The sequence below is a fragment of the Psychrobacter sp. PSi21 genome (assembly GCF_054960615.1).
The window spans coordinates 1-57,671 of sequence record NZ_JBHNYR010000020.1; the positions used below are offsets into that span (position 1 = coordinate 1).

At 47.3% G+C, this 57,671-nt stretch carries 50 protein-coding genes (1 of these 50 running past the window's edge); 25 read left to right on the forward strand and 25 right to left on the reverse strand.

The window, feature by feature from the left end:
- The first annotated feature begins 27 nt into the window (after window positions 1-27).
- Window positions 28-555 (forward strand): cytochrome b, encoded by a 528-nt coding sequence (locus ACFI32_RS12510; RefSeq protein ID WP_462626931.1) that lies wholly within the window; start codon window positions 28-30, stop codon window positions 553-555.
- Window positions 556-664: 109 nt separating this feature from the next.
- Here ACFI32_RS12510 and minE read toward each other — a convergent pair whose 3' ends face one another.
- From minE to ACFI32_RS12535, 5 genes are all read right to left on the reverse strand, one after another.
- The gene (minE, locus tag ACFI32_RS12515) at window positions 665-955 is read right to left on the reverse strand and encodes a cell division topological specificity factor MinE (RefSeq protein WP_462626932.1); all 291 of its coding nucleotides are present in this window, start codon (window positions 953-955) and stop codon (window positions 665-667) included.
- Between the two features lie 2 nt (window positions 956-957).
- Window positions 958-1,770, reverse strand: a complete 813-nt coding sequence (minD, locus tag ACFI32_RS12520) for a septum site-determining protein MinD (RefSeq protein ID WP_462626933.1) — start codon at window positions 1,768-1,770, stop codon at window positions 958-960.
- 364 nt (window positions 1,771-2,134) lie between these two features.
- Window positions 2,135-2,947 (reverse strand): septum site-determining protein MinC, encoded by an 813-nt coding sequence (gene minC, locus ACFI32_RS12525; protein WP_462626934.1) that lies wholly within the window; start codon window positions 2,945-2,947, stop codon window positions 2,135-2,137.
- A 328-nt stretch (window positions 2,948-3,275) separates the two neighbouring features.
- Window positions 3,276-4,325, reverse strand: coding sequence for a hypothetical protein (locus ACFI32_RS12530; RefSeq protein ID WP_462626935.1), 1,050 nt, complete (start codon window positions 4,323-4,325; stop codon window positions 3,276-3,278).
- 139 nt (window positions 4,326-4,464) lie between these two features.
- A complete protein-coding gene (locus ACFI32_RS12535; RefSeq protein ID WP_462626936.1) occupies window positions 4,465-5,436 on the reverse strand; it encodes an acyltransferase in 972 nt (323 codons plus the stop codon).
- Between the two features lie 424 nt (window positions 5,437-5,860).
- On the opposite strand from ACFI32_RS12535, the gene ACFI32_RS12540 reads away from it, so the two are divergent.
- The 7 genes from ACFI32_RS12540 to ACFI32_RS12570 all read left to right on the forward strand — a co-directional run bounded on the left by ACFI32_RS12540 (window position 5,861) and on the right by ACFI32_RS12570 (window position 14,388).
- Window positions 5,861-6,517: an OmpA family protein gene (locus ACFI32_RS12540; protein ID WP_462626937.1), complete on the forward strand. Its 657-nt coding sequence runs from the start codon at window positions 5,861-5,863 to the stop codon at window positions 6,515-6,517.
- Between the two features lie 349 nt (window positions 6,518-6,866).
- Entirely contained in the window at window positions 6,867-8,324 is a 1,458-nt protein-coding gene (locus tag ACFI32_RS12545; RefSeq protein WP_462626938.1) for an imelysin family protein, read from the forward strand.
- A gap of 204 nt (window positions 8,325-8,528) precedes the next feature.
- On the forward strand, window positions 8,529-10,169 hold the full coding sequence (locus ACFI32_RS12550) for a di-heme oxidoreductase family protein (RefSeq protein WP_462626939.1): 1,641 nt from the start codon (window positions 8,529-8,531) through the stop codon (window positions 10,167-10,169).
- Between the two features lie 96 nt (window positions 10,170-10,265).
- Window positions 10,266-11,423, forward strand: a complete 1,158-nt coding sequence (locus tag ACFI32_RS12555; RefSeq protein ID WP_462626940.1) for an imelysin family protein — start codon at window positions 10,266-10,268, stop codon at window positions 11,421-11,423.
- 3 nt (window positions 11,424-11,426) lie between these two features.
- Entirely contained in the window at window positions 11,427-12,905 is a 1,479-nt protein-coding gene (locus ACFI32_RS12560; protein ID WP_462626941.1) for a DUF1513 domain-containing protein, read from the forward strand.
- 109 nt (window positions 12,906-13,014) lie between these two features.
- A complete protein-coding gene (locus tag ACFI32_RS12565; protein ID WP_462626942.1) occupies window positions 13,015-13,665 on the forward strand; it encodes a M48 family metallopeptidase in 651 nt (216 codons plus the stop codon).
- Window positions 13,666-13,770: 105 nt separating this feature from the next.
- A complete protein-coding gene (locus ACFI32_RS12570) occupies window positions 13,771-14,388 on the forward strand; it encodes a methyltransferase domain-containing protein (protein WP_462626943.1) in 618 nt (205 codons plus the stop codon).
- Here ACFI32_RS12570 and ACFI32_RS12575 read toward each other — a convergent pair.
- Both ACFI32_RS12575 and ACFI32_RS12580 read right to left on the reverse strand, forming a co-directional pair.
- Window positions 14,374-15,027 (reverse strand): HD domain-containing protein, encoded by a 654-nt coding sequence (locus ACFI32_RS12575; protein ID WP_462626944.1) that lies wholly within the window; start codon window positions 15,025-15,027, stop codon window positions 14,374-14,376. The genes ACFI32_RS12570 and ACFI32_RS12575 overlap by 15 nt on opposite strands.
- An 83-nt stretch (window positions 15,028-15,110) precedes the next feature.
- A complete protein-coding gene (locus ACFI32_RS12580) occupies window positions 15,111-16,022 on the reverse strand; it encodes a LysR substrate-binding domain-containing protein (RefSeq protein ID WP_462626945.1) in 912 nt (303 codons plus the stop codon).
- Window positions 16,023-16,389: 367 nt separating this feature from the next.
- On the opposite strand from ACFI32_RS12580, the gene ahpC reads away from it, so the two are divergent.
- Window positions 16,390-16,956, forward strand: a complete 567-nt coding sequence (ahpC, locus tag ACFI32_RS12585) for an alkyl hydroperoxide reductase subunit C (protein ID WP_462626946.1) — start codon at window positions 16,390-16,392, stop codon at window positions 16,954-16,956.
- A 200-nt stretch (window positions 16,957-17,156) separates the two neighbouring features.
- Here ahpC and ACFI32_RS12590 read toward each other — a convergent pair whose 3' ends face one another.
- Entirely contained in the window at window positions 17,157-17,405 is a 249-nt protein-coding gene (locus ACFI32_RS12590; protein WP_462626947.1) for a YdcH family protein, read from the reverse strand.
- A gap of 446 nt (window positions 17,406-17,851) precedes the next feature.
- Between ACFI32_RS12590 and ahpF the strand changes: the two genes are divergently transcribed.
- From ahpF to ACFI32_RS12605, 3 genes are all read left to right on the forward strand, one after another.
- A complete protein-coding gene (gene ahpF / locus ACFI32_RS12595; RefSeq protein WP_462626948.1) occupies window positions 17,852-19,429 on the forward strand; it encodes an alkyl hydroperoxide reductase subunit F in 1,578 nt (525 codons plus the stop codon).
- Between the two features lie 275 nt (window positions 19,430-19,704).
- Window positions 19,705-21,153 (forward strand): alanine/glycine:cation symporter family protein, encoded by a 1,449-nt coding sequence (locus ACFI32_RS12600; RefSeq protein WP_462626949.1) that lies wholly within the window; start codon window positions 19,705-19,707, stop codon window positions 21,151-21,153.
- Window positions 21,154-21,259: 106 nt separating this feature from the next.
- Window positions 21,260-23,341 carry an SIR2 family protein gene (locus ACFI32_RS12605; RefSeq protein ID WP_462626950.1) on the forward strand — a complete coding sequence of 694 codons (2,082 nt, stop codon included), beginning with the start codon at window positions 21,260-21,262 and terminating at the stop codon, window positions 23,339-23,341.
- 145 nt (window positions 23,342-23,486) lie between these two features.
- On the opposite strand, the gene ACFI32_RS12610 is transcribed toward ACFI32_RS12605, so the two are convergent.
- Window positions 23,487-24,236 (reverse strand): glutathione S-transferase, encoded by a 750-nt coding sequence (locus ACFI32_RS12610; protein ID WP_462626951.1) that lies wholly within the window; start codon window positions 24,234-24,236, stop codon window positions 23,487-23,489.
- A gap of 176 nt (window positions 24,237-24,412) precedes the next feature.
- On the opposite strand from ACFI32_RS12610, the gene ACFI32_RS12615 reads away from it, so the two are divergent.
- Window positions 24,413-25,291 carry a LysR family transcriptional regulator gene (locus tag ACFI32_RS12615; protein WP_462626952.1) on the forward strand — a complete coding sequence of 293 codons (879 nt, stop codon included), beginning with the start codon at window positions 24,413-24,415 and terminating at the stop codon, window positions 25,289-25,291.
- Between the two features lie 4 nt (window positions 25,292-25,295).
- On the opposite strand, the gene ACFI32_RS12620 is transcribed toward ACFI32_RS12615, so the two are convergent.
- The 4 genes from ACFI32_RS12620 to ACFI32_RS12635 form a co-directional block, all read right to left on the reverse strand.
- A complete protein-coding gene (locus ACFI32_RS12620; RefSeq protein ID WP_462626990.1) occupies window positions 25,296-25,862 on the reverse strand; it encodes an O-acetyl-ADP-ribose deacetylase in 567 nt (188 codons plus the stop codon).
- Window positions 25,863-26,113: 251 nt separating this feature from the next.
- Window positions 26,114-26,734 carry a signal peptidase II gene (lspA, locus tag ACFI32_RS12625; protein ID WP_462626953.1) on the reverse strand — a complete coding sequence of 207 codons (621 nt, stop codon included), beginning with the start codon at window positions 26,732-26,734 and terminating at the stop codon, window positions 26,114-26,116.
- Complete coding sequence (gene ileS, locus ACFI32_RS12630; RefSeq protein WP_462626954.1) at window positions 26,727-29,552, reverse strand: isoleucine--tRNA ligase; 2,826 nt, start codon at window positions 29,550-29,552, stop codon at window positions 26,727-26,729. The genes lspA and ileS overlap by 8 nt, the downstream gene beginning before the upstream one ends.
- A 378-nt stretch (window positions 29,553-29,930) precedes the next feature.
- A complete protein-coding gene (locus tag ACFI32_RS12635; protein WP_462626955.1) occupies window positions 29,931-30,647 on the reverse strand; it encodes a GntR family transcriptional regulator in 717 nt (238 codons plus the stop codon).
- 142 nt (window positions 30,648-30,789) lie between these two features.
- Between ACFI32_RS12635 and ACFI32_RS12640 the strand changes: the two genes are divergently transcribed.
- A complete protein-coding gene (locus ACFI32_RS12640; RefSeq protein WP_462626956.1) occupies window positions 30,790-31,488 on the forward strand; it encodes an aspartate/glutamate racemase family protein in 699 nt (232 codons plus the stop codon).
- Between the two features lie 39 nt (window positions 31,489-31,527).
- Window positions 31,528-32,877 carry an NCS1 family transporter gene (locus ACFI32_RS12645; protein ID WP_462626957.1) on the forward strand — a complete coding sequence of 450 codons (1,350 nt, stop codon included), beginning with the start codon at window positions 31,528-31,530 and terminating at the stop codon, window positions 32,875-32,877.
- Between the two features lie 159 nt (window positions 32,878-33,036).
- On the opposite strand, the gene ACFI32_RS12650 is transcribed toward ACFI32_RS12645, so the two are convergent.
- On the reverse strand, window positions 33,037-33,576 hold the full coding sequence (locus tag ACFI32_RS12650) for a protein disulfide oxidoreductase (protein ID WP_462626958.1): 540 nt from the start codon (window positions 33,574-33,576) through the stop codon (window positions 33,037-33,039).
- Window positions 33,577-33,697: 121 nt separating this feature from the next.
- The gene (locus tag ACFI32_RS12655) at window positions 33,698-35,335 is read right to left on the reverse strand and encodes a nitrilase-related carbon-nitrogen hydrolase (protein WP_462626959.1); all 1,638 of its coding nucleotides are present in this window, start codon (window positions 35,333-35,335) and stop codon (window positions 33,698-33,700) included.
- Between the two features lie 447 nt (window positions 35,336-35,782).
- Between ACFI32_RS12655 and ACFI32_RS12660 the strand changes: the two genes are divergently transcribed.
- Entirely contained in the window at window positions 35,783-36,412 is a 630-nt protein-coding gene (locus ACFI32_RS12660) for a BLUF domain-containing protein (protein ID WP_462626960.1), read from the forward strand.
- A gap of 102 nt (window positions 36,413-36,514) precedes the next feature.
- Here the strand turns inward: ACFI32_RS12660 and ACFI32_RS12665 are convergent, their stop codons facing one another.
- Complete coding sequence (locus ACFI32_RS12665) at window positions 36,515-37,945, reverse strand: FAD-binding oxidoreductase (RefSeq protein WP_462626961.1); 1,431 nt, start codon at window positions 37,943-37,945, stop codon at window positions 36,515-36,517.
- Window positions 37,946-38,433: 488 nt separating this feature from the next.
- Between ACFI32_RS12665 and serA the strand changes: the two genes are divergently transcribed.
- A complete protein-coding gene (serA, locus tag ACFI32_RS12670) occupies window positions 38,434-39,660 on the forward strand; it encodes a phosphoglycerate dehydrogenase (RefSeq protein ID WP_462626962.1) in 1,227 nt (408 codons plus the stop codon).
- Between the two features lie 112 nt (window positions 39,661-39,772).
- Here the strand turns inward: serA and trhO are convergent, their stop codons facing one another.
- Window positions 39,773-40,828: an oxygen-dependent tRNA uridine(34) hydroxylase TrhO gene (gene trhO, locus ACFI32_RS12675; protein ID WP_462626963.1), complete on the reverse strand. Its 1,056-nt coding sequence runs from the start codon at window positions 40,826-40,828 to the stop codon at window positions 39,773-39,775.
- A gap of 294 nt (window positions 40,829-41,122) precedes the next feature.
- Between trhO and ACFI32_RS12680 the strand changes: the two genes are divergently transcribed.
- From ACFI32_RS12680 to ACFI32_RS12690, 3 genes are all read left to right on the forward strand, one after another.
- The gene (locus ACFI32_RS12680) at window positions 41,123-41,926 is read left to right on the forward strand and encodes a hypothetical protein (RefSeq protein WP_462626964.1); all 804 of its coding nucleotides are present in this window, start codon (window positions 41,123-41,125) and stop codon (window positions 41,924-41,926) included.
- A gap of 93 nt (window positions 41,927-42,019) precedes the next feature.
- Window positions 42,020-42,811 (forward strand): hypothetical protein, encoded by a 792-nt coding sequence (locus ACFI32_RS12685; RefSeq protein ID WP_462626965.1) that lies wholly within the window; start codon window positions 42,020-42,022, stop codon window positions 42,809-42,811.
- A gap of 28 nt (window positions 42,812-42,839) precedes the next feature.
- Window positions 42,840-43,622, forward strand: coding sequence for a hypothetical protein (locus ACFI32_RS12690; RefSeq protein ID WP_462626966.1), 783 nt, complete (start codon window positions 42,840-42,842; stop codon window positions 43,620-43,622).
- Window positions 43,623-43,720: 98 nt separating this feature from the next.
- Here the strand turns inward: ACFI32_RS12690 and ACFI32_RS12695 are convergent, their stop codons facing one another.
- The 3 genes from ACFI32_RS12695 to metX all read right to left on the reverse strand — a co-directional run bounded on the left by ACFI32_RS12695 (window position 43,721) and on the right by metX (window position 46,637).
- Entirely contained in the window at window positions 43,721-44,302 is a 582-nt protein-coding gene (locus tag ACFI32_RS12695; protein WP_462626967.1) for a tetratricopeptide repeat protein, read from the reverse strand.
- A 431-nt stretch (window positions 44,303-44,733) separates the two neighbouring features.
- Window positions 44,734-45,348 (reverse strand): methionine biosynthesis protein MetW, encoded by a 615-nt coding sequence (metW, locus tag ACFI32_RS12700; protein WP_462626968.1) that lies wholly within the window; start codon window positions 45,346-45,348, stop codon window positions 44,734-44,736.
- Window positions 45,345-46,637 (reverse strand): homoserine O-acetyltransferase MetX, encoded by a 1,293-nt coding sequence (metX, locus tag ACFI32_RS12705; protein WP_462626991.1) that lies wholly within the window; start codon window positions 46,635-46,637, stop codon window positions 45,345-45,347. The genes metW and metX overlap by 4 nt, the downstream gene beginning before the upstream one ends.
- 386 nt (window positions 46,638-47,023) lie before the next feature.
- Between metX and hemH the strand changes: the two genes are divergently transcribed.
- The 3 genes from hemH to ACFI32_RS12720 all read left to right on the forward strand — a co-directional run bounded on the left by hemH (window position 47,024) and on the right by ACFI32_RS12720 (window position 49,939).
- Window positions 47,024-48,043, forward strand: coding sequence for a ferrochelatase (gene hemH, locus ACFI32_RS12710; RefSeq protein ID WP_462626969.1), 1,020 nt, complete (start codon window positions 47,024-47,026; stop codon window positions 48,041-48,043).
- 221 nt (window positions 48,044-48,264) lie between these two features.
- Window positions 48,265-49,098 carry a BPSS1780 family membrane protein gene (locus ACFI32_RS12715; RefSeq protein WP_462626970.1) on the forward strand — a complete coding sequence of 278 codons (834 nt, stop codon included), beginning with the start codon at window positions 48,265-48,267 and terminating at the stop codon, window positions 49,096-49,098.
- Window positions 49,099-49,126: 28 nt separating this feature from the next.
- Window positions 49,127-49,939: a BPSS1780 family membrane protein gene (locus ACFI32_RS12720; RefSeq protein ID WP_462626971.1), complete on the forward strand. Its 813-nt coding sequence runs from the start codon at window positions 49,127-49,129 to the stop codon at window positions 49,937-49,939.
- A gap of 123 nt (window positions 49,940-50,062) precedes the next feature.
- Here the strand turns inward: ACFI32_RS12720 and ACFI32_RS12725 are convergent, their stop codons facing one another.
- The 5 genes from ACFI32_RS12725 to ACFI32_RS12745 form a co-directional block, all read right to left on the reverse strand.
- Window positions 50,063-50,395, reverse strand: coding sequence for a hypothetical protein (locus tag ACFI32_RS12725; protein WP_462626972.1), 333 nt, complete (start codon window positions 50,393-50,395; stop codon window positions 50,063-50,065).
- Window positions 50,396-50,644: 249 nt separating this feature from the next.
- A complete protein-coding gene (locus ACFI32_RS12730) occupies window positions 50,645-51,433 on the reverse strand; it encodes an SDR family NAD(P)-dependent oxidoreductase (RefSeq protein ID WP_462626973.1) in 789 nt (262 codons plus the stop codon).
- Between the two features lie 164 nt (window positions 51,434-51,597).
- On the reverse strand, window positions 51,598-52,152 hold the full coding sequence (locus ACFI32_RS12735) for a hypothetical protein (RefSeq protein WP_462626974.1): 555 nt from the start codon (window positions 52,150-52,152) through the stop codon (window positions 51,598-51,600).
- A gap of 29 nt (window positions 52,153-52,181) precedes the next feature.
- Entirely contained in the window at window positions 52,182-55,142 is a 2,961-nt protein-coding gene (polA, locus tag ACFI32_RS12740; protein ID WP_462626975.1) for a DNA polymerase I, read from the reverse strand.
- A 335-nt stretch (window positions 55,143-55,477) separates the two neighbouring features.
- Window positions 55,478-55,891 (reverse strand): Ohr family peroxiredoxin, encoded by a 414-nt coding sequence (locus tag ACFI32_RS12745; RefSeq protein WP_462626976.1) that lies wholly within the window; start codon window positions 55,889-55,891, stop codon window positions 55,478-55,480.
- A gap of 431 nt (window positions 55,892-56,322) precedes the next feature.
- On the opposite strand from ACFI32_RS12745, the gene ACFI32_RS12750 reads away from it, so the two are divergent.
- Window positions 56,323-57,246 carry a hypothetical protein gene (locus ACFI32_RS12750; protein ID WP_462626977.1) on the forward strand — a complete coding sequence of 308 codons (924 nt, stop codon included), beginning with the start codon at window positions 56,323-56,325 and terminating at the stop codon, window positions 57,244-57,246.
- A 379-nt stretch (window positions 57,247-57,625) separates the two neighbouring features.
- Window positions 57,626-57,671, forward strand: partial view of a peptide chain release factor 3 gene (locus ACFI32_RS12755; protein WP_462626978.1) — the 5' end (the start) only. Its footprint extends 1,562 nt past the window's final position; 46 of the gene's 1,608 nt are visible here — the first part of the coding sequence; the start codon lies at window positions 57,626-57,628; its stop codon lies beyond the right edge, outside the window.

Consider the following 57,671-nt stretch of genomic DNA (forward strand, 5'->3'; position numbering starts at 1 on the left):
TATGAATAAAAAAAAGAGCCGTTCGTTATGAGTAGAATTGAAGCAAGCGTGCAAAAATGGCCCATCAGCAGCCGTATTTTTCACTGGATCAGTGCGGTGCTGTTATTAGTTACTTGGCTATTGATAGTGTTATACGATAATACGGACAACAGCAGTTTCATTGGTCTGCACAAAGCATTTGGTATCAGTTTGCTGTGTTGGATGGTTGCACGAATCATCAATCGTTTATTCACCAAAACGCCTCCTGCGCTTGCTATGCCCAAATGGCAAACGGCGCTGTCACATCTGACCCATTTTGCGCTTTATGCTATTTTACTCGCTATGCCATTAGCAGGACTGTTAATGTCAGTCTATGGCGGACGTCCAGTAGACATCTTTGGTATCTTCCAGATTCCAGTATTTGTTACCCCAGATCGTGGTTTGGCCCGTTTTTTTAACGACATGCACACCGATATCATTTGGCCGATGATTATTGTGTTTACATTGCTGCATATTGGTGCGGCGCTATATCATCAGTTCGTTAAAAAAGACAATTTGATTGCCCGTATGAAGTAAACCATCCACAATATACTACATAAAAAAGGCCCTAAGTACTCGACTTAGGGCCTTTTAATATTGTAATGGACTGCCGCGCTGCTATTAGATGTGGGTTACTTTTTTCTTCTTACTTCTTTTGATTTTCAGGCAAGCTGATGTTCATCTCGAGCACGTCTAGCGTGTCTTCATGGCGATGATTGATATTGACATCATCAATTTGTACGCCGTTAACGTACTTGTTGACCACTTCTAATATTTCACGCTTCATTTTTTCGATACGCTCAGAGGTCAGGCGGCTGTTTAGGCGGTTTTCGCTGGCGACGATAACCTTTAGGCGCTCAGTGGCCATGTTGGCGCTGCCTTTGTTTTGTTCTTCAGATCCGAACAAACTGCTCCAAAATCCTTTTTTCTTGCTCATTACTAACCCCCAAACCAGCGCTGTAAGAAACTCTTCTTCTTGACTTCAAGATGACGCAGTGGACGCTCTTCACCTAAAAAGCGTGCGACGATATCATCATAACATTGGCCAGCGACAGAGTCGGCATAGTGAATGACAGGCTCACCGTGGTTTGATGCTTCAAGTACTGAATGACTCTCAGGAATAACGCCCAATAACGGCACTTTGAGAATATCATTTGAGATGGTGTCAATATCCATCATCTCATTGGCAGCAGCGCGCTCCGCGTTGTAGCGGGTGATGATCAAATGCTCGCGTACGGAGCCTTGGTTTTCCTCTACTTTTTTGGTACGGCTTTGCAAGATACCGATGATGCGATCGGAGTCACGTACAGATGAAATCTCAGGATTGGTGACAATGATGGCTTCATCTGCATGATACATGGCCAGCTGCGCACCGCGTTCGATACCAGCAGGAGAGTCACAAATAATATAATCAAACTGTTTTGACAGCTCAGCCATAACATCCGCCACACCTTCGTCAGTCAACGCGTCTTTGTCACGGGTTTGGCTGGCAGGTAGGATGGATAAGTTTTCGAGCTGCTTGTCTTTGACCAGAGCTTGTGAGAGACGCGCATTACCACTGATGACATCGACAAAGTCATAAACAATGCGGTTTTCACAGCCCATAATCAAATCGAGGTTACGCAAACCAACGTCAAAATCGATCACAACTGTTTTGTAGCCGCGTAACGCCAAGCCAGCAGCAAAAGAGGCGCTGGTTGTGGTTTTGCCCACACCGCCTTTACCTGAAGTGATCACAACAATCTTTGCCACAATGGCGCACTCCTATGAATGAATGGGATGTCTAATAGATAATAATATATGGGTAAATCAGGATATGACATCAAGCTGCGCCACTGGGCGAATTAGAGCAGATACGTACAGCGGTTGCTTCCTTGCTGGTACGCCAAATGGTATAAAAGCCCGATATAAGAGTGTATTGCCAGCTCATACCATGCATATTATGCATGCATATCACAAGTGTTACCTGCGAACGTAAGCCTAGCATAAATAAACAAAAATTTATAGCAGCTGGATGGTAAACGGTACAAACTACCCAGAAAATGACCGCTTATCGGCTAAGCCAAGCGTGCGATGCGGTCATCATCTGGGTATTGAGTATTTGTCTAACTCGTAATTAGCTTTCATCGATGACTTTAAAGACCAAGCCTTCGCCTTCGACAAAGCGAACTTGCACAGCACGGTCGATGACCTCTTCTGGCAAATTGTCACGCAAGCAGTAAGTGCCTGCCACCGAGACTAAGGTTGGATTAAAGACTTGGCAGAAAATACGGGCATCTTTGTCGCCTGTTGCACCTGCGACCAAGCGCCCTTGAGCACGGCCATAAACGTGTAAGCTGTTGTCAGTGATGGCTTCAGCGCCGCTATTGACACTATTGGTCAAGATTAAATCACCGCCAACGTGATTGAGGCTTTGGCCTGAGCGTAACATCTGATCATAAATCAAGCTGGTGGTATGATCGGCGCTGACCAGTGCTTCAGTCGCGGCCTCCTGACTTTGGCTGGTATGGGCGCTGTCAGCATCACGTTGCGCTTGTGCGGCTGCCTGAATCTCGCTCTCTTGTACTGTTTCAGCGCTGGTGACAGGCTTTTTGCTGGGTAAAATACGCTCAATACGTTTGCCATCGGCAGGGAAGATGGCCAAGCGCTGCAGACGTGCCTGTGCCTCAAGGACGCCAGTAACCACGCCAATTGGCTGCAAGCCCCAAGACCACAGCAGCTCGATGAGCGCTGATAAATCTTGTTCAACCGCACTGTCTATCAAGACAGGAATATTGCTGGTACGGTTACTCAAGACTTGTGATAAATGGTCATCAATGGCTGTTAAGTCATCGGTATGCAGGTGCAGGCGTGAAAAAGTCAGCATCTTGCCAAAAAACCCGATAGCGGGCGTGTCTGCGGCTGAGTATTCTGTATCCGAAATCGTCATAGTGTCTGTCCTTAAAAGATACGGGTGGTGCTGCAAGCGGGGCGCATGGGGATGTCGTTATTATTATCATGCGGTTAATCGTGGTTAATCATAGTTCAGCGGTCGTCAGCGTACCAAGCAATCGGTCAAGCGCAAGTCATTGGTTAAATGTCAGTTTGCCGAGCCGATAATGTCAGTGACGACTGATAGCATCAAATAAGTAAAAGGTCATCTGGTTATCCAGCAGTGTACTAAGAGAGGCTAGGGTTTCACAAGCCCTAGCACGGATAAAGTGTTATAAAATCAAGGTTTGGAAATGATGGCTGCTTGGTATTTGATGACAGTATCACTAGAGGTTGAGCATGTCTTGGTGTTTCCACTGCTGCACTTTCACCTGCGCCTCAAGCTCAGAGAGACTCTCAGTGATAATGCTGGCAATCAATAGCTGCAAGGCATCGTTGTTGGTATCGACATTGGCTATACTGTGGGCAATGTTGACCAGTAACTCATCTAAGCGCTCAGGTTCTAGCAGACGCTGATTGAGTGCATGCACCACGTTTTCGCCAACATTGTGGCCAATTTGAAGCATCTGAGACTCAATTAAGCCGCCGGCAATCGGGATCATGCGGAGCAAGCGGCGCAGCTCAGGAGTATTGGTCAGCCCTTCTTGGATGGCGTTGCCTACCTCGTTGGCGATCAGGTCACCAGCTGGCGACGCACCGCTCAGCTCACGTAATCTGGGGGCAAGCTCTTGGCGCAGCATCGATAGTAGGGCGGATTCGATGTGCTTACGGTTGCGACCAATGGCGGAGTCGATGAGGGATTGGTGCGCTTTTTGGTCGGTCAGCTCTTTGCGATAATTGGCAATGGTGGTCAAAATCACCCGATCAGACAACTCTTCTAGCAGCAAATCAATATAAAACTTAATGCGATTGATCCACGCTTGCGGCAATACCTGATAGCCAAGCTGATACAGTCGTCGACCGATGACCACCGCACGAAACAATCTTAGCGCGCGCAGCTGTGGAAAACAGCCAAGAACCTCGTACCAATGGACAAAGGGGAAAAAGAACCAGCGATAATACACCCGCTCTTTGACCGAAATCGCCCAGCGCACGAGCAGCTCAGCGATCAAAAATAAGGTAAAAAACCCACCAGCGGTTCGCAGTGGCTCGTGAGCAATGGTTTGATACCAAATGAGGGCGTCACTGAGGGTTAACCACGTTGCCGCCTTGGTGCTAAAGGTGCTCATTAGTACCGCATCAATACTGATCAGCAGCAAATCAATACTAATGGCAATCAGCATGATGATATCGTAAGTCAGCTTGAGGCGACTGGGGGCAGGATGTTTTGGTTTTGTTGGTGGTGCGGTGGCAGCAGTAGAGACGGTCACAGGCATACCTTTATCGGATAGAAAATGTAAGCATTAGTATAAATGAAAAACCCACCGCTGCGACGATGGGTAAAGACAGAAGCAGATAAGGCCAGATAGGGTAAAGTGCAAAGATGACAAAAGGGCACTATCAAGGTTAGAGACATCAGCCCACAACAGTGCCATCAGCTACAGGCTGGGTTTCAAATTGCGCCAGCAGCTCGGTAATGCGTTGATCCTTGTGTTGCCATGCAGCATCAATCCAATCAAACAGCTGCGATTTGGTCGCCTCATCAGTTTCGTAACCACCATTTTTTACCGTATCAAATAGCGTATCTGACATCTCAATACGGCGTACTTCAACCCCCAAGCGTTTGATATTACCTTTCCACAAATCGCTATAAGCAGGTACGCCATCAGGATAGACAATGGTCATATCTAAAATGCCATCGATATCCTCGCCCAGTGTATTGATGGCTAGCGCCAAACCGCCTGCTCTGGGTTTGAGTAGGTTCGTGTAGGGTGACGCTTGGCGGTCGTGCTTGTCTTGTGTAAAGCGCGTACCCTCTAAGTAGTTGAGGAGCGCAAAGGGCTTGCCTTTGAGCAGCGAGCAGGCGCGTTTGGCCTCTTGAATATCTTGGCCTTTGAGTTCTGGATTTTTGGCAATAGCGGCTTTTGAATGGCGGCGCATCATTGGAAAGTCTAAAAAGTAAAACGTTTGACCCACCACAGGAATATAAATCAGCTCAAACTTGGTAAAAAAACGGGTTACTGGTAGCCGATCTTCACTGATGTACTGCATGATGCTGGTATCTACCCATGATTGATGATTGCTCATCAATAAGTATTTGCCGTTTGGGTCGACATCGTCAGGCAAGTCAATACGCCAGTCCTTATTGGGTAAAATGCGGTCGATCAAAGCGTTATTAACACCAATCCAATGATTGGTAATTTTAATCACAGCTTTATCCGCAATCTTAGCCCCTGTAAAGACTTTGGCTGTACCAGATACCCAGACAGGGATACCGCATATCAAGCTGTTGGCTGCGATGACGCCAGCTGAGGTTACTAGCGATACCGTCTGCGCCAGTTTTGGCGTGCGCTTATGAAATTTTTGAATGGTAGAAGCCAGTCGCATGTTAAATCCTTCTATCTACTGTCACGATATCGGTCAATGCTTATGTTTAGCCATAATATGCCACGATTATACGGCACCATATCGCATTAATGGTATCGATATTGTCCTAAGAGTTAGTCGCCGCTAAAGGAATGCTTAATGAGACGCCACACTGATTTTAGCAGAAATTCATCTCAGTGTACGAGTGTTAACGTGACTACTGATAATCCGCTGTCAAAAGATCAACAAATCGTGCAAAGCATCAGCGTATAGCATAGCTGCCCAGTGTGTTTGGGGGGTAAGGTATCCTGCACATCTCATACATAGATGTGACAAAATATTACACATAGATAGGTTGTGCTTGCCATAATAATTGCGAAGGTGAGCGACACCTAATTATTTAAAAAGCACAACAATTGACAATCTTATTTGAGAGGACAACATCATGCGCAATCAACTAATGATCGCAACTTTAGCATCTGGTATGGTACTGACAGGCTGTGCAACTGATCCAAACACTGGACAACAGCGTCTGAACAAAACTGCTATTGGTACGATTGCGGGTGCCTTGGGCGGTGCAACCATTTCTAAAGCGACTGGTGGCGACAATACAGGTCGTGATGCAGCGATTGGTGCAGCATTAGGCGCAGGTGTGGGTTACTACATGGAGCGTCAAGCCAAGCAGCTTGAGCAGCAAATGAGCGGCACAGGGGTCTCGGTTGAGCAAAACCCAGACACAGGTGATATCGATTTGGTTATGCCAGGCAACATCACTTTCGCATTTGATGATGCAACGCTAAGCTCTTCGTTTAAGCCAACACTGTCCAAATTGGCTTCAACCATGAACCAATATAACCAAACCACAGTGACCATTGCGGGCCATACCGACAGCCGCGGTGATGCCAATTACAACCAGCGCTTGTCGCGTGATCGCGCATACTCAGTAGCCAACTATTTAACGGCAAATGGTGTGGCATCGAACCGCATCAAGGTTGTTGCTTATGGTGAATCACGTCCAGTTGCCTCTAACGACACTGATTACGGCCGTCAGCAAAACCGCCGCGTTGAGTTGACCATCAACTCACCACAAAGCGTTAACTAATAGTCGCTACGAGATCTGGCATGTTGGCGTTTAACAACAGCCATAGACGACCGTATATTTATTATAAAAGGTCAGCACTGCGCTGGCCTTTTTTTGTGCTGTCTGATCCGTATTGGTGTCAGACAGTTGGTTAATATCTCAGTTCTATTACCCTTTCAAAATAGGGACATGGCCTAGTTTTCGGGTACTAAAACAGGTGCTTTGGCTGAAGCTCACCTGTATTATTATTAAATTATATTTGATAATAGTTATCAATAACATTATAATTCGCACAAGCAACATTGTTGCTACATTATTTATGATTGTTTTTTTATTTGATACTTTTTTCTGATGATTTTCAAGGACACGTATGAACACCACCACGAGCCGTAAGTTTTTACCCACCGCATTGGCTGCTGCCCTAGCAGGCATGCTATTGATGACGGGCTGTACCAAGCAGACGGACGATGACAGCACCGCCGCCAATACGCAAGAACCAGCGGCGCAAACACAAGCGGCAGCGGCGAATGAGGGTGAGAAATCTGCTACCGAGCAAGCCAGTATTGATCGGCTGCTGATCAGCTATGCCGATATGGCGCATGCCGCTTATAATGATTCGCTGGATACGGCCAAAGCGCTACAAACTGCGGTCAACACCTTTGTAGAGATGCCCACAGAAGCCAACCTTGAGGCGGCCAAAGCGGCCTATAAGACCGCGCGTCAGCCGTATTCGCAGACTGAGATTTTTCGCTTTGATGAAGGCTTTGTGAGTAAGAATGACCAGCGCGCCATCGGTAGCACAGATGGCTGGGAAGGTCAGGTCAATGCGTGGCCGCTTGATGAAGCACTGATTGATTACGTTGGCGACGATTATGCTGGTGAGTATAATAGCAAAGACAATATAATCAACAGCGACCGCATCACTGTTGGCAGCCTGAAAGAAGATACCAGCAGCATCACTCCTGATCTATTGGCTGAGTTAAATGAGATTGGCGGTAGTGAGGCCAATGTCACCACAGGTTATCATGCGATTGAGTTTTTGTTGTGGGGTCAGGATAATAATGGGGTAGGCGCAGGCGCAGGTGAGCGTCCAGCCAGCGATTATCAAACCTCAGACGGTGAGTGTACCAGTGGCACGACGACCAATGCAGATGCTCAGGTTTGTACGCGTCGCGGCGAGTATTTGCAAGCCGCTACTCAGCTCTTGGTCAATGATTTGACGGCGATGGAAGCGCAGTGGCGCGAAGGTAGCGACAACACCCTACGCAGTGATTTGATGGCGCGTAAAGATGACAACGCACTGCGCCAAATTATGTATCAAATGGGCAGTCTGGCGTTAGGTGAGCTGGCGTCTGAGCGTATGCAGGTCGCCTTTGTTACTGGTTCGACAGAAGATGAGCACGAGTGCTTTAGTGACTTGACCCACTTAAGCTATGCCAACAACGCCCGCGGCATCCAAAACGTCTTTAATGGCAGCTATGAGACAGTCGCGGGTGAGTCTGTTGGCGGCTATGGCATCAAGCAGTACCTGATCGATACCGATCATAAAGCCGCCGCTGACAAGTTGATTGCCGACTTTAACCAAGTCGAAGATGCGTTTAATACCATCGTTGCCAAAGGTGAAAAAGAAGGTATCAAAGTCGATCAAATGATCGCTACCGTTGGCCAAGCCAGCAAAGTGGATATCTCTGCTAAGGAGCAGAACCTGCGCCGAGGCTGGATTGAAAATGCCATCACCAGTTTACAGCAGTTGACCGCAGGTATTGAAAATGCTGCCAATGCAGTGGGTATTGATAACTTGGATGCGGATGCTGGTTCACAGTTTTAAGTGTCATTTGCGCCTCTGTATTTTTTGCTGATGAAAGCTGCCAAGTGACTGCTTGGCAATAACACGCTGTCAATAGATATTGGCATCGTGTTTTTTGCCTATTGCAGTGGCATAAACGTGCGGTATCTGACCGTGACTGACAGGATTAGATGAAGCAAAATTGCAGATGGGTGTGTTTGTTTTTGCTAAACTTGAGGGTTCTTTATGACCGTTTTTATCACCACCGTGACTACCAAAACGTCTGCTTTTTTGCCGCCTTATCGCTTAAAATCTGTTGTGCCATTGACACTGTTTGGGGCGCTTGCCCTTAGCGCGTGTCAACCTGTGGAAAGCGATAACCAACCATCGGTTGAGACGACTAAAGACTCTGAAACGACAGCCGCAGCGGCGCGCACGACAACCATCGAATCTCTAGCAGGGGTGCCGATGCAGCAACTGGTGACCTTTGATCCGCAAGAGATCAAGCAGGGCGGTGATACAGGTATCCGCATCAGTAGCAGTGAAAGCTATTCTAAGCCATCATCGAACTTGTCTGCTTCGCGTAAGGGACAGTTTTTTATTGGTAATGCGTTTTTTAAGCAGCCGTGGGTGGTTGCACCTGCCAGTACCGACAGCCGTGATGGTTTGGGCGCGATATTCAATGTCGCTGCCTGTCAGTCCTGTCATATTAAAGACGGGCGTGGTCATGCGCCAATGGATGCTGATGATGATGCGGACAGCTTGTTGATTCGTCTGTCAATGCCTGCGACTACAGCAGCACAGCGCCAACAGCTGCAAGACTCACTGATTGAAAAAGTTGCTCACCCGATGTATGGTGGTCAATTGCAAGATCGCGGCATTGAAGGCATCCCTGCCGAAGCACATATCGCCGTACAGTGGACAGATAAGGCCGTGACTTTTGCTGATGGGCACGTCGAGACGCTGCGTGAGCCAAGATTTCGTTTGACCAGTACTGGTTATGGACCGCTTGCTGATGAGATGATGTTGTCTCCGCGTACGGCGCTGCCCATGATTGGCTTAGGCCTGTTGGAACAAATTCCAGCAGCTGATATCAAGCGTCAAGCTGATAGTGACGATAGTAATGGCGATGGCATCCGTGGTAAGTTTAACTGGGTGATGGATCCACAAACGGGCGAAAAGGTGCTGGGCCGATTTGGCTGGAAAGCGGGACAAACCAGACTGATTACCCAAAATCAAAGTGCCTTTAACGAAGATATGGGACTGACCTCAAACATTCGTCCACATGAGTCTTGCATGCCCACGCAGACAGCGTGCCTGAATGCACCAACGGGCGCTGATGAGCAGGGTAATGGCAAGCCACCTGTGGAAGTCAGTGACGATGTTGCCAAGTTTGTAGAATTTTATACCCGTAATTTGGCCGTGCCCAATCGCCGCCACGCTGATGACACCCAAGTGCTGGCTGGTAAAAAGCGGTTTTATGACATGGGGTGTCAAAGCTGTCATACGCCGCGCTATCAGTTGCCCACAACAGACGACGATCATCTTGAGCAGCATGGGCAGGTGATTTATCCTTACACCGATTTGCTTCTCCATGATATGGGCGATGGCTTGGCCGATCGTACCGTTGCTGGCACGCTGCCACCAAAAGAGGCGCAAGTGGAGTTTTTGGCCAACTCGTATGAGTGGCGGACGCCTGCGCTTTGGGGCATTGGTCTTGCACAAACAGTTGACCCGCAAGCGACGTTTTTGCATGATGGCCGTGCGCGCAATTTGATGGAAGCGGTATTGTGGCATGGCGGTGAAGCCGAAGAGCAGCAGCAACGTGTGCTTAAGCTGGATGAACAAGGCCGCAGTGAGCTGAGCGCTTTTTTAGAGTCGCTTTAATAGATATGGATGATCGCTTTTGGCATCGCTACGCTAAAATAGTGTAACCCGCGGCGGTGCCCCTACTTATAATGACAGATAACCACCGAGACCCTTATGAAAAAAAATCACGCCTTGGTTATGGCGCTCTCTGCACTGAGTGCAGGCTTGCTGATCAGTTGCGTCAAGCCTGCTGAAGAGCCAACCACTACAGATGGCGATAGTCAAACCGTGGCACAAAACAGTGAGATGGCTACAGAGAGTGCCAGTGCTAGCGAGACAGCTAAGCCAAGCGCAACCATCACCCCTGTCGACATCAGCGCTGATGCAGAAGCGGCTTATCTGACGCACGTGACAGATGATCTGATCATACCTGCCTATGCTGATGCCGCCGCGCAAAGCAGTACGCTGCGTGATCTAGCAGAAAAGCATTGTCAAAAAGCACCAGTGACTGGTGATCAGCTACAAGCGCTCCGTGAGCAGTGGTTGGTACTGGCACAAGCATGGGCCAATGCAGAAATGATTCATTTTGGCCCAGCAACCGACAGTATGAGCAATTTGTTTATCAACTATTATCCCGATGAGCGCGGGTTAGTACATAGCGGCGTGGCAGACTTGATCGCCGCCAACCCTGAGCTGACTGCCGAGCAGTTGGCTAACGAGAGTGCGATTGTACAAGGTGTTCCTGGGTTAGAAGAAGCACTCTACGCCAATGACAGTTTGGATGCAGGGCAGTGTGCGTATGTTATCAGCGCCAGCGGCGCGCTACATACCCGCTTGCAAGCCATCACCGATAACTGGACAGACAATGCCACAACCTTATTGGCAATCGATGAAACGGCGGATAACGATCAAGGTCTCAACCAATGGCTGAACTCATTGCTGTCATTGGTAGAAACCATGAAATCGACGGCGATTGATCAGCCACTTGGCTTAACGGGTAATGCCAAAGGTCATGTGCCAGCCGCTACTGCAGGACAAAGTCGCGCTATTATTAATGCCAAATTGGCCGCGCTCAACACTGCGCTGACAGACCCCGTGTTGACCGCCATCTTAAATGGTAATAAAGACAGTGATATTGGCAACCGTTTATCAACCGCGCTTGCTGAGACCACCACCTTGCTGGCGCAAATGCCAGAGGACATTACCCGCGCTGACCAAGCCAAGCAGCAACAACTGTATGACCACCTTACCAGTATCACCCGCCTCATCAAACGCGAGCTGATCCCAGCGCTGGGCGTGCGTGTGGGCTTTAACAGTACCGATGGTGATTAGAGAATGCCGATACCCTCAGCACAGAGCCCAGATAATAGCGCTGACCCTGCGACCCATCATGAGACAGCCAAGCAAATGACGCTGACCGCACTGGGTACCGCTCTCTTGACCACAGGCTTGGTCGGCATGCATCACTGCTACCGCAAGCAGCGCCAGCCTAAGGCGCGGATCCAAGATTATGTGACAGGGTTGCAGGCACGTCTGCCTGCTATCAGACGCGCGCGCGTGCAGTATGCTGGCAAGCAAGCCATACAAGCATGGCGGCAGGCGTATCAAGAGGGGGTTGAGACGTCTGATGAGCGTGCAGAATTGCTGGCGACTCGGCACACCACCACCGTGCTGGCGCGTCCTGTATGCTGGGTGAGCGGCGTGGCACAAATGCCCCATGTCGTCATAGCTGATGATGATTCAACCGCAGGTGTATACCGCAGTGGCTATGGCGTGGTTGGCATTGATGCTGAGCATCAACTGGTATGGCAGACCACCATGCCTGAGCGCGTGCACGATATCGTGGTGCAGCCGATAGCCTTTTGTGGCAACCAAACTCAAATGTCCGGCTCTCAATCCTGTGATGTGGTGGTGATGGGTCGCCGCCCGAGCGAGGGCTTTTGGGTGCTTGATACGGCATCAGGGCAAGTCAAGTATGCCATCACCGCTGCAACGGATCGGCATTTTTATGGTCATGCCTGCTATAGCTTGGATGGCAAATGGCTGTATGTTACCGAAAACGATACGGTGAGCCTTGTCGGTAAAATTGGTATTTATGATGCCGTGCAAGGGTATCAAAAAATAGCTGAATTTGACTCACATGGTATTGGCCCGCATGAGCTGATCATGCATCCTGATGGACAAACTTTGATCGTTGCTAACGGCGGTATCAAAACAGAGCAGGCCTCACGTGAGGAGCTCAACCTCGATACCATGCGTCCTTCATTGGTATACTTGGATCGTCATGATGGTACTTTGTTGGAACAAGTCACCCCGCAGCACAATCAAATGAGCATCCGCCACCTTGCCATACATGATGATGGTAGAGTTATGATCGGTATTCAGTTTCAAGGAGAGCGGCATATTAATGTCCCCTTGGTATTGACCCACCAGCGCGGCGATGCTGAGTTTCATCCCTTACAGATGCCTAAAGGCGAATGGCAACGCTTTCATCAGTATATCGCCAGCGTGGCGGTAGACAGTCAAGCCAACTTGCTCTGTGTCACCACACCGATCGGCGGCTGTGCGGCGATATATGACTTAACCACTAATGGCTTTATTGATAGTGTGCGTCTGCCAGATTGTGCAGGGGCGGCGATATTGCGTACTGCAAAGGACAAATCCTCCGCCGCGCATTTTATGGTTAGTGACGGTCAGGGTAAGCTGACGGCGCTGTCAGTCAGTCGTAGCACGCCGCCGCGTATCCTCACCCACAGCCAGCCTCATCACCAACGTCACCGCATGTCATTTGATAACCACTTACAGGCATTGTAGCGTGTGGCCACTTCTGTATACGTTCATAAGCCGTCTGTAAACACCACAACAGGCAGTTTTTATGTGGTGGGCATTTTGCGAGCAAAGATAGGCATTCAGGAGGCAAGAGGTGAGTGAGTCTGTGGCTAAGCTTGAAGCGGCGCGCGCCCAGATGTTACAGGCGGGTATTCGGCTGACAATCCAAAAAAAATCGGTCAAAAACGTCAATTTTTGTCTCAAACCTTACCAGCTGCGGTGTTCTGTACCGCATAGGTTGTCCATGCGGCACGTTGCCGAGGCTATCAGCAAGCGCGTCACATGGGCGCTGGCGCATCATCCACAAGTACTGATGCAGCAGCGCCGCCAGCAGCATGTAGCTGAGCAGCCCATGACTTTATGGGGTGTGGCGCAGCCTCTTAATCTGAACACTGAGAACAAACTGGCTTATTACCGTGAGCAGCTGCAAGCGGTCATTCCAGAGCTGTTTGCTAAGTGGCAGCCGATCGTAGGAGCAGCGGCTAGTGAGGTGCGCATTAAAAAAATGCACACCCGCTGGGGCAGTTGCAACACGCGTGCGCGGCGAGTGTGGCTGTCTGTATATCTGCCTGCTTATCCGCTTGAATGCACCGAATATGTGATCGTCCATGAGCTGTGCCACTTGCATCATCCCAACCACAGCCCCGCCTTTTGGCAAACACTGGCACAGGCCATGCCAGAGTATCGGCGCTGGCATGATAGGCTGGCGAGCCTGCCGCCGCAGTCAAATGAGCAGTCAAATTAAAAGCCACTGCACAGACTACTAACCATCATACAACTGTTATGATGGTTGCGGTTATATCGACATATTAGAATGATAGGGTAGGATAAAAAACAGGGAGAACGATAGATGGACAATGTCAATCAAGCAGGATACTGGCAAGCGCGCTACGAGCAAGACAGCACAGGTTGGGATATGGGCGTCATTTCACCACCGCTCAAAGCCTATATTGACCAGCTGTCTGATACAGCGCGCACACAGGCGATATTGGTTGCAGGGGCAGGCAATGCGCATGAGGTCGCCTATTTGCATGAGCAGGGCTTTAGCAATGTCACCTTGCTGGACATTGCGCCTGCGCCCATTGAGGCATTTAGTGCGCGCTATCCCAGCTTTCCTGCTGAGCATTTATTATGCGCTGATTTTTTTACCTTATCGCCTACCGACCATCAGTTTGACTTGATCCTTGAGCAGACGTTTTTTTGTGCGATCAGCCCTGAGCGCCGTGATGACTATGTGCAGCAAATGGCAGCACTGCTAAAGCCGACTGGCACGCTGGTGGGTGTGCTGTTTGACAAAGACTTTGGCGATAGCTCACCGCCGTTTGGTGGCAGTATGGGTGAGTATCAGCAGCGTTTTGCGCCGTATTTTAATATAGACATCATGCAGCCTTGTCACAACTCGCACCCTGCGCGTTTGGGTAGTGAGCTGTTTATCAAGCTGACGCCAAAAGTATTACCTCGCGCTTGATGACAGCAGCGTTATTTCGCGCTCAATATTGACGCGCGCGCGAGACTCTAGGTCTTGATAGACGCTTGTGAGATAAAGGTTGGGTTTGGCAAGTAGCGTCTGTAATACATGGGTACGCCCAGCGCGGTAGTCAGATGTGGCCACATGAGCGTACTCGGTGCGCACAGCGTCAGCATAAGCGGTGTAAGCTTGCCAGTCCGCGCCCAAAATACTCAAGTCCATATCCAGCAAGTACGCGGCATCGGTGTCGCTAGGGTCAGTGGGCTCATGCGCCGCGGTCATCATAATCATGGCGTGGAGACGAGCGCACAGATCGGCGCTCAGCAAGTGTGCCAGCTGCTGAGCGGCATAATCTGCACTTCTTGCTTCATTGTCTGAGCGCCGCGGATCATAGATGATGTCATGATAGTAGATGGCTAAGGCGACCATATGCGGTGCAGCAAGTAAGTGCTCGATACGATCAAACTGAACCAGCAGTTGCGCAATATGACTGAGGTTGTGATAGGCGCGCTGCGGCTCGTGGTAATGCCTAACGATATCTTGCCACAGCGTATCAGCTTGCGGCGGCAGAATATCTGCCTGTAGCGCTGCCACATGCTGATAAAAGCGGCTGCTGGCATTGTCGGCTGTCATGTCCATCAATCACCTATCTGTTTTTAACGTCTTATTTTTTAACACGCTATTTTTTTAATAGCATCAGGTCATACCTGTATTTTAGCCTGTCATTCGTCTGCTTGGGCATCTAGGGTGAGTGCGGCTTTAAACACATCACCGAGCAAATTGACGTCATCGACACGCGCATAGTTCAGCCGTGTGACAAAAGCGATGCGTCGATGCGGGCCAGTCTCTGCCAGTGGCACGGCGACAGCGTTTTGATTTTGCAAATGCAATTGATTGAGCGCCATATCGGGCACCAACGTGGTACCCATGTTGGCAAGCGCCATTTGTATCAAGGTGTTCAGGCTGGCATCTGAAAAGCTGGATTTCATATCTGTACGGTCAAAATGACAGACTGACAGCGCTTGATCAGTCAAGCAGTGCCCTTCACCCAGTAACATCAGGTTGGCAGTGGCCAGCTCATCAGCATTGATGGTGTCCAGTGTGGCATGGACGTCATCTTGCGGGAACACCGCAAAAAAGTCCTCGGCCCAAAACTCAAACGTATGCAGACCATCTACTGCATAAGGCAGCGCAATAATCGCAGTGTCGATATGACCATAGCGCACTTGCTCCAGCAACCGCTCGGTTTGCTGCTCAATGATGGTCATGCGAAAATTGGGGTATTGCTGTTTAAGCGCGGGCAATACTTTGGGCAACAGATACGGCGCGATGGTCGGGATGATGCCGACAGTCATCGGATACGCCAGCGGCGTCTGATGGCTGTGCGCGCGCGTGGTCAAATCATTGATTTCAGAAAAAACGCGCTGCGCCCGTGTCAAGATATCTTGACCAATCGGGGTGATCAACACCTGCTTATTATTGCGCTCAAAAATCTGGGTATCCAGCTGCTTTTCCAGCTCAGCAATACCAAGACTTAGGGCAGATTGCGAGATGCTGCATTCTTCAGCCGCGCGTTTAAAATGGCGGTGCTTTGAGACCGCAAGAGCAAATTCAAGTTGGCGTAGGGTAATCATAAAAGTTCTCTTTTATTAAAATAATGGATCATGTCAACCGCGATACAAACGCTGCTCTGTGGTCGCCATATTGGTATGATTTTGCGGCGATAGGCCATCAAGGCGCGGGTTGTAGGCTACTCATCACTAATGAGCGCGTCATCCATATTATGGGGATTATTATTGTAAATCAGTCAGAAATAGTAGTTTAACAAGATTAATAAAACAAAACATCAGAATAAAAAGTTTTAACTGGATAAACCGTAGAATTCACGTATAGTTTGTTGGGTAAAGACGTTTGGGGCGCTGTATTGATGTCAACCATCAGAACAGTATAGCCAAGCGATAACCGAAACATTGACAACAAACCCAAAAAAAGGAGCCATTCATGGCCGCTATTATTAATCAAGAAATCCCAGAATTTTCAACTGAAGCTTTTGTAAATGGTGAGTTCAAAACCATCACGTCAGAAGACGTAAAAGGCAACTGGGCAATCTTTATGTTTTACCCACATGACTTCACGTTTGTATGCCCAACTGAACTTGAAGATATGGCCAACCATTACGAAGAGCTAAAAGGCCTAGGCGTAGAAGTATATGCGGTATCAACAGACACGCATTTTGTACACAAAGCATGGCATGATTCCTCAGAAGCCATTGGCAAAGTACAATACCCAATGCTAGGTGACGGTACTGGCAAAATCACGCGCGGCTTCAACATCATGATCGAAGAAGACAACGCAGCTCTACGCGGTACGTTCTTGGTTGATCCAGACGGCTTGATCAAAGTTGCCGAAATCCATGACCTAGGCATCGGCCGTAGCGCAAAAGACATGGTACGCAAAGTAAAAGCGGCTCAATATGTGCGTGAAAATGACGGTGAAGTGTGCCCAGCTGCTTGGGAACAAGGGTCAGCAACGCTAAAACCAAGCCTTGACTTGGTTGGTAAGATCTAAGCATCTGTCATGATTGTGACATGCTGATGTAACCTGACAAACATAGGTTGCACATGACCAATCTGATTGATCCGTATCATAAAAAGACCCCATCCAATGATTTTGGTGGGGTCTTTTTTTGTGCCGCCAAAGCCATCAAAGTTATCGTAAACAACCACTTTGATACATCAACGTGGCTGTGAGGCGGCGTAAAGGAGGTTTTAAGGATCCGCTTGAACTTTGTTTTTTTCGATGATTTGGTAAATCTCATCTTTTAGATGTAATTTTTGTCGCTTCATCTGCTCAATCTCTTCATCTCGGCTGCTGTGCTTAATGACGTCTTGTTCAAGACGATTGATTCTTTTATCTAGCTGGCCGTGCTCTTCAAAAATCTCTGCAAAATGCGCATCGGTCTGCTGTAGCTCTTTGATGATGTCGCGATTCTCAAGCCATGTGTCGGTCTTTATCATAAACCCATCCTTGTATGTGGCACCAACGGAGTTGCACCGCTTTGGCGCGCTTGGTATCGATTGCTGAGATACGGTTGTCGCATCTGACAGCTAAAAATGAGGTCACGTGGCAGCACTGCGATGTATGGCAGATCATCTGCTTTATTTGCGACCTATTCTCGATTGTAGCGAAATAACGGCAGCGATACCACGTCTATTATCGGCCTATTTATAACAGTAAATTTGAAATACAAAATATTTATCAATATTTGATTTATTTTATAAAACGTAGTGATTGAGTTTCTCTGCTTGCCCAAAACCAGCAAAGTCTTGATAATAGAGCCATTCAAGACCAGTGGCGTAATAGATATGCTGTATTAGCGATGATTTTGCACCGCCCAAGTCTGTCCCACATACAAACGGCAGCCGAGCTGACGTTACATATTACATAACAATGAGGAACAATCATGATAGACCAAAGTTTATTGGATGCCATCAAAAGCTATAGTGAAAAAATGACCCGCCCTGTGACTTTTGTGTTGGGCAGCGGCGAGCACAGCAAACGTGCTGAATTGGTCGATTTTTTGAGCAAAATTGCAGGTACCACTGACAAAATCAACTTTGATGACACCATACTTGATGACAGTTTGCCAAGCCCAATCAGCTTTAAAGTACAACGTCACCTTGATGACAACACGCAAGATACAGGCATTATCTTTAGCGGTATTCCTGGCGGACACGAGTTTACCTCGCTGATTTTGGCCATTTTACAGGCAGGCGGCCACACGCTAAAACTGGATGAGGGCATCCAAAACTTAGTGAAGCGTTTTAATAAGCCGCTACAGTTCCAAACGTATGTGTCGCTCTCTTGCCACAGCTGCCCTGATGTGGTGCAAGCGCTGAACCAGTTTGCGCTGCTAAACGACAATGTCAGCAATGAGATGATCGACGGTGGTTTGTTTCAAGAGCAAGTTGAAGCCAACAACATCCAAGGCGTGCCTGCGGTTTATCTAAACGGCAAGCCATTTGCCAATGGTAAAATCGATACCGCCAAATTGATCGAAAAGCTACAAGAGCAGTTCCCAGATTTGTTGGCAGAGATGGATGACAATGCGGAGCAACTAGAGCAGCAAGACGTGACCATCATCGGTGCAGGGCCTGCGGGCGTTGCCGCTGCTATCTATAGCGCCCGTAAAGGCCTCAAAGTGACCATGGTTGCTGATCGTATCGGTGGACAGGTCAAAGATACCCAAGATATCGAAAATCTAATCTCAGTGCCATTGACCACGGGTAGCCACTTGTCGGCTGACTTTGAGAAGCATCTAAATGAGTATGAGATCACGCTCAAAGAGCACGTCAGTGTAAAAGAAATCAGCGAAACCGAAGATGAAAACTATACGGTTCATCTCAACACGGGTGAGCAGTTTGCCAGCCGCAGCATCATCCTTGCCACAGGTGCCAAATGGCGTAAGCTGGGCGTGGCAGGTGAAGACGAAAACATCGGTAAAGGTGTGGCCTACTGCCCGCATTGCGATGGCCCTTTCTTTAAAGGTAAAGACGTGTCGGTCATCGGTGGTGGTAACTCAGGCATCGAAGCGGCGCTCGACTTGGCAGGTATCGTCAAACACGTGACCGTGTTTGAATTTGCTGACAGCTTAAAAGCCGATCAGGTATTGATTAACAAAGCGCGCGAAAAAGCCAATATTGACATCATCACCAGTGCGGCGACCCAAGAAATCGTCGCGACCAATGACAAAGTCAGTGCCATTGTTTATGAAGACCGCACGACTGGCGAGACCAAAACGCTTGACTTGGCAGCGGTGTTTGTACAAATTGGCTTGGTGCCCAATACCGAGTTTATCAAAGGCTTTGTTGATCTGAACCGTTTTGGCGAGATTGAGATTGATGAGCGTTGCCGCACCGACCGTAAAGGTATCTTTGCTTGCGGTGATGTGACCACTGTGCTCTTTAAGCAAATCAATATTGCGATGGGTGAGGGCAGTAAAGCGGCACTATCCGCCTTTGAATATTTGGTCATGCAGTAAGTCATTCAGCTTTAGGGACACGCCCTAGCATAAGAATAAAAAGAAGCCACCTCTATTGAGGTGGTTTTTTTTGCGCTTGTATCGCCATTTTTCTATAAAATAGCGCCTAAACTTCAAAAACCAGTCATTTATATGAGTGAACAAAGCAATTTTTCTCAAAAAATGTCATCATTTGCGTTATAAAGTTGTCAGCTGCGTTACAAATGCGTGTCTGAGATGCGATAATGCGCTCAACAAAACCTATCATAGCATCAGGTAATACAAGGAAAATAGGTATGGAATATATTGAAGCTTTTTTTGCCCTAGTCGGGGATCTCACGTGGGGCTGGGCACTCGTGCCTATGTTAATTATCTTTGGTTTGTTATTTACCATTGTGGGCAGGTTCGCCCAGTTTAGATATTTTAAACGTATGTTCCGTGTATTTAAAACGGATGAAGTAGGCGATGATGGCATCTCTGCGCGTCAGGCATTGCTCGTTTCTATTGGTGGACGTGTTGGTGGTGGTAATATTGCAGGTGTTGCCGTTGCGATCTCTTTAGGTGGCCCCGGTGCCGTTTTTTGGATGTGGGTCGTGGCTCTTATTGGGATGATGACCAGTATTGTTGAGTGTAGCTTGGCGCAGCTGTATAAGCGTAGAGATGATGATGGTAATTTTCGCGGTGGCCCTGCAAGCTATATCTTGCATGGTCTGGGTAAAGACTACCGCTGGCTTGCCGTCATCTATGCAGTCTCGCTACTACTGTCTTTTTCTATTGGCTTTATCGCGTTCCAAGGCAATACAGTGGCAGGGTCTGCGCTAGAGAGTTTCGGCATTGATCGCTGGATCACAGGTGCGGTGCTGGTCGTTGCAGGCGGGTTTATCGTCTTTGGCGGTATCCAGCGCATTGCAAAAGTTGCTGACGTTGTTATTCCTGTGATGGCGCTCATCTATATCAGTATGGCGCTGATTATTATTGTGCTTAATATTACCGAGCTGCCTGCACTTCTGGCCATGATTGTCAAAAACGCGTTTGGTATTGAATCTGTTGTCGGCGGTGGTATTGGTGTGGCGATTGAGCAAGGCATGAAGCGCGGTCTGTTCTCTAATGAAGCAGGCTTGGGGTCAGCACCTAACATTGCGGCGACGGCTTATGCCACGCATCCAGTCAGTCAAGGTATCTCACAGTCACTATCGGTGTTTATCGATACCATCGTTGTCTGTAGTGCCACTGCATTTATGATTTTGCTCAGCGGCGTTTATCAGCCAGGTGCTGAAGTCGATGGTATTGTACTGGCGCAGCAAGCGCTCACCAATCAGCTGGGCGACTGGTCACAGTATGTGCTGACCATCTCGCTATTGCTGTTTGCATTAAGCTCCATCATGTATAACTATTACATGGGCGAAAATGCAATCAACTTCTTGGTTAAAAAGAATACCAAAACGGCGACCTTTATATTACGTATTGTGGTGATTGCGATCTTATTCTTGGGCGCAGTAGCACCCACGGCAACCGCTGTATTCTTCTTCGCTGATCCACTGATGGGCTTGCTCGCACTAGCCAACTTATTGGCCTTGATCATGCTCTTCCCGCGTGCCAAGCGCCTACTTGATGACTTTGCAAGTCAGTTAAGATCAGGGGTTAAAGAGCCATTATTTGATGCACAAGAATATGAGAAATTAGATCTTGATTTGAGTGCATGGGGCAAAAAGGCAGTAAAAGAAGCGTTAGATCAAAAGCAGTAATATGCTTTATGTTTTATAAAACAAAAAACCACTTTAGCTGAGCTAAAGTGGTTTTTTTTGTTATGATAACCAGACAAAAATAAGGCTATATAAAGGTGCAATGATAATGGACAGTTCTGAACACTTATACACAGTAGAAGATTTAGCTGAGTTTATGAGAATCTCGAAAGATGATGAGAACCCGTTCATATTTATCACAGGGGCGGGATGTTCAGTAACGGCAGGCATTCCTTTAGCTAGAGAAATTGTGTTCGAGCTTAATGAGCAGTTTCCTTTGCAGTTAAAACCTTTATCTGATGAAGACCGTAAAGATTATGGCAAGTGTATGGCGCGTCTTGAAACATCGAAGCGACGCAGGTACCTACAGGATTACATCGGCAAGGCAAAAATTAATTGGGCACATATCGCTTTGGCTTGTTTGATAAAAGCAGGATATATTCGTCGTGTGTTGACGTTTAATTTTGATAATTTATTGGCACGCAGCTGCGGATCGCTGGGAGAATATCCGCCAATTTATGACTTTACTGCGGCTAATTTAAACCTGCATCGCTTGATTGATGATCCCGCTATTGTACATCTACATGGACAGGGGCATGGTTTTGTCCAATTAAATATAGATTCTGAGACAGAAGAACATGCAGCGCGTCTCAAAGAATTAGTTGGTCATACTTTGAGTGAGTCACCTACACTGTTTATTGGCTACAGCGGTAATAGCGACGCGTTTTTACCGCAAGTAGAAGCGCAATTTGATGATCAGCATCGTTTGTTCTGGGTTGATATGAATGAGGAAGTGCCAGAGCATTTACAGCAAAAGCTTTTAACATCGCGTTTAGCGCATTATATGAGCTGTAAAAATGGTGCAGATTTGTTTCTTATTGAGTTGGCGCAAGCATTAGATTGCTTTCCACCTACTATATTTGCTGATCCATATCAGCACTTACTATATGAGCTAGAAGAAGTAACAGATTATCCAGTGCTAAAAGGTGACTCTTTAGATGATACAAAGGAAAGTCAGTTAACTCAATCTGATAGCACCACTCAAGATATTTTGCTCGAAACCAAAAATAGGCTCAGAGAAGTGCAGCAGCAAGATAAAGAACGAGAACGCGATTTTTTACAGGAGTATTTGCAAGGTGACTATCAGAAAATAATCGGGGTGCTGGAGGAAGGAGATTTTTTAAGTCATGACGAATCTTTATGGCTTGCACGCTCTTACTTTAGCTTAGCAATACGAGAGTCTATAAAGCTAGAAGAAATCAGTATATACGACAGACTGATCGAAAGGTTTAAAAAGGATACTGATTTGGATATACAAGAGCTAGTGGTAAAAGCGCTAGTAAATAAGGGGGCTACATTTGGCAGGCTTGAGCAGTTTGAACGGACAATTGATGTTTGTAATGAACTGATTGCTAAGTTTGGTGAGAGTGAGGCACTCGCTTTGCAAGAGTCTGTGGCGAGAGCGCTGATGAATAAAGGTATTGTCTTAGGAAAGCTTGAGCAGTTTGGACGGGCAATTGACGTTTATGATGAATTGATTACTAAGTTTGGCGAGAGTGGAGCGCTTGTTTTGCAGGAGCTTGTGGCGAGAGCTCTGATAAATAAAGGTATCATTTTAGGAAGGCTTAATGAATCTGAAAAGGAAATTGGGGCTTATAATGAGTTGCTTGTTAAGTTTGGCGAGAGTGGAGCGCTTGTTTTGCAGGGGTGGGTAGCAAACGCGCTGATGAACAAAAGTGTCACTTTAGGCGAGCTTAATGAGCCTGAAAAGGAAGTTGAGGCTTATAATGAATTGATTACTAAGTTTGGCGACAGTGATGCGCTTGTTTTACAAGAGCAAGTAGCTAATGCATATAATGGACTGGGCTATTCAAAATTGTTGACGGCGAAAAAACACTGGCGAAACACAGATGTCGCACAAGACTATCTGAATAATGCTTCAAACGATTTTTCTAAAGCCTTGGAACAGTCTTCCAAAAATAACTATGCTATGATTTTAGGCAATATCGCTTACACCGAATTTTTACAAGGAAATAGTGTTGAATCTGAGAAGCATTTACGTGAAGCACTTCAACTAGGGCAGCAGCATTTATATAATGAAACGATAAAAGATATCGACAAATACCCTATAGGTCCTGATAATGATTTTAGAAGTTTATTGGATAGTATTTGGGATGAAGTCAGCGAATAGGCATATAGATCTTGCGAGCTATATTATAAAAATGCCCCTCCTATATTTGGAGGGGCGTTTCTGTTTTCAGGCTCCGCAAAGGTTGTTAGGTTAGGGAGATTCTAGTTATTTAACCAACACATGTGTCTCATAGACTTATAACTATCTATTGACCAGACAGTACGCCCACAAGTGACAAAATCTCACCCGCTTCATCCTCATCAATAATCCGCGTTTCTTGCAAAGCTGCTTGAATCCAAGCTTTAATATGCGGGTTATTCAGCATGGTCTGGCAGTACTGCTGTGTCAGTGGTTGCAAAGTGATATTAGACGCATCAGCATAGGTTTGCAATCGCAAAACTACTGGCGCAAAGAAAGCATCGGCTGCGGTAAATGCGCCAAACAGATAACTGTCTGCTGAGCGTTCTTTTAAGCAATCGGCAAAAATAGTTTCAATACGCACAATGTCAGCCAGACAAGCACTGCTCGGTTGTATTTTAGCCGTGGCTCTGATGTTCATCGGTATCTCATTACGTATACCTGATAATCCTGAATGCATCTCAGCGATGATGCTTTGGCAATAAGCGCTATTTATTTTATTTTGAGTGTCATGTTGGGCGCTGGTATCAGACTTACTGACGCCTGTCCAAATATTGATATCTGTAAAATACTCATTAATATGCATGGCAATGGCGAGCGTATCCCAAACGGTGACTTTTTCCGCGCCTTCACCATAAACAAGTACAGGGACTTTTCCTGTTGGTGAATGCGCCTCCAGTATGGGACGGGCTGAGGGATCAAACAGCGCTATCAGCTGCTCGTCAAAGTCAACATTAAATGCTTTTAAGAGCAGCCACGCTCGTAGCGACCAAGAAGAGTAGTTTTTATTACCGATGATAAGTAAAGGATGCGGCATCGTTGTGTCCTATAAGCGGTGGTGAGTGACGATTGAGTATGTCTTGAACACAAAAAATGCACCAGCGCAAAATTCTGATAGTACCTATAAGCGATTCGCAGAGCTTGTCTTATTTATTTAAAAAGACGGTATGCTATGCTTGATGACAGTAAGATATTTAGGCTTGAAGGTGACAAATGGATATAGAGGCATTGCGCTGTTTTATCGCCGTGGTAGAGACAGGGAGCTATACCCAAGCTGCGGAGCAAGTACATCGCAGCCAAAGTGCAGTCAGTCAAAAAATGCAAAAACTGGCTGAGCAGACCAATAAGACCCTATTTAGCAAATCGGGACGACTGCTTGAGTTGACAGAGGATGGCAAGTTTTTGCTTGGCTATGCGCGTCATATTATCAGCCTACATGATGACGCTTTACGGCAAATGTACGGTAGCAAACAGATCATTCGGCCTTTGCAATTGGGTTGTCCTGACGACTATGCCCAAGTGATTTTACCCAAAGTCATCGAATGTATCAGGGCGCGTGTCCCCAATTTACCGATACATATTCATTGTCATAATTCAATCCGTCTGCGGGAGCTACTAAGTGCTGGGGCTCTAGATGCTGCTATTGTGTCGCGCTCGTCAGCAAAGGAGGCAGGCTATTTTTTGCAGCAGGCTAAAGGGGTGTGGGCGTTTGATGGTGATATTGAGCGCCTAAGACAGCGCTATACAAAAAAAATGCGTGTCCCTTTGATACTGTTTGATGAAAGTTGCCATTTTCATCATTCCGCCATTCAGGGTTTAAGCCAGATTAATATAGCGAGCCAAGTGGTTTGTAGCGCCAATAGTGTCGGTGCGATCAGCAGTTTGGTGTTGGCAGGGCAAGGGGTAACAGTGGTGGCTCAATGCAGTTTGGGTCAGATGATACCGTTAACCAATACCAATAACCCACTGCCTTTTGTCTTGCCAAGCTTACCTGAAGTCATCATTGAGATGGTCATAACGGCAAACGCCCATCCAAATTTTGGACGGGCGCAATTGTCAGCCGTGTGTGAAGATTATACCTTCATACGATGATGGATCAGGCCAACGCCGCTAACACCTGCCGATATACCGCTGCATCTGCTGAGGAAAAGCAGCAAAATATCACTTCACGAAGCGGTAGTTTATCTGCTTGCTGACTGGCTGAGTCAAACTGCGCCATATAGTCTTGTACCGTCTTGATCGCTATCTTGGTGGCGTCATGTATTGGATATCCGTAAACGCCTGTACTGATGGAAGGAAAGGCGATACTAGCAAGACCTTGCTCAGTCGCTAATATCAAAGATTTTTGATAGCAACTGGCGAGCAGCGCTGCCTCACCTCGATTGCCACCATGCCAAATAGGGCCGACCGTATGAATCACGTACTGACAAGGCAGGTTAAATGCTGGGCTTATTTTGGCATCGCCAGTCTGGCAACCCTGTAGCGTGCGGCAATATGTCAGTAGCTCAGAGCCCGCCGCGCGATGAATTGCTCCGTCTACACCGCCGCCACCAAGCAAACTTGAATTGGCAGCATTGACAATCGCATCAACGTCTAGCGTGGTAAGGTCTGCTTCTATCACGGTGAGCGTCACAGTGTGCGCGTGACCTGCCTTATCGGTCATGGTTAGATGCTGTTGTGAGGCGGCGTTGAGTGATGTATCCGACATGGTGAGGGTCTCCTAACTGATGCTATTATTATCCGTTTGGTTGGTTATTTTATTATGGCTTTAAAAGAAATCGTTTGTGAATCCATGCTAAAACGATAGCAAAACGCGAGTTTTTTTAACTGCTAAATAGTGGGAACAAAAAAGGCGGGGACACTGATGCGTAACCCCGCCTTTATTATCAATACCAATGTATGCTGTGATGTGAATCAGCTGCCACGCTTTTTTTCCAAAAATAGCATGTCAATAACAATCAAAGCGACCCCAATCGTAATACCCATATCCGCGATATTAAAAATAGGATAATGCCATGCATCGGCATAGTGCACATGGATAAAATCAATCACATGACCATGTAGCAAGCGGTCAATCAAATTGCCCACCGCACCGCCGAGCATGAGTGCCAGACCAATTGATAATAGCTTGGCTTGACGCGGTACTTTGACCAGATAGATCAGTAAAAACAATGACATCGCCAGTGCAAGACCAGCAAAAAACCACTTCTGCCAGCCGCCCGCATCGGCTAAAAAGCTAAACGCCGCACCGTAATTGTACGCTAGCGTCCAGTTGAGAAAAGGCTCGATGACGGGCACAGGGTCGTGAAAGGTGAGCTTGGTTTCTGCCAGCCACTTGGTCCATTGGTCGATACCCAAGACAAGCAATGACAGCACATACCAGCCAAAGGCACGGCTGCCATTGGGAATCACCTTAGGGGTTTTATTCAGTCGCCCTTTTGGTGTCAGTGAGCTGCCCGTGGTGACGTGTGCAGGCGCACGAGTGTCTTGTGGTTCACTCGGCGCGTGCTCATTGGGGTTAGGCCCATTAGGCATAATGACGTACCTCACCTGAGCCGCTGACGTTGGTCACGCAGCGCGCACACAGCTCAGGATGGGTACTATCGACACCGATATCATCACGCACATGCCAGCAGCGAACACATTTGGTGCCAGCGGCGGCAGTGACACTGACTGCTAGGTCGTCAGCGTCTTCAGCATTGCGGTTGTTGATGATGTCCGCAGGCGCGTCAGCCAGTGGCAGCAGCGCGGCGTTACTGGTGATGAGTACAAAGCGCAGCTCGTCACCAAGTTTGGTAAGGCTGTCAAACATAGCGCCATCAGCATACAAGGTCACATCGGCAGACAAGTTGGCGTTGATCAGTTTTTGTTCGCGAGCGGTTTCGATATGCTTGTTGACCGTGTCTTTGGCGGCCATGATGCGCTGCCAGTCATCGCTATGGATGGCGCTTAGCTCAAACTCAGGAAAGTGATACCACGCTTGGGTAAACACATATTGGTCAGCGTCATCATCCAGACGGGTCAGCACTTCCCACGCTTCTTGCGCGGTAAATGACAAGATTGGCGTGATCCAGCGGATCAATGCTTGTGCGATATGATAAATCGCAGTCTGCGCGGATCGGCGCGGCTGGCCATCTTTTTGAGTGGTGTACTGACGGTCTTTGATGATGTCTAAGTAAAACCCGCCCAAATCTTGTGAGCAGAACGCGGTCACGTGCTGGGTGACTTGGTGGAAGTCCATCGCATCATAAGCGTCAACAATTTGTGCTTGGACGGTTTGTGCGCGCTCAATGATGAACTTGTCCAAACTGACCAGCTCATCCATTGGTACGCTATCAGTGGCAGGGTCAAAGTCATCGGTATTGGCCAGCAAAAAGCGCAAGGTGTTACGGATACGGCGATACATATCGATCGCACCTTTGAATACGGTCTTACCTGCGCTCATCTCATAGCGATAGTCGCTTGAGGCAATCCATAGACGCAGCATGTCCGCGCCTGTTTTGTTGATCTCGTCTTGCGGCGTGATGATGTTGCCAAGTGACTTACTCATCTTGCGACCGTTTTCATCGACCACAAAACCATGCGTCAATACCTGTTTAAACGGTGGACGACCATACATCGCTTCAGAGGTGAGTAATGACGTCTGGAACCAGCCGCGATGCTGATCTGAGCCTTCAAGGTACATATCAGCAGGGTTGGTCAGCTCATCGCGCTGCTCAAGAACGGCAAAATGCGTGGTGCCTGAATCAAACCACACGTCCAATGTATCTGTCGCTTTGTCATAATCAGCGGCTTCATCACCTAAGAAGTCTTCACAGCTGGCGTCAAACCATGCCTCTACGCCACCTTGAGCGATTTTTTGTGCTGCTGTTTCCATCAGCTCAAGCGTGTTGGGGTGCAGCTCGCCCGTTTCTTTGTGGGTAAAGAAAGTGATTGGCACGCCCCACGTACGCTGACGGCTGATACACCAGTCAGGGCGACCGTTCATCATCGATTCGATGCGGTTTTGACCCCATGCTGGCGTCCAGTTGACTTTTGGAATGTCGGCAAGGGCGCGCGCACGCAGGCCTTGGGCTTCCATACTGATAAACCACTGCGGCGTGGCACGGAAGATGATCGGTGATTTATGACGCCAGCAATGCGGGTAGCTGTGCTCAATTTTGGTATGGCTGATCAGATGGCCGTTATCCTTGAGCGCGGCGATGATTTTTGGATTGGCTTTATAGATGTGCTCGCCTGCAAAGATCGCTGCGCTATCAAGATATACGCCGCTGCCGCTGACTGGGTTTTCAACAGGTAAATCATATTTTAGACCGACAATATAATCGTCCAAACCGTGGCCGGGGGCGGTATGTACCAGACCAGTACCGCTATCGGTGGTCACGTGATCGCCCAAGATAAGCGGTACTTGACGGTCTGCAATCAATGGATGCTGGACATGTAAGCCTTCAAGCTCACGTCCTGATACGGTCGCAAGGATACCTTGGTTTTCAAGGCTGAGCGCGGTCATCGCTGCATCAACAAGATCGGTGGCCAGCAGCAAATTGCCCCTTGACGTTGCGACCACGCTATAGTCATGCTCAGGATGGACTGAGATGGCTTGGTTGGCAGGTAGCGTCCATGGGGTAGTGGTCCAGATAACCGCGGCGATGGTATCGTCGATGGCCGCCATGGCATCGAGCTTATCCGTACCGAGTACATCAAAGCTGACATAGATGGCATCTGAGACTTTGTCTTGGTACTCCACTTCGGCTTCAGCAAGGGCCGAGCCGCAATCCAAGCACCAGTTCACTGGTTTCATGCCGCGCGTTACGTGACCATTTTCATGGATTTTTGCCAAGGCGCGCACGATGTTGGCTTCTTGATGAAAGTTCATCGTCAGATAAGGGTTGTCCCAATCACCGAACACACCCAAGCGTTTGAAGTCGGCTTTTTGCAGCTCAATTTGCGTGCTCGCATATTCGCGGCACAGACCACGAAACTCAGTCGCTGAGACTTTTTGCCCGACTTTACCAACTTTGGCTTCGACCTTTTGCTCGATCGGTAGACCATGACAATCCCAGCCAGGGACGTACGGCGCATCAAAGCCCGCTAGGGTTTTTGACTTCACAATAATATCTTTGAGTACTTTATTGACCGCGTGACCCAAGTGAATCTGACCGTTAGCGTATGGAGGGCCATCGTGCAAAATATACTTAGGCGCGCCGTTACGGGCGCCTCTAATCTTGCCATAAACGTCATCCGCCTCCCAAGCAGCTAACCAATCTGGCTCGCGTTTGGCAAGGTTTGCACGCATCGCAAATGGCGTATCCGCAAGGTTAAGAGTGTCTTTATAGTCGATGGATTCGGTCATAGTCGTTGTCTTTATCTCTATTGATACAAGGGAAGGATGATAATAGGAATGCTATACGTTATAGGGCGAATTATGAATCAGTGAGACTGATTGGCAAATTCTAGGGCATTCATTATAGGACAAATAATGGACTAAAAATAGGGGACATGACACTTAGGTGTTCAAGACCGAGTGGTAACAGGTACGCACGTACTTATGAGGAGGTGCAATAGACTGGCGACTCGTCTTAATAAGCAGAGCAAGCAAGAAAAAGACCATTCAATCAATCGCATTTGTCATGACGTATCTGTTTTATTGCATGTTGACTATAGCAAATGGACACAATCCGTGTGGATGCATCTAGAGCACACTCAGATAAAAAGCGTGTGCCCTACAGGTTTAATTAGGCGTGATCAGTAGCTGCTCAGCTAACGTAGAAAAAGGCGGGGCTGAATACTCAAAGTCGAGACTGGCTTCAAGGTGATTCAAATGCTCATTCAGTAGAAAGATAAGACGGGCCTCATCTCGCGCTTCAATCGCTTGCACAATGCGCGAGTGGTCATCCCCAGCGCAGCTCGACAAGCCTACTTTGTTATATAAGCCAATAATCAAGGTTGTACGCAGTGTCAGTTCGTTTAAAAACCGCTCTAACACTTGATTGCCTGCAATCAGCGCAAGGTGCATATGAAATATGCGTGATAAACGTAGCTCTGCGGGTTTATTACCAGCGGCGCGCGCGTCAGCCTCAGCAGCGATAGTCGCGCGCATCTTGATAATGTCTTTGGTGCATACATTTTCAATCACACCATGAGCGATGGTGCGCTCAATCGTGCGCCGTGCCTCAAACACATCACAAGCTTCTTTGGGTGATGGGGTGGCAATACATGCTCCGCGATGGGGCTGAATGTCTACGACATGCATGGTGGCAAGTGTCGAGAGGGCGCGCCTTACATTGGCTCTATTGCAGTCAAACAAATCGCTGAGCATCTGTTCGCCCAGCTTGGTACCCGCGGGTATCCGCTGCTCTGAAACGGCTGCTGTAATTGAGTTCACGATGATTTGTTCGGGCAGAAGGTCAATGTTGCCGACTGGCTTTTGGGTTTTGAGTGTTTTCATGGCGGCAATTATAGAGGCCTATCTTAACCACCACAACAGCCATCACAACAAAAACTGAAAATTTATGGTTGTTTTGTTAACAATAATAGTTAACAATAATTTTTCTATCCATAAAAGTATGAATGACTAGCGGTGAGTGTATATGAAAATTTTAGTAATGAATCCAAACTCGACGACATCGATGACCGATAAGATCGTGGAGAGTGCGCGCAGCCGCGCCAGTGCGGGTACCCAGATCATTGGTGCTTCTGGAACCGATGCACCCGCCTCGATTCAAGGCCATCATGATGAAGCGTTATCAGTACCAGGTTTGATCAAGCGCTTACAACAAGCAGAAGCTGATGGCGTTGATGGGGTGGTCGTTGCTTGTTTTGATGATCCGGGCATTGGCGCTTGTCGTGAAGTATTTTCTGGACCTGTGCTGGGTATTTGTGAAGCGGCGGTCAAGGCTGCCAGTATGATTTCGACCTCGTTTAGCGTGGTGACCACCCTGCCGCGCTCTGTCGCGGTGATTGAGCACTTAATACATGGCTATGGCTTGTCGCATCGTTGTCGCCGCGTGCGCTCAGCAGCTATCCCCGTACTGGCGCTTGAAGAGCCAAATTCTGGCGCTCGTGAAAAAGTGCGCGACGAGATACTGCGCGCGGTACGTGAGGATAACTGTGAGGCGGTGGTGCTGGGCTGTGCGGGTATGGCAGATTTGACAGAGTGGCTGACGGAAGAGACTGGCGTGCCTGTGATTGATGGGGTGGTGGTTGCCACGCGTATGGTCGAGGCGTTGGTCGGCTGCGGTCTAAAAACCAGCAAAGTAGGGGCTTATGCCATGCCAGTAAGCGGTTAACCATCATTAACCAATAAATTTTTAAGGAAGGAGGACGTAATGGAAAGTACACAGGTTGCAGGAAAGGTAGGTGCGCTGGATCATAAGGCAGTAGGAGAAGAGAGCCTTGCACCGCAAACCACACGTATTATGGGGTCTTGGTCTTATTTATTTGCATGGCTGGGTGGCTGCGTATCCATCGGGACATTCACAGTAGGCTCAGGCTTGGTGGGCACGCTCAATCTGCTACAAGTGGTGCTGGCTATTACGATTGGCTGTACAGTCATCGGTGCAGCCCTGATGCTAAACGGTCGTGCAGGGCACAAATATGGCATTCCGTTTATGGTGCAGTGCCGCTCCTCCTTTGGCTTTTCAGGCAGCCGTATCCCAGCGCTCGTACGCTCTATCCCTGCTATTGTTTGGTTTGGTTTTCAGAGCTGGATTGGGGCAGGCGCGCTTAACTTGGTCTCTGATGCCTTGTTTGGCTACAGCAACCTTGTGGTATTTTTCATTGGTTTTCAGTTTTTACAAATCGGTTTGTCCGTCCTCGGCTTTCATGGCATTAAATGGCTGGAGAACATCGGCTCGGTGTTTATTATCGGCTCCTTGGCGTATATGTTCTTTAGCGTCATCAATAAGTATGGTGATGTCATCTCGACCAATCTTGTCAACGTTGAGGGCACGTGGGGTACGCCGTTTTGGGGTGCCACCATGCTGTTTTTGGGTGTTTATAGCACCATGATGCTCAACGTCTCTGACTATTCACGCGAGCTGAACAGAAACGTTGGGTTTGTTCGGCAAGTGGTCATTTATGCCAACTCAATTTTGCCCGCCACCTTATTTATGGGGTTGATTGGTCTGATGGTCACCAGTGCAACGGGTGAAGTCGATCCTATTAAAGTGTTCTCCAGTGCAGTTGATAACAAGCCCCTACTCGTCATCACCATGCTCTTTATCGCGTTTGCACAGGTCACTACCAATATCTTAAACAACGTGGTACCACCTGCGTATGCGTTGATGGATATCTTTCATATTAAGTTTAAAACCGCGGCGGTCATTGTGGGTCTGCTCGCGTTTGGTACCTTCCCATGGGAGCTGGTCAAGGACGAATCTGCGGCTGGGTTGAATCTATTTATCCAAACCTATTCGGCCTTTTTGGGTCCGTTGTTTGCCATTTTGGTCGTTGATTACTACATCATTCGTAAACAAACCCTCGATTTGGACAAGCTCTACGATGCCAATGGCCCTTACAAAGGGGTCAACATGGCGGCAATTATCGCCATGGTGATCGGTATCGTGGTGGCACTGATTTTTAATAGTGTGTCTTGGTATGCCAGTTTGATTCCGACAGGAGTGATCTATTGGATTTTGATGCTCAAGATGCCTGCCGCGCAGCGTTTTATGTCATAAAAGGCTAGCATGGTTTGCATACTTAAGATCAGAGCCTGTTTATCCATCAGATAGACAGGCTTTTATTGTTGACTGTATTTATATAGTAGAAAAAATGCTGTCTTACTTTCTATGACCACGACGATAGAAGCCACAAACCCTTTATATCAGTATGGTCGGTTAAAAAACCGATGATAACCAAAGTCGCAATTTTAATGACCAAAGAGGTTGTACCCCGACCAGCCCTTGTGTCATCTCCCCATCTTTTAATATCACATAAGAGGGCGTGACTGCTCCTTGCCAAGCCTGAAATATTTTGCCACTAGGGTCATTGATGGTGGTAAAACCAAACTTCTTGGCTTGCATATATTGCGCCAGTGTGGGGTCACCACCAGATTGTATGGCAATGCTGACCACAGAATAGTCGCCCGATGCGGCCAGTGTGTTGATGGTGGGCGAGGTGATGCTACAAATCCCGCACCAACTGCCCCAAAAGTACACCAGCACAGGTGCGTCCCGACTCATCAAAGCCAGATCGACACGCTGACCCTGATAGTCGGTCAGCTGTAGCTGAGGATGGGTTGGCATGACTGGTTGTCGCCACCAGTTGATCGCACTGTAAATACCCACAAACATCAACCCATAGATCAATACTGTTTTGATGACTGAGGGCAGTTTGTATCTTTGGCGGGTTTTGCTGGGGGCGTCATTTGTCGTCATGGCTAGGGCGGCTCGCTTGTCGTGATGAGGGTGAGAGAGACAGATAAAAAAACGGCGAGTGGATCGCCGTTTTTAATTAGTATCAATGACCAAGCTGGCGATATCACACGCCCTAGACTGTTTATGGCTTTTGCGCGCGGTTTTGTAGTGGGTCACCGATAAGCACGCTGCCTGAGTTTTCGCGGCGCTCGGACTCGCTTAATTTGCTGGCCGATACTTTGGATTTTTTCTTCCATTTTAGGCTGAACAAATCATCGCGGCGGTCGATGAGGTTATGCACTGAGCCTTCGTTACGCACGTGGGTGAGCTTGTCGAGGTTAACATCAGAGAAGAAAATCATCTCGGTATTGGCGGTGGTTTCGGCCATGATCGCATCGTGCGGGAATGCAAAGTCAGATGGCGAAAAGATCGACGACTGCGCATACTGAATATCAAGGCTCTCAACTTGCGGTAAGTTGCCCACTGAGCCACAAATCATCACATAGCATTCGTTTTCAATCGCGCGTGCTTGGGCGCAGAGGCGGACGCGCAAATAACCATTTTTGGTATCGGTCCAAAATGGCACAAACAGAATGTCCATGTCATCGAGCGCGAGCAGGCGAGCCAGTTCGGGGAACTCAACATCGTAACAGACCAAAATACCAATACGACCCGCGTCGGTGTCAAAGACCTGTACCTTGTCACCACCCTCAATCACCCATGCGCTACGCTCATGCGGGGTGATATGAATCTTGCGCTGCTCTTCGACCGTACCATCGCGGCGGCACAAAAAGCTGACATTGTATAAGGTGTCGTCTTCGTCCAATAGTGGCATGGAGCCTGTGATGACGTTAACGTTGTAGCTGACTGCCAAATGCGAGATTTCATTTTTAAACCACTCGGTGTAACCCGCCAAAAAGCGAATTGCTACGTTTTGGTCAGTGGACTCACACAAACCCATCAATGGCGCATTGAAAAACTCAGGCAGGCAGGCAAAGTCAGAATTATAATCGGCCATTACATCGACAAAAAACTCGACCTGTTGTAACAGCTCTTCTGGTGACTCAACCTCACGCATTTGCCACTGAATACCACCGATACGCACCTCAGACTTGCGTGTATTGGGTTTATAATCTTTGGGTTCGTAATAGATATTTGACCACTCAAGCAAGGTTGCAAAGCCTTTTGATTGAGCATCATCTGGCAGGTAGCCGGTCAAAATACGCTTGACGATAAAGCCATTTGACAGCTGAAATGAGAGCGCTGAGTCATGGATCTCGCGTGACTCAACCGCATCAATATATTCACCAGGTGATAGATCTTGGTGGTTGTAATAGTTGGGAATACGGCCACCTGCCAAAATGGCGCGAAAGTTGAGCTGGCGACACAGCTCTTTACGCGCATCATAAAGACGACGCCCTAAGCGATAACCGCGATAATCAGGGTCAATCAGTGCATCAAGACCGTAGATGGCGTCGCCCTCTGGATTGTCCTTGATGATCTCGCGTTGGCCGATCAAGTCATCATAAGTGTGCGGGTTTGAAAATTTGGCATAGTCCACTCGCATAGACAGCACGATGCCGATCAGCTTATCGTGGTCAAATAATGCAATTTGTCCTTCAGGAAAAGCATCAATCAAGGTGCTGATGGTGGTCTTTGACCATGAGCCGCCCAAATTGGCATAGACGCGATCCATCAGTGCTTTGAGCTGCGCGTAGTCTTTTTTCTTAATTTCGGCAATGGTTAAGTGAAAGTCTTCGTTTTTTTCTATTTTACTCATAAGGTTCCTACAACATAACTTAGAGGGTGGATGGCGTTAGGTATCACAAGCACCATGCAGCAAAACACAGACAATGAGCCACCAAAAATGAAAGCCTGCGCCTGCATTTTACGCTATATGCCATGGTAGAATATATTTTTATATAACAACCAGGCTATAATAACGGTTTTGACTGCTGGGTAAGTGTAGTGTACTGTTTTTGTTACACATTACTCATTAGCGCACTATGAACTGTCTGCTATTAAAGCATGTTTGATGATCAGATAAAGTGGCTTTTTATTACTAAACAGTGAGACAGTTCGCTAAAATCGGCTGTAGAGATCAAGGATGACAGCATACAAAACAATGATTAAAAATGTGCTATATTCGCTCGCTGAATGCCTACATTCATGATGCTTATATTTATTTACTGTGCTTGATAGCGCCGTTTTTTAGGACGACATCTTTATGCCTACACGCCAGATTAAAACCGCTGACGTTTTCGATAACGTGCCAGACGACGCTATCGTACAGTTGGTTTATGTCAGTAGCTTGAGCCTCAAAGGGCGCCTGAGCAAATCCATGTTTGACGAGATTGAAGCCCAAGCCACGCTCCATAACGAAAAAAATGGTATCACTGGGGTACTGTGTTATGGCAATGGTCAGTTTTTACAATGTATTGAGGGTGAAAAAACCAAGATTGCTGATCTACAAGTGCGTATCTTTAATGACAAGCGTCACAAAAACCTAGAAGTGCTACTGCTCAGAGAGATCAAACAGCCTCAATTTTTGGACTGGAGTATGCGTTTGTTGTTTTTAGAGCGCTGGATGTGGTCACCTGCTACCAAAAAACAGGCGGCGCGACTGTCAACGTTTTTACCTTTTAGCCCACACAGCTGGCGACCTGAGCGCACCGCACAGTTTTTGGAAGTCATTCAGTCTTTTGAAACCCCGCCGCATATGCGCGCCGCTGGTATTACTTACAACGCGCTTGGCAACATACTTCAGCATATTGCAGCCCCGCATCAAGCCTTTTTGGCGGTGCAGGGAGCGCTTACCTTGTTGGTTATTGTTGGCCTGATGCTGCTGTACGTGTGATCGTGGCTGGCAAATAAATAGGCCATAGGTAGGCGCGGTACAAACGAAAAACGCTAGGATGTTCCTAGCGTTTTTTGTATTCATAATGGCGGTTTGGATGGGTTATACATCAAAAATCTTGCCACGGTTCATGATATTGTTCGGATCAAAGACCTGCTTGACGGCTTTTAAGTATTCAATCTCAGTCTCACTGCGGCTGTAATGCAAGTAAGGCTTTTTGGTCATGCCCACGCCATGCTCCGCTGAGACAGAGCCGTCATATTTTTTGACGGTTTCAAACACATGCTTGTTGACCACTTGGCACTCTGCAAAGAAGTCATCTTTGCTCATGTTTTCAGGCTTCAAGATATTCAGATGCAAGTTGCCGTCACCAATATGACCGAACCAGCAGACTTCAAAGTCAGGGTAGTTGCTACTGACAATGTGGTCGATCTCATTGATAAAATCAGGCACGTGACTGATCAACACGGACACATCGTTTTTGTAAGGCGTAAATACCGAGATGGTCTCAGAAATATACTCGCGCAATTTCCACAGCTCCTCGGCCTGTCCCAAGCTTTGGCTCATCACGCCATCGACAATCCAGCCCTCTTCCATACAGCTTTCAAAGATGGCCATCGCTTTGTCCATGATGGGCTCGTATGGCGCTTCAAATTCAAGCAAGGTATAGAACTTGGTACGCGATTCAAACGGCTCTTGTACTTGTCCGTGTGCCATCAGCTTATCGATTGCCACACTGTCAAAAAACTCAAAAGCGGTCAGATCAATCTTGGCTTGAAAAGCTGAAAGCACGTTCATCACATCAGAAAATTCATCCATGCCCAGCACCATCACCGTCAGATCTTGTGGCTGACGTTCAAGCTTGATCTGTGCTTCGGTGACAAAACCAAGCGTCCCTTCAGCACCAATAAATAACTGGCGTAAGTCGTAACCCGTGGCATTTTTGATCATACCGCGGTTTAGCTTGATGATATCGCCTTTGCCAGTTACCACCGTCAGACCCATGATCCACTGACGGGTCATGCCATAACGAATCACTTTGATACCGCCTGCATTGGTGCCGATATTGCCACCAATTTGACTTGAGCCTGCTGAGGCAAAATCAACAGGGTAGTAGAGGTCTTTTGACTCAGCAAACTGCTGTAGCTGCTCGGTGACCACCCCTGCCTCTACCGTTACCAAGCGGTCGGCTGGATAAAACTCGCCAATACGATTCATCTTATCAAAGCTGACCACGATCTCACCATTGGCGGCGACGGCACCTGCGGATAAGCCCGTACGACCACCACTTGGAGTCAGCACCACTTCGTGCTGATTGGCCAACTTGACGATTGACTGCACCTGCTCGGTGGTTTTTGGAAAGGCAATCGCAGTCGGGTTCGGCGCAAAATGCTTGGTCCAATCTTTACCCCAGTAATCAAGGCTTTCGGCATCAGTCTTGATTTGATTGTCTTCAAACTGATGCTCAGTAGTCAGGGCGGTCAATAACTGTTGCACGGCTTCTGGAAGAGACGGCGTCTGGCTTGGTGTCATAATAAACTCTCAATAGGCAAGTTGGCGGTACTTGGCTTATATCATCATGATGAAAATATCAACAAAAAAAGGTAGCACAGTCGATAATACAATCGCTACGCCGAGCCATTGATAATACAGAGTATGTATCTGGGTATCAATACGCAGCGCGGCAAATCAGTGCGAATATAAGTCATGCGGCTATTCGCTATGGTTATTGCCATTGATACTTTTGTATGGCGTTATCAACCATAAATTGATAGCCGCTTTTGCACTGATTCTGTGACATTAGGGCGTGTTCCTGATTTAAACGTTGATTACTAAACGGGCTAAAAATGGCATAGTAAGGCTGCCGCCAGTGGCTCGCGTCAGCCTACCAATCATAAAAGGTTTTAAGGTTGATAATTAATAATTCGGTTTATTGGCTGACATCGTCGGTCAATTTTGTGTAAGATAACCGTACTGTTTTCACTTCATTCACCCTGACATTATTATAGGACAGGTTTCACATGGCGCTATCATTAGAAAAAGATAAAATTCGTTTTTTATTACTTGAAGGACTACATAGCAATGCCCTAAAAGTATTGGAAGGGGCAGGTTATCACAACATCGAAAACATCAGTCACGCATTGGACAAAGAAGAGCTGATCGAAAAGATCAAAGACGCGCATTTCATCGGTATTCGTTCGCGTACGCAACTGACGCGTGACGTGCTTGAGCATGCTAATAAGCTTATTGGTATTGGCTGCTTTTGTATTGGTACCAACCAAGTTGATCTTGATGCCGCCCGTGACTTAGGTATTCCTGTCTTTAACGCGCCATTCTCGAACACCCGTTCGGTGGCTGAGCTGGTATTGGCCGAAGCCATCATGCTGTACCGCGGCATTCCTGAAAAAAATGCCACTGTCCATCGCGGCGGCTGGGGCAAGTCTGCGACCAACTCGCATGAAGTGCGCGGCAAAACGATCGGTATCGTCGGGTACGGCTCTATCGGTTCGCAGTTGTCTGTGCTTGCAGAGAGCTTTGGTATGAAAGTCATCTATCATGATGTTGTGACCAAATTGCCACTGGGTAATGCGGTACAAGTCGGCAGTCTAGAAGAGCTACTATCTACCGCTGATATCGTGACCTTGCATGTGCCTGACGTGCCAAGCACGCGCTACATGATGAAGGCGGAGCAGTTTGCGCAAATGAAAGACGGCAGTTACTTTATCAATGCCGCTCGCGGTACGTGTGTTGAGATTGATGATTTGGCAGCAGTACTTGAGTCAGGCAAAGTGCTCGGCGCGGCGGTTGATGTGTTCCCCAAAGAGCCAAAATCAGCGGATGAAGAGTTTGAATCACCACTGCGTAAGTTTGATAACGTGATTTTGACCCCGCATATTGGGGGTTCAACCCAAGAAGCGCAGGCCAATATCGGTCTAGAAGTGGCAGAGAAGTTTGTCAAATATTCAGATCAGGGTGATACCGCCACGGCAGTGAACTTCCCAGAAGTTTCTATCCCGTTCAAAGAAAACTCACATCGTCTGTTACACATTCACAGAAACGTCCCAGGCGTCTTGTCACAGATCAACCGTCTGTTCGCTGAGGCCAACATCAATATTCTCGCGCAGAGCTTGATGACAGAAGGCGATGTCGGTTACTTGGTCATGGACGTGGATTACCACGATTCAGACGCTGCACTCGATCAGCTCAAAGATGTGGAAGAAACCATCCGTATCCGTATCTTGTTCTAATCAGCACAATCGTATTGGGCACGAAAAAAGAGAGACGATATCGTCTCTCTTTTTTTATGCGCTTGTTTAAGATAAACAGCAAAGTAGAGGTCAAAACATCACGCGTTTGACACTATGCTTTAGACTGTGACTGAGTGGCCTCTTCTGCAAGGCGGCGCGCCTCAATCTTCGCCGCTTTGCGCTTTTCGATCACATCGACCACCTCGCTGCCAATATGCGCTTCGCCGCGCTTTCTGGCCAGCTGCATTTGATGCTCACGCTCACGAAAACGGGCTTTTTGCTCATCAGTCGCCTTGTCGATGCAATGCGGGCATGATTCGCCCTGCACGTAGGCGGCGCTTTCTTGATCTTCTTTGGTGATGGGCATACGGCACGCATAGCACTGATCGTAGTCGCCTTTTTCAAGGTCATGATTGACTGACACGCGGTTATCAAAGACAAAACAATCGCCTTGCCACATGGACTCTTCAGCAGGTACTTCTTCTAGGTATTTTAAGATACCACCCTCTAAATGATACACCTCTTCAAAGCCTTGCTCACGCATATACGCGGTGGATTTTTCGCAGCGAATACCGCCTGTACAAAACATCGCCACTTTTTTATGTTTGCTTGGGTCAAGGGCCTTGGCCACGTATTCAGGAAACTCGCGGAAGGTCTCGGTCTCAGGATTGATGGCATTTTCAAACGTACCGATTTGTACTTCGTAATCGTTACGGGTATCAATCAATACCACCTCAGGGTCAGAGATCAGCGCGTTCCACTCTTGCGGCTTGACGTAGCGACCGACTGACTGTAGCGGGTCGATGCCCTCGACGCCCATGGTGACGATTTCTTTTTTTAGCTTTACCTTGGTGCGGTAAAACGGCTGGCTGTCGGTGTAGGACTCTTTAAAGACAAACTCGCCAATCGCCTCGATGCTGCGTAAGTGGTTCAGCACGTTATCGATACCATCACGTGTACCAGAAATCGTACCGTTGATGCCTTCATTGGCAATCAGTAACGTGCCTTTGACATCGTTATCCAGCATGGTATTTAAAATCGGTTCACGAAATTGCTCAAAATCGGCGAACGGCGTGAACTTATAGAGTGCGGCGACGACGATGTTGTTGATTTCGCTGTCATACTCGGTGGCGTGTTGCTGATTGCGTGTACGGTTGTCAGTGGTCATGCAAGTCTCCTGCTGGCTGAGTCGTAAACCCAGTGCAATAGTGATAAAAGGGTAGATAAAAAATAACATTAGCTCAATTGTGGAATTGGCCAATGCGCGCGTAGTGTAGCAAATTTTGGGTGGATTTTGAATGGCTTATAGATCAATTCAGATAAAAAGAGGGTCGGTGCATCGCGGATCGCATCCGACTAGTTTGCAGATATTACTAGGCTAGTTTTCATCAACTTTTGTATAATCAGGGTCTAAATGATATTTTCCAGACTGCTACTCCAGAGAAGTGATGATAAATAAAGCATGAATATCCCTATGCTAACCAAGAAACCCAATAAAATAGCAATGCTTACCTGTCCTCATACAGGTTGCCACACGTCTTTTTTAACGCCTTTCGCTGAAAAAGGCATCTTACTTTGTCCAGATTGTGAGCGCAGTCTTTTGGTGGATGCGCCGCTGGATATTGATGAAATCAATAGACGCAGTGCGGTTTATTATGCAAGCGGTAAAGCTTTACTTAAAGATTTTTGCTTTATTCTGTATGTCCCGCTGATAGCTATCTTCATGAGTGTGGTAGAGGGCGACCACCTATACCGTATCTGTTTATACCTGTTTTTATGTTACGTCGGCTATTTTGTGTTTAAGAAGTACAAAGCTTACCATCAAGAGGTAGGGGGGCATCTAAAGCCGAATAACATCAAACTCATAGCGGGTGTTGATAGCTTATCTGATATCTATCAATTTGTGGAGATAAAAACAGATTATGTAGACTATCAAGGCGTGCTGATACAGAGCCAATGCGATTTTCGCAATGTGACGCTACCTATACTATACGGCTGTCCTCACTGCACCTCACAAATGATAGTAAAATTGCCACAAATGATTAACTGGCAACGGAGTCTATATGAGAAATACAATATATCTCGACCTGAAGCGGTGCCAAGTTGTGAATATAGCCGAGATACAGACCGTTATATCTCTAGCGATAGCGTGCTGAGTCATATCTTTTTGTGTCTACATTGCCACACGCATTACAGTTGGATAAATCCAGAAACCAGAGAGCCGGTCAAAACGGCCAGAGGTGCGCCGCGCTTATATATCGTCTAGCTATAACATTCAAAATCAGACAATGGTCACCAAACATGCACTTTGATCCTTTATGGTCAAAACATTTATCATAGATAACACAGAAGAAGAGTGATGCCAAAAGACAAAAAAGATCCACGATCACGTTGTCCGCACAAAGATTGTGGCGCATATTTTTTAGAACCTATTATTGAAAAAGGCATCTTGTTTTGCCCGCACTGTGAGCGCAGTCTTTTGGTGGAGGCACCGCTACGTCTTGATGAGGTTAATAAACAAAGTGTAGACTCCCATAAAAAGCAAAAAAAATTAATCTACCAGTATTTAGTGGGGGCATTAGCATGGGTGGTTTCCGACATTGTAGTAAGAAAATATGTTAAGCCAGACGTATTAGTGAAAATGATGCCTGTAATCATCCTGTTTTTTACAGGATTTATGATATTTAAGCTATATAAATATTATCGTAATCGCTTGAGCTATCGTATAAAGCATAAAAAAATAGCTTTTATAGCAGGTGTTGATCGCTTAGCTGATATCCAAAAATTTACTGAGATAAAAAAAGACTATGTCGATAAAAAAGGCGTACTGGCTCAAGCCTATTGTTATCATAATGAAAAAGCTTTACCTGATTTGAAAAACTGTCCGTACTGCACATCGCAATTGGTTGTGAAGCTGACAGAAATAGCGGGCTGGAGAAAAGACTTGTATGCTAAATATGATATTGTGCGTCCTGCTATCATTCCTTATAGCGGATATTGCGTAGAAACGGACAGTTATGTAGACAATGATTATAAACTAGACAAGGTTTTTCTGTGTCTGCATTGCCACACGCATTACAGCTGGATAGATATTGAGACAGATACCTTGTTCAAAAGTGCAGAAGATGCGCCGCAGCTGCATAAAATATAACTATTAATAATAGCCTATAAGAACATCTATGCTAAAAAATAGTAAACACACACGACAATCACTTTGTCCTCACAAAGATTGCAGTGCGTATTTTTCGACGCCTGTTGTGGAAAGAGGCATATTATTTTGTCCGCACTGTCAGCGCAGTCTTTTGATGGAAGCACCGCTAGGTATAGAATTATTCAATAAAAACAATATCAATCTACATAAGAAACAAAAGTCACTAACATACATATGGGTTTCTATATTATTAGGATGTATCGTTGCTTTTCTACAAAAGCAATATGGCTGGAGAGATTTGCATGTATGGATATTCGCGGTAGGATTGGTTTTATCACCATATATAGCTTACTGTAATACTTTAAGCTATCGTCTAAAGCACAATAAAATAATCTTTAAAGCAGGAGTTGATACTAGATCTGATATTCAGAAATTTACTGAAATAGAGACAGACTATGTCGATAAAAAAGGTGTGTTAACTCAAGGTCGATATCCTATTGATCAGATGATCCCATCTGACTTAAATAGCTGTCCTCACTGCACTTCACAAATGATGGTAAAACTACCCGCAATGGTAGATTGGAAAAAAGATTTGTATGCCGAATATGATATTGCTCGCCCGAATGGGATACCAAACAGTGGCTACTGTGCAGCGATAGACCGTTATGTTTCCTCCGATCCGACATTATCGAAGGTTTTTTTATGCCTGCATTGCCATACGCATTATAGCTGGATAGATATTGAGACAGACACCTTATTCAAAAGTCTAGAAGGTATACCGCAGCTGCATAAGCTGGTTGCGCTACCATAAATATCTATGACCCTTATCTTTCATACAGACAATAAAAAGCCCAGTATTGAACTGGGATTTTTTTATTCAGCCGTCTGTAACAAGACGCGCTTACAGGCTTACTTACTCTGAAACCAACGATCGGCTTGGTTACGAGCACTGGCAATGTCTGAGCTTGATAAGTTTAAGGCCAACTGACCGATTTTACCACGCGCCTTAGTACGGACTTTTTCATCAAGCATGCCATCACGAGCAGCTAGGTCATACCATTTGTAAGCATCAACCAGATTTTTTTGTTTTTCATCGAGTAGGGCTAGGGTATAGCTGGCACGGTTATCACCACGCATGGCCGCTTTCTCTAGCCAAAGACGGGCTTGCTGTAAGTTGGGCTGGACGCCTTCACCGCGCAAATACATGATGGCAAGGTTTAACTGAGCTGGCGCCACGCCTTGCTCAGCAGCACGGGTATACCATTGAATGGCTTGCTGGGTGTTTTGCGCCACGCCTTGACCTTTCTGCAAGCGCTTGGCCAAATAAAACTGGGCATGATCGTTGCCTTGTGCTGCACGTGCTGACAGTTCACCAACTTCCATAATTTCATAACGTGAGGTGTCTAGTGGTACGTTTGCAGTCAGCTCAGCGTTTGCTAGACCAGCACAAGAAAATAATGCAGTAAACAATGCAGCTTTAAATAATGTCATAGCAGCTCCAGAATGAGGCAGTTAACGAGTCACGGTGACGCAATTGATATCAAAAAAGCGGTGACCTTGGCAGCAGAATCATCCTTAAATACACAATCGGCACATAGGTAACAGTGTTGAATCGGGGGTATCGTCGCAATATAAAAACAGGCGGTCATTATAAAGGATAAATGGCAAAAGAATGCTAAGAATATATTTTGCTATCGATACTATGAAAGTCAGCTTAACACTCAAACTTACGAAACTCAAATACTAATTACGTACTTTTACGTGAACATTGACAGAATAGTATGTAACAAAATCATACAGTTACCTTTCTATACATACAGATACACCGACAAAAGGTAAATAACAGACAAGTTTTGGGTAACTGCGCACCGTAGCGACGCAGTTAGATGTTGCAGGGGTGCGTATCGTGCCGATAGGAGGTACTAAGCCTGCCGTTTGGTAACGCGATAAATCGCCACATCAGCAAGCAAGTTTGGTGCTTGGCGAATCAGGGTACTCATCAGTGAGGAGTGCCCTTTGTCTGAGTCGCTGACAGCAAAGCGGTTGATGATTTCGATGTCATGATCGGCGCACAGTTGCTCAAAGTCTTTAAAGGTACACAGATGAATGTTTGGCGTGTTGTACCACTCGTATGGCAGCGCTTCTGAAACGGGCATTAAACCTTTGAGCCCCAGATGTAGGCGGTTTTGCCAATGGGCAAAGTTTGGAAAGGTAATGATGGCTTCACGTGCCACGCGCAGCATATCAAGCAGCAGCACATCGGGTGCTTTTACCGCCTGTAGGGCGCGCGCCATCACCACGGTATCAAAGCTGTTATCGGCAAAACGAACGAGGCCATCATTGAGATCTTGTTCGACGATAGACAAGCCATTACCAATGGCTTCGTTGATTTTGTCTTCATCAATCTCAAGACCATAGCCAGTAACGCCAAGTTTGGTTTGCAGGTGCGCGAGTAGCTCACCATTGCCGCAGCCTAGATCTAGGATGTGCGATTGCGGCGCGATCCAGCGCTCCGCCAATTGATGATCCATTCTCACAACTGCTCTCCTGTTAATGCTGTGTCCGTGTCGTTACGGGGCGTATGATGTGGCACGTGTGCGGTGTTGATAAAGGGCGCGTTTAAAAACCCTTGCACCGCGCCCATATAACGCGGAATATCAAACAAAAACGAATCATGACCATGCGGGGCATCGACATTGAGATAGCTGACGGGTTTTCCCGTGGCCATCAGTGCGTTGACGATCTCTTGCGAGCGCTGCGGGGCAAAGCGCCAGTCGGTAGTAAATGACACCACCAAAAACTGACACTGGGTATGGGCAAAGGCAGTCTTTAGATCGTTGGATTCATGATGTGCCACTGATGAGTCATCGCTACCTGTGGTCGGGCGTGCCGATGGCGCCGCGCTATAGTCGCGTGTTGGGTCAAAATAGTCTAAAGCTTTGGTCATTAGCAAATACGTATTGGCATCAAAATTTTCGCTAAAGCGTTCACCTTGATAACGTAGGTAGCTTTCGACCTGAAATTCGACATCATAGCCATACATAAACTTGCCAGACTTCAGATCACGGCCAAACTTGGCCTTCATTGCGTCATCAGTTAAGTAGGTGATGTGGCCTACCATACGCGCTAAGATCAACCCGCGGCGTGGATACGTACCGGCTTGTAGGTAGCGGCCTTCTTTAAACTCAGGATCAGACAAAATTGACTGGCGTGCCACTTCGTTAAAGGCGATGTTTTGTGCTGACAGTTTGGGTGTGCTGGCGATGACCACGCAGCGCTTGAGCCGCTCAGGGTAGTCAACCGACCATTGCAGCGCCTGCATGCCGCCCATCGAGCCACCAACGATGGCATGCCAAACGGTAATACCTAAGCGATCAGACAACATGGCTTGAGTTTTGACCCAGTCTTTAATGGTGACTAGCGGAAAATCAGGGCCGTAAACGGGCTGTACTGTCTCGCCTGCGTCATTAACATAGGGCTCAGCTTCTGGATTGATGGAGGTGGGGCCTGTCGAGCCAAAACAGCTGCCGATATTATTTAAACACACCACAAAAAATCGATTGGTATCGATGGCTTTGTTTGGGCCAATCATATTGTCCCACCAGCCTGATTTTTTGTCGTCATCGCCGTGATACCCTGCGGCATGGTGGTTGCCAGATAACGCATGGCAGATCAAAACGGCGTTTGACTTGTCTTCATTAAGAGCGCCGTATGTCTCAACCATTAAGTCAAAGGATGGCAGCGTACGCTGACATTCCAAGGTGAGCGGCTCGGCAAAATGAAACAATGTGGGGGTGACGATACCGACTGAGTTCGGCTCATGCAGCCGTGCATCAGTCAAGGATGGGTCAATGGCAGGATCAGGACGGGCGTTCAAAGCTACCTCACAAGACGACAGTCATCAATAAAATAAAAAAGCATGTGGGCACATGCCCTGTCGCGTCAATACGCGATGTTTGCCTATTGTATGGTGATGCGCTAGTGAGTACAACCGTCAGGCAGCGAGTTTGTGGTGATATAGGTGTCGATAAGCGGTAGTCTGTATTGCCTTGGCCGCCAGCTTACTGATGGAGCAGGAGTGTGATAAGGCAAACGCGGGCAGATAATTGGTATCAAATTGTATAAGCGCCATTTTTGCCCTGCGAGAGACGGTCATAAAATGCTAGACTAGCAACGGTTTTTATCTTCTCCTTTCTCATAAAATGTGCCGCTATGAAACCTGACTTGCCCCCTCGTATTGCTGTTTTGTTGATCAATCTTGGTACGCCTGACGAGCCAACCGCGCCTGCGGTACGGCGTTATTTGCGTCAGTTTTTGTCAGACCCAAGAGTTATTGAGATACCGCGATTTTTGTGGGCGATTATTCTTAATCTCTTTGTACTGCCCAGTCGTCCTAAGCGCGTCGCTGAAGCGTACGCCAGTATTTGGGATGGTGACTCACCCATTCGCAATATCTTAAACCGCCAAGTAGAGATGCTTACCCCGCGTCTGGCCGACAGCGCTGCGCCATTTCGCGTCTCTGTGCATGCGGCCATGAGCTATGGCAACCCAGGTATCCCTGACGTGATGGATCAACTGCGCAGCGAGGGCGTGGATCACTTTGTCATGCTGCCGCTATTTCCGCAGTATTCAGCCACCTCGACAGGCGCGGTGTATGATGCGATCAACAAGTGGGCACTCAAGCAGCGCAACTTGCCCAATATGACCGTGGTGAAAGATTACTTTGCCCATCCGCTATATATCGAGGCACTCGCCAACAGTATTCGTCGTTTCCAAGAGACACATGGCAAACCAGATAAGCTGATGTTTAGCTTTCATGGTATCCCGCAGCCTTATGCGGACAAAGGCGACCCATATCCCAAGCGCTGTAAATGTACCGCGGCGCAAGTGGCGCATGCGCTGGGTCTTGAAGCAGATGAGTGGATCATCAGCTTTCAATCCCGCTTTGGCAAACAAGAGTGGGTCAAGCCTTATACCGATGTGGTGTTAGAGGATTGGGGCAAGTCGGGCGTACGCTCGGTGCAGGTCGTCAGCCCTGCGTTTTCAGCGGACTGCTTAGAGACTTTAGAGGAGCTGGCGATTGAGAACCGTGACAACTTCTTAAATGCAGGTGGGCAAGAGTATCACTATATTCCAGCACTAAATGCGGACGACACGCATGTGGCGCTACTGGCCGCATTAACCGCGCCGCTGGTCAAGGGCTGGGCAGGCACGCTAGATGGCTGGGCATAGCTAAAAATGGCAGACAGATGACCCCTCAAAGCAATAAAAAAAGATCGAATGCATCATTCGGTCTTTTTTTATGCCTATCAATTAAGTAAAAAAAAGTTGGGATTATTTGTTAACTTATGTAAAAATAGCGGCAGAAATGAACATTCTCATCATAAACATGAGCAAAAGGCTCACTTTTTTTGATAGTCGTCTGACTTCTTACCCTATTTATAAGGCTTATCATGACCAGTCCAGAAAACCCCAACGCCTCTGTCTCACTGCATAAATCTACTGATGGCTTTGGGCAGTTGCCACCCGATCTACCGCCGCCAGTCGATCAATATGGCACCCCATTACCGCAGCTGTTAGCAGCGCCGCGTCGTTGTGATGCGGGTGCAGGTATGGCTTGGCTCACCAGTGCCTTTGCCATGTTTAAAGAGAACTTTTTGCTGTGGATTGGCATGAGTGTGGTGTTTTTCTTGTTCCTTGCTGTGCTTGGATCCATCCCCTTCATCGGTTTTATTTTTAGTCTCGCAAGCCCTATTTTGATTGCGGGTATGATGGCTGGCTGTGCGGCGCAAGCACGCGGTGATGAACTCAGATTTGATCACTTATTTTCAGCATTTAAGACTCACTTACAGCCGATGATTATGCTTTGTGTGCTGTATTTAATCGCGATTGTTATTGCGATGATTCCTATGATCATCATGATGGTCGTATGGTTCGGTAGTATGATGTCTGGCATAAGCGAGTCAAGTTTCCTTATGATGATGATTTTTTCTTTATTGAGCATGTTACTGTTTATACCTGTATTAATGTTGGTCTGGTTTGCCCCTACGCTTATCGTGTTACATGATGTCGAGCCTATCGACGCTATGAAAAAAAGCTTCAAAGGCTGTATGGCAAATTTATTGCCCATGTTTGTATATGGGCTGGTTGCTTTTTTCGCCATTATGCTATTGGTTTTGTTTACGCTAGGTATTGGTATGTTGGCGGCTTTTCCATTGTTGATGATCGTTTATTACACCAGCTACCGCGATGTGTGGACCGATCAGCCATTGTCTACAGATCATTAAGTATTTGAGCCATAAGTGAGTCATCGCAATGTCTGATACATCTACGGTGTCGTTAGATGAGTCTTCAACGCCACTGCCGCCGCCCGTATCCTGTCAAGACCCACAGTTATTATCTGAGCCGCGCCGCTGCGGCGCTACCGCTGGTGTAACTTGGATGCGTAAAGCCTTTGATATGTTTAAGCAAAATATCGGAGTATGGCTGGGTATGACATTTTCGATATTTGCCGTTCCGATCATACTGATGGCCACGCCAGTTATTAACCCATGCGCAATTTTTATGGTAACTTTGTTTATTGGCGGTTTTATACAAACGGCTGCCATACAGGAGCGCGGTGATCGTCTTAAGTTTGAATATTTGTTTTCGGCATTAAAAACGCACTTAGTCCCCTTACTGATACTGACGCTGCTCTACCTTGTTGGTATTATCGTGCTTTTTATATTTTCTGTTTTGGTTCTGCTTGCATTGTCTCTCAGTAACTTCTTAGAGATATGGTCAACGATAGACAACATGGGTGTGCAATCATCAGCTTCTTGGGTTGTAGTGTTATACATGCTGATTGCCTTACTACCAATGATTGCTTTATCCATGGCCTTTTGGTTTGCGCCAGCATTGATCGTTTTGCATGATGTGACACCACCAATAGCAATCAAAAAAAGCTTCCAAGCGTGTATGAGAAACTGGCTGCCGATACTGGTTTTTGTGATGATGGTTTGTCTTCTAGGGATTTTATTGATGATGTTTACCTTTGGTTCAGCGTCCATTGTTGCCATGCCCGTCATGCTGCTGATTTATTATACCAGTTACCGCGATGTGTGGACCGATCAGCCATTGTCGGTTTAATAATTGGTCTAATGACATATTGCTCTTGTAATCATCATGCTATAAAGACATCAAAAAGCCCGCACCATTTATGGCGCGGGCTTCTTTTTGTTTTTAAATGACATCGATTAATGAGGACTTGATTTACTCGTCATCATTGCTGTGCTCGGCAGCTTCTCTGTCAGCAATATCAACGATATCAGGATAGTCGCTGTCGTCCAAGTTATCGTCGACCAGCACTTCATCAACACGGGCTTCGTCAATGTTTTGGCGGTGCATGGGGGTTACGCCTTGGCTGCCATCGTCAGTAGTACCGACTTGGCTGTTGCTAAAACCAGCGCTGTTATCAATCACAGGATCATCGTCAATGGTGTGTAGCATGGGATTATCGAGGTCGACTTGCTGATTGTCTTCAGTGGCGTTGCTGCTATCGATACGATCCATATTTTCTGGGAGCGGTGTTTTTGAGTTGTCCATGCGGGCATCCTTTGTGATATTGAATATTATTGATTTTAATTGTTATGCTTGTGGTAAAGCCTACTTATGTAATAGCAATCAGTGTGCCTTGTCAGTGGCTTTGCTACCAGTAGCAAGGTGTCACAACATGTTCAAAAAATGTAAGGCGCCGAGTGGTATTAAACACGCGTTAGGCATAAAAAACGGCTGCCTTATCGTTGACAGGCAGCCATTGTGTATCGGATAACATGATCAGCGCACATCATATGGTTATTTGGCGCTCATTTGAATATTGAGCCAGCGTACCATGGGATCAGGCGTGACCTGCGCCAGTTTTTGTAAAACTTTGGCAGGCATGCCAATGGGATAGTGGGTGCAAGAAATCTTGCGGTTGGGGCGGCATGAAAGCTTACAAAGCGTTTTTGCCACATCATCGACGGTGAGATTGATGCCCAAACGCTCAATGCTGGTGACGCTCACGTCTTTGGTCATGTCAGACTTCACCCATAGCGGCATGACATCAATAACCTTGATGCCCAGTTTTTCGTACTCGACATTTAAGCCTTCGGTCAAGCCGCGTACAAAGAACTTACTGGCAGAATATGGTGCAATCTCAGACTGGCCGTAAATGGCTGAGGCTGAAGAGAGGTTGATGATTTTGCCATCTTTGGCATCGGCAAGATAAGGCGCAAGCTTATGACAACCGATCAGCACGCCTTTACAGTTGATATCAATCAGTGACAACTGCTTGCCCAAGTCGGTTGAGGGCAGGGTGCCAGTGACCAATACACCAGCGTTATTAATCAAGGTATCAATGCTGCCAAAATTATCAATCATCTGGGTGATGGCATCATCCCAAGCCTCAGGCTGGGTAACATCTAAATGACCTTGAATAACGCGGTTTTGCTTACGTGCTTTTGTAAAGGCGTTATCATTGATCGCGCGCTCAAGTCCGTCATTATCAATATCAAATAGGCCGACGCTGTGCCCTTTTGCGGCCAAGCGTTTGGCGGTTGCAAGGCCAATGCCACGGGAGGCACCAGTAATGAGTATGTTCATTGATTTTCCTTAAAAATTAAGACTTGTGGGTAAGAGGCTGACGCTAAGGAGGTGCCTGTCAACGGCGCCTAATTTTTCTCATGCATAGGTACGGTAGAACACACCTTATACGCCTTGGTTGTCAAGATATCAATACCAGTCAGCCTTCGTACTGTCAGTGGCTTTTATGTAGATGGGTCTGTATCTCTATCTTTCGTGCGCGCCAAGGTTTTGATGGTCATCATTTTTTGCTCAAGTGTGATCAGTCCTAAACGCCATAGATACACCAGCGCGATGGTATACACAATATCCTCGGACAGCTCCTCGATCATCACACCGGATGCCTCGGAAAACAGTATCGCATGCTCGCCGACATATTGCAGCGCTGCCAGTACAGCGACGATGACATAAAGTATCAGCGGCACGCGTTTAAGGATATAAACCCAATAAGGTCTGGACATCGCGAGCAAGACCAAAGCAATGCCGCCAAATATTGATAATATCATGTCCTCCCACCAGTCATAGCCCTGACCCAGCCATAAAAAATTGGCAGGGACGAGCAGATCAGGTAAGTAGTTAAGCTCTTTTCGCAGCACTAAAGTAAAGATAAAGCATGCGGCGATCCAAAAATAACGCCCTTGCTTGTAGCTGCTAATAACCACGTAGTGTATACATTTCAGCATACAGGCGAGCAATAAAGCTGCGCCTGCATGTTCAATAAAGCTGTTTTCAGTAATCATAACGCTAAGCGCCTTTCGAACCATATAAATTAATGCGCTTCATCCCAGTTGCTGCCTGTGTCGGTTTCGACCAGTAGCGGTACCGCAAAATCAACAGACCAGCCGCGCTCAGTAGCGGTGGTGCTCAGCACGTCTTGCATGGCCTCTTGAATCAGGGTACTTATGTCTTCCGCCTTGTCTTTATCGACTTCAAATACTAATTCATCATGGACTTGCAGCAGCATTTTGGCCTGCTCTTTTGGCAACACCTTATCCACCGCGATCATCGCCAGCTTGATGATGTCAGCTGCCGAACCTTGCAAGGGGGCATTGATGGCAGCGCGTTCAGCGGCCTGCTTGACCATACGGTTACTGCTATTGATGTCAGGGGTGTAGAGCTTGCGACCTAAGATGGTCTCGACATAGCCATTTTCATAGGCGCTGGCGCGGGTATTGATCATATAGGCTTTGACGCTGGGGTAACGGTTAAAATACATGTCAATGTACTCTTGCGCCTCGCTTCGGCTCATTTGTAGCTGCTTGGCAAGTCCAAAGGCGCTCATGCCATATAGCAGACCAAAGTTAATGGCTTTGGCATTACGGCGCTCGGTGGCACTGACATCGGTTACGTCTTTGCCCAATACTTCGGCAGCCGTGGCGGTGTGAATATCTAGCCCTTCGTTAAAGGCGCGTGTCAGGTTGTCATCGCCTGAAAAATGAGCCATCAAGCGCAGCTCAATTTGGGAGTAATCGGCGGCCAAGATCACGCGGCCTTCTGGCGCGATAAAGGCTTGGCGAATGAGGCGACCTGTGGCAGTACGGATGGGAATGTTTTGTAAATTGGGATCGGTCGAGGACAAGCGACCTGTACTGGTTAACGCTTGATGGTAGCTGGTATGTACCCGGTCGGTCTCGCTGTCTGCGACATTATCTAAGGCATCGGTATAGGTACTTTTAAGCTTAGACAACCCGCGATACTCTAAGGTAATATCGACCAAGGGGTGATCGATTTTTGATAATACAGCTTCGCCAGTCGAGTATTGACCAGACTTGGTTTTTTTACCACCAGCCACGCCAAGCTTGTCAAATAGCATCTCGCCGAGCTGCTTTGGCGAGCCTAAGTTAAATTCTTCGCCAGCCACTTCATAAGCGCGCTGCTCTAACGCGATGATCTCTTCATCAAAGCGTTTGGATAACTCATTTAAAAACGAGCGCTTGATTAAAATGCCTTCGGCTTCCATTTGACACAGTATCTCAGCGACGGGTATCTCAAGCTGATGTAGCAACTTGGCATTGTTGCTGTCGTTTGCCAACTCGTCACTAAACAAGTCAAACAGCTGATAAGTGATGTCCGCATCTTCGCAAGCATAATCGCTGGCAATGTCGATGGCCACTTGATCAAAGCTGACCTGCTTGGCGCCTTTGCCTGCCACATCTTCATAACTGATGGTTTGGGTGTGCAGGTAGTGGCGCGCCAAATCATCCATGCCGTGACGCGTGATGGCCGCGTTGATGACGTAGCTTGCCAGCATGGTGTCCATGGCCCAGTTGTTGCTGGCATCTACGCGGTCGCTGGCGGCGCGACTGATCAAATCGATGCCGTAATGACTGAGAATGTGTGTGTCATACTTTAGATGCTGACCGATTTTACCAATCTTGGGGTTTTCTAGGATTGGCTTTAGGCGGGCAAGCACAGTGTCACGATCCAGCTGTTTTGTGGTCAGCTCATCCTCTTCTAAAGCGTGAGCTAACGGAATGTAGTAAGCCTCATGCGCCTCTAGGGCAAAAGATAAACCAACGATGTCTGCTTTCCGCCAGTCGATGTTGGTGGTCTCGGTATCAAGGACAAAATGCGGCGCTTGCTCAAGGCGAGCAAGCAAGGTGTCAAAGGCTGGCATGTCCAAAATGGTGTGCCATGCTTTGTCGTGGTTTTTGCTGTTTTTGACATTGTCAATCTTGGTTGATTGCAATGACTTGGCAATTTGCGCTTGTGATTCGGTGGCTGCTTGGCTTGCTGCCACGCCTTGCGCATTGGCAGGGTGGTTGGGATGGTCGAGTGAGGCCAGCTCATTTTTAAACTCAAGCTCGGTATACAGTGCGCGCAGCTCGTCAATATGGGCGCATGGGTCGGTGTTGATTTGCAAATCGTTCCAGTCTTGACCGATGTCCAAGTCAGTAACGATGGTGGCCAGCTGCGCATTCATCGGAATATCCTCGGCATATTCTACCAAGTTTTTACCCGCGCGGCCTTTGATATCGGCGACGTTTTGCAAAATTGTGCCAATATCGTCATATTTATTGAGCAAATCTTTGGCGGTTTTTTTACCGATACCGGGCACCCCTTTGATGCCATCTGAGGAGTCGCCCATCAAGGTCAAATAGTCAATCATCTGATCGGGTTTGATGCCGAACTTTTCGACCACGGCATCACTGTCCGTGATTTTCCCCGTAAAGCTGTCTTCTAAAATCACGCAGTCGTTGACCAGCTGCGCCATGTCTTTGTCACCTGTGGAGATGACCACATGATGTCCTTCTGCTACTGCGCGCTGCGCCAGCGTACCAATGATGTCATCGGCTTCCGCGCCTTCAATACGCAGCAGCGGCAGCCCAAGCGCATGCACCAAACGATGGACAAACGCAATTTGCTGCGACAGCTCGACATCCATCGGCGGGCGACTGGCCTTATACTCGGTAGATAAATGATGGCGAAACGTTGGCGCACGGGTATCAAAGGCCACTGCCATATGGGTTGGGTGGTAACGGCGCATCAGCTTTAACAAGGCATTGAGCGTCCCGCGAATGGCGTTGGTATGCTGGCCTTGGGTGGTGATCATTTTGGGCAGCGCATGGTAGGTGCGAAACAGGTAATAAGAGCCATCGACCAAGATAAAGGGTGGCTTGGTCTTGTCCACATGCTCGGTATTCATGGTGGCGACGTTGGGCATGGTATCAAAGTTAGGCAACAACGCGGGGTCGAGGGCGCGGTGTGAATTGTGGCTATTCTCGGTCATAGAGGTCACTTATTGATGATAGATAATAAAAGCAGAAAAGGGCGGACAGGTAGTGCGGCGTCAGTCTATCGGCGCATGATAATGGCTACGTTAAAAACCAATCATGGTTGTTAGTCAGCACCACTGGCAAATCGTGTTATGGTTATCGGGATACATGGTGTGTTCATTATAGCGATAAACGTGGTCTTTTCCGAATCGGTAAACCTTGATAAGGACTGTAGGCACAAAATCGATGACGCCAACACAAAAAAAAGAACCCAGCAATGGCCAGATTCTTTTTTTCAGTGACGGCCTAAACCGTCAGTCTAAGCCATGAATGACTTATTGGGGCGGTGTTATTTGACCTCTGACGTCACTTCGACATCGATGTTGTTGCGTGTGGCTTTGGAATATGGGCAAACTTCATGCGCTTTTTCGACCAGCTTTTGGATTTCTTCAGCAGATAGATCAGTCTTTTCAGCGATGACGTGAATTTTTACGTCAAGTTTATAGTCATGACTGTCACCTTGGAGTAGGGCAACAGTGGTCTCAACGGTCGAAGCAAAGCTGGCGCTTTCCATTTTTTTAACCACGCCGAGCGCGCCATCAAAACAAGCACCATAACCCATAGCCAGTAGCTGTTCTGGGTTGTTGCCTTCTTGGTTGCCACCAGGTGGTACCATGTTGATGCTCAAGTCGCTATCGCTTAAGCTTGCGCTGCCTGCACGGCCGCCAGTGACAGTTGCTTGGGTTGAATATAATGTTTTCATAAAATGTCCTGTATTGTCTATTGTTATGTGTACTGTTGTTATGGATGGTGCTTATTTTCATCATGTACTTGGCACTGCCTAAGCGTGACATCATCGTAATGACTGTTTGTATGCACATTGGCTTATATTAATACTGGCACTGCCGTCAAAGCCCATCTAGCATAACAAATCTGACGCCGCGCTCTATATAGCCGTAGTAAACGAATGCTATCAATTTGTAAGTGCGCCTTACCAATTTTTATACATCCAGTGTGGTCGGCGAATAAAAATAGCGCCTATAACATTTATTCAAAACCATGACCCAGCCCAGCCCAGCAAGCACCGCCTGTCTATGTTAATGAGAACAAAAGTCATATATTCTAAAATTAAGTTTGGTGCTACGCTTAGCAAGCGTTGGTCACTATTATTGTCTATATATAGGATATCTTGTTATGAAACCTGCTCTGATTGCTCCTTTTGCTATGCCTTTAATGATTGGCGCGTTTGCCCTTGTACTGACAGGCTGTGAGGAGGATGACGGGGTATATGGTTATGGTGCCGACAACGACCGTCAAATCACGGTTACTCAATTTGACAGCAGTTATGATGCGCAAGCCAATGGCTTGGCCATCGCCCGTATTAACGATACCTACCGCACAGGGGAGCGCAAAATCACCATCCAAAATATCGTTAAAAACTATACCAATTACAACAATAATGGTTTGAATCGGATCGTGCTGGCAAACAACTTTGAGGGCACGCTGAGTAATGACGATATTAACGTCGATGGTCGCACGGTCACATCGCCCATCGAGGATAACAATAGCAGCGACGCACTCAATTATAAAGTCACTTATAAAACCTTAAATTTATCTGGTGTCGATGCCAGCAGCTATCGGCCTGCCACTCAGTCCAATCGCAGTGCGGGTATTCGTACGGCGTTAAACCAATATACAAATATTCCAAGCAATGTCTCCTTTCCCGCAGGGTCAGTGTGTTATATACCTGTGACGAGCAGTGAGCGTGAATTTTTGGCCTTTAACAACAAAGATGAGAGCATCAGTCAAACGCTAGAGGCGTGGATCAATGATTATGAGCGCCGCTTCACGGACAACCGCCCATCGACCACCACAGAATATAGCGTGGGCGTGAATAATCAATACGACGCGGCTACGGTCACGTTTTTTGCCACCAGCAGCGATCCGCTATACCGCTATAGCGGCGTGGATTATAAGGACAGGATTTATAATGCACAGCGCGTTGCTAGTGGCACCACCACACCGAATATGAACAGTACCAACGGTGTGGTTGACTGTACCTTGGTCAATGATGAGGCGGCCGATTTCTTGGAGGCGCAAATCAAGCGTTACTACTGATATAGTGGATTCTTTATAAAAAGATACAGCGAGAGTTAATGGTATTCTCGTAGCATCGAAAGACACAGTCACCGCAAGCAAGAAAAATCGCGTTAAATCGAGCGCATTTGTCATGATGCGTCTTTTTTATTGAGTATTGACGACTATAACAGCATCTCTTAAAACGCTAAAAAGCGATAAGGCCAATGGCTTTGTCGCTTTTTATCATTTTGTATGGGGCGCGTTTACACTGCAAAACGGTGCCAAAAGGCAGGCGGTTAGCATTGGCAAAAATAGCATCTTTGGTGCAAATCCGCTACAATACGGGCACCACAACCCTGCATACCAACTGATATATCCCACTTTTTTCTTTCTAAAAATTAACGATAAGCCATTGATTATGAGCGCAGAATCCAAAATTCAGCCAGCCAAACTTGCCAGTGAGG

Excerpts from the sequence above, each read along its gene's own strand:
- ACFI32_RS12640 (WP_462626956.1), top strand. The coding sequence starts at position 30,790 with ATGAAAATTTTAGTAATGAATCCAAACTCGACGACATCGATGACCGAT.
- ACFI32_RS12685 (WP_462626965.1), top strand. The coding sequence starts at position 42,020 with ATGCCAAAAGACAAAAAAGATCCACGATCACGTTGTCCGCACAAAGAT.
- ACFI32_RS12635 (WP_462626955.1), bottom strand. The coding sequence starts at position 30,647 with ATGAAAACACTCAAAACCCAAAAGCCAGTCGGCAACATTGACCTTCTG.
- ACFI32_RS12660 (WP_462626960.1), top strand. The coding sequence starts at position 35,783 with ATGCCTACACGCCAGATTAAAACCGCTGACGTTTTCGATAACGTGCCA.
- ACFI32_RS12695 (WP_462626967.1), bottom strand. The coding sequence starts at position 44,302 with ATGACATTATTTAAAGCTGCATTGTTTACTGCATTATTTTCTTGTGCT.
- ACFI32_RS12715 (WP_462626970.1), top strand. The coding sequence starts at position 48,265 with ATGACCAGTCCAGAAAACCCCAACGCCTCTGTCTCACTGCATAAATCT.
- ACFI32_RS12600 (WP_462626949.1), top strand. The coding sequence starts at position 19,705 with ATGGAATATATTGAAGCTTTTTTTGCCCTAGTCGGGGATCTCACGTGG.
- ACFI32_RS12545 (WP_462626938.1), top strand. The coding sequence starts at position 6,867 with ATGAACACCACCACGAGCCGTAAGTTTTTACCCACCGCATTGGCTGCT.
- ACFI32_RS12730 (WP_462626973.1), bottom strand. The coding sequence starts at position 51,433 with ATGAACATACTCATTACTGGTGCCTCCCGTGGCATTGGCCTTGCAACC.
- ileS (WP_462626954.1), bottom strand. The coding sequence starts at position 29,552 with ATGACCGAATCCATCGACTATAAAGACACTCTTAACCTTGCGGATACG.
- ACFI32_RS12580 (WP_462626945.1), bottom strand. The coding sequence starts at position 16,022 with ATGATTACCCTACGCCAACTTGAATTTGCTCTTGCGGTCTCAAAGCAC.
- lspA (WP_462626953.1), bottom strand. The coding sequence starts at position 26,734 with ATGCCTAATGGGCCTAACCCCAATGAGCACGCGCCGAGTGAACCACAA.
- ACFI32_RS12590 (WP_462626947.1), bottom strand. The coding sequence starts at position 17,405 with ATGATAAAGACCGACACATGGCTTGAGAATCGCGACATCATCAAAGAG.
- ACFI32_RS12690 (WP_462626966.1), top strand. The coding sequence starts at position 42,840 with ATGCTAAAAAATAGTAAACACACACGACAATCACTTTGTCCTCACAAA.
- ACFI32_RS12550 (WP_462626939.1), top strand. The coding sequence starts at position 8,529 with ATGACCGTTTTTATCACCACCGTGACTACCAAAACGTCTGCTTTTTTG.
- ACFI32_RS12560 (WP_462626941.1), top strand. The coding sequence starts at position 11,427 with ATGCCGATACCCTCAGCACAGAGCCCAGATAATAGCGCTGACCCTGCG.
- ACFI32_RS12535 (WP_462626936.1), bottom strand. The coding sequence starts at position 5,436 with ATGCGACTGGCTTCTACCATTCAAAAATTTCATAAGCGCACGCCAAAA.
- ACFI32_RS12605 (WP_462626950.1), top strand. The coding sequence starts at position 21,260 with ATGGACAGTTCTGAACACTTATACACAGTAGAAGATTTAGCTGAGTTT.
- ACFI32_RS12680 (WP_462626964.1), top strand. The coding sequence starts at position 41,123 with ATGAATATCCCTATGCTAACCAAGAAACCCAATAAAATAGCAATGCTT.
- ACFI32_RS12645 (WP_462626957.1), top strand. The coding sequence starts at position 31,528 with ATGGAAAGTACACAGGTTGCAGGAAAGGTAGGTGCGCTGGATCATAAG.
- ACFI32_RS12540 (WP_462626937.1), top strand. The coding sequence starts at position 5,861 with ATGCGCAATCAACTAATGATCGCAACTTTAGCATCTGGTATGGTACTG.
- ahpC (WP_462626946.1), top strand. The coding sequence starts at position 16,390 with ATGGCCGCTATTATTAATCAAGAAATCCCAGAATTTTCAACTGAAGCT.
- ACFI32_RS12610 (WP_462626951.1), bottom strand. The coding sequence starts at position 24,236 with ATGCCGCATCCTTTACTTATCATCGGTAATAAAAACTACTCTTCTTGG.
- ACFI32_RS12615 (WP_462626952.1), top strand. The coding sequence starts at position 24,413 with ATGGATATAGAGGCATTGCGCTGTTTTATCGCCGTGGTAGAGACAGGG.
- ACFI32_RS12575 (WP_462626944.1), bottom strand. The coding sequence starts at position 15,027 with ATGGACATGACAGCCGACAATGCCAGCAGCCGCTTTTATCAGCATGTG.
- ACFI32_RS12665 (WP_462626961.1), bottom strand. The coding sequence starts at position 37,945 with ATGACACCAAGCCAGACGCCGTCTCTTCCAGAAGCCGTGCAACAGTTA.
- ACFI32_RS12735 (WP_462626974.1), bottom strand. The coding sequence starts at position 52,152 with ATGATTACTGAAAACAGCTTTATTGAACATGCAGGCGCAGCTTTATTG.
- ACFI32_RS12620 (WP_462626990.1), bottom strand. The coding sequence starts at position 25,862 with ATGACCGATAAGGCAGGTCACGCGCACACTGTGACGCTCACCGTGATA.
- ACFI32_RS12745 (WP_462626976.1), bottom strand. The coding sequence starts at position 55,891 with ATGAAAACATTATATTCAACCCAAGCAACTGTCACTGGCGGCCGTGCA.
- ACFI32_RS12725 (WP_462626972.1), bottom strand. The coding sequence starts at position 50,395 with ATGGACAACTCAAAAACACCGCTCCCAGAAAATATGGATCGTATCGAT.
- ACFI32_RS12530 (WP_462626935.1), bottom strand. The coding sequence starts at position 4,325 with ATGCCTGTGACCGTCTCTACTGCTGCCACCGCACCACCAACAAAACCA.
- hemH (WP_462626969.1), top strand. The coding sequence starts at position 47,024 with ATGAAACCTGACTTGCCCCCTCGTATTGCTGTTTTGTTGATCAATCTT.
- ACFI32_RS12720 (WP_462626971.1), top strand. The coding sequence starts at position 49,127 with ATGTCTGATACATCTACGGTGTCGTTAGATGAGTCTTCAACGCCACTG.
- ahpF (WP_462626948.1), top strand. The coding sequence starts at position 17,852 with ATGATAGACCAAAGTTTATTGGATGCCATCAAAAGCTATAGTGAAAAA.
- minC (WP_462626934.1), bottom strand. The coding sequence starts at position 2,947 with ATGACGATTTCGGATACAGAATACTCAGCCGCAGACACGCCCGCTATC.
- minE (WP_462626932.1), bottom strand. The coding sequence starts at position 955 with ATGAGCAAGAAAAAAGGATTTTGGAGCAGTTTGTTCGGATCTGAAGAA.
- polA (WP_462626975.1), bottom strand. The coding sequence starts at position 55,142 with ATGACCGAGAATAGCCACAATTCACACCGCGCCCTCGACCCCGCGTTG.
- ACFI32_RS12655 (WP_462626959.1), bottom strand. The coding sequence starts at position 35,335 with ATGAGTAAAATAGAAAAAAACGAAGACTTTCACTTAACCATTGCCGAA.
- ACFI32_RS12510 (WP_462626931.1), top strand. The coding sequence starts at position 28 with ATGAGTAGAATTGAAGCAAGCGTGCAAAAATGGCCCATCAGCAGCCGT.
- trhO (WP_462626963.1), bottom strand. The coding sequence starts at position 40,828 with ATGACCACTGACAACCGTACACGCAATCAGCAACACGCCACCGAGTAT.
- ACFI32_RS12570 (WP_462626943.1), top strand. The coding sequence starts at position 13,771 with ATGGACAATGTCAATCAAGCAGGATACTGGCAAGCGCGCTACGAGCAA.
- ACFI32_RS12650 (WP_462626958.1), bottom strand. The coding sequence starts at position 33,576 with ATGACGACAAATGACGCCCCCAGCAAAACCCGCCAAAGATACAAACTG.
- ACFI32_RS12750 (WP_462626977.1), top strand. The coding sequence starts at position 56,323 with ATGAAACCTGCTCTGATTGCTCCTTTTGCTATGCCTTTAATGATTGGC.
- ACFI32_RS12555 (WP_462626940.1), top strand. The coding sequence starts at position 10,266 with ATGAAAAAAAATCACGCCTTGGTTATGGCGCTCTCTGCACTGAGTGCA.
- serA (WP_462626962.1), top strand. The coding sequence starts at position 38,434 with ATGGCGCTATCATTAGAAAAAGATAAAATTCGTTTTTTATTACTTGAA.